Annotated in this window: 52 protein-coding genes and 1 pseudogene (2 of these 53 cut by a window edge); 34 read left to right on the forward strand and 19 right to left on the reverse strand. The window is 64.4% G+C overall.

Annotated elements, in window-relative coordinates; all coding sequences use genetic code 11:
• Positions 1 to 6,721 carry the 3' portion of an ExeM/NucH family extracellular endonuclease gene (locus AC1RQP_RS32250; protein WP_492940993.1) on the forward strand. Its footprint begins 1,601 nt before the window's first position, so the window shows 6,721 of its 8,322 coding nt (coding positions 1,602-8,322); its start codon lies off the left edge, out of view; its stop codon occupies positions 6,719 to 6,721.
• Positions 6,722 to 6,906: 185 nt separating this feature from the next.
• Here AC1RQP_RS32250 and AC1RQP_RS32255 read toward each other — a convergent pair.
• From AC1RQP_RS32255 to AC1RQP_RS32265, 3 genes and pseudogenes are all read right to left on the reverse strand, one after another.
• Positions 6,907 to 7,285 (reverse strand): annotated as a pseudogene (locus tag AC1RQP_RS32255) (chromate transporter); the annotation flags it as partial.
• 324 nt (positions 7,286 to 7,609) lie between these two features.
• Positions 7,610 to 8,530, reverse strand: coding sequence for a tetratricopeptide repeat protein (locus AC1RQP_RS32260; RefSeq protein WP_492940995.1), 921 nt, complete (start codon positions 8,528 to 8,530; stop codon positions 7,610 to 7,612).
• A gap of 5 nt (positions 8,531 to 8,535) precedes the next feature.
• The gene (locus AC1RQP_RS32265) at positions 8,536 to 9,168 is read right to left on the reverse strand and encodes a FecR family protein (protein WP_492940997.1); all 633 of its coding nucleotides are present in this window, start codon (positions 9,166 to 9,168) and stop codon (positions 8,536 to 8,538) included.
• 561 nt (positions 9,169 to 9,729) lie between these two features.
• On the opposite strand from AC1RQP_RS32265, the gene AC1RQP_RS32270 reads away from it, so the two are divergent.
• Positions 9,730 to 12,510: a VCBS domain-containing protein gene (locus AC1RQP_RS32270; RefSeq protein WP_492940999.1), complete on the forward strand. Its 2,781-nt coding sequence runs from the start codon at positions 9,730 to 9,732 to the stop codon at positions 12,508 to 12,510.
• A gap of 308 nt (positions 12,511 to 12,818) precedes the next feature.
• Here the strand turns inward: AC1RQP_RS32270 and AC1RQP_RS32275 are convergent, their stop codons facing one another.
• Positions 12,819 to 13,010, reverse strand: coding sequence for a hypothetical protein (locus AC1RQP_RS32275; protein WP_492941001.1), 192 nt, complete (start codon positions 13,008 to 13,010; stop codon positions 12,819 to 12,821).
• 144 nt (positions 13,011 to 13,154) lie between these two features.
• Here AC1RQP_RS32275 and AC1RQP_RS32280 point away from each other — a divergent pair, with 144 nt between their 5' ends.
• On the forward strand, positions 13,155 to 13,763 hold the full coding sequence (locus AC1RQP_RS32280; protein WP_492941003.1) for a cysteine hydrolase family protein: 609 nt from the start codon (positions 13,155 to 13,157) through the stop codon (positions 13,761 to 13,763).
• 177 nt (positions 13,764 to 13,940) lie between these two features.
• On the opposite strand, the gene AC1RQP_RS32285 is transcribed toward AC1RQP_RS32280, so the two are convergent.
• Both AC1RQP_RS32285 and AC1RQP_RS32290 read right to left on the reverse strand, forming a co-directional pair.
• Positions 13,941 to 14,510, reverse strand: coding sequence for a hypothetical protein (locus AC1RQP_RS32285; RefSeq protein WP_492941005.1), 570 nt, complete (start codon positions 14,508 to 14,510; stop codon positions 13,941 to 13,943).
• A gap of 11 nt (positions 14,511 to 14,521) precedes the next feature.
• Positions 14,522 to 15,697 carry a zinc-dependent alcohol dehydrogenase gene (locus tag AC1RQP_RS32290; protein WP_492941007.1) on the reverse strand — a complete coding sequence of 392 codons (1,176 nt, stop codon included), beginning with the start codon at positions 15,695 to 15,697 and terminating at the stop codon, positions 14,522 to 14,524.
• Positions 15,698 to 15,878: 181 nt separating this feature from the next.
• On the opposite strand from AC1RQP_RS32290, the gene AC1RQP_RS32295 reads away from it, so the two are divergent.
• A complete protein-coding gene (locus AC1RQP_RS32295) occupies positions 15,879 to 16,661 on the forward strand; it encodes an SDR family NAD(P)-dependent oxidoreductase (protein WP_492941009.1) in 783 nt (260 codons plus the stop codon).
• A gap of 79 nt (positions 16,662 to 16,740) precedes the next feature.
• A complete protein-coding gene (locus AC1RQP_RS32300; protein WP_492941011.1) occupies positions 16,741 to 16,893 on the forward strand; it encodes a hypothetical protein in 153 nt (50 codons plus the stop codon).
• A 114-nt stretch (positions 16,894 to 17,007) separates the two neighbouring features.
• Here the strand turns inward: AC1RQP_RS32300 and AC1RQP_RS32305 are convergent, their stop codons facing one another.
• Entirely contained in the window at positions 17,008 to 17,412 is a 405-nt protein-coding gene (locus AC1RQP_RS32305) for a response regulator (RefSeq protein WP_239624099.1), read from the reverse strand.
• Positions 17,413 to 17,500: 88 nt separating this feature from the next.
• Here AC1RQP_RS32305 and AC1RQP_RS32310 point away from each other — a divergent pair, with 88 nt between their 5' ends.
• The 7 genes from AC1RQP_RS32310 to AC1RQP_RS32340 all read left to right on the forward strand — a co-directional run bounded on the left by AC1RQP_RS32310 (position 17,501) and on the right by AC1RQP_RS32340 (position 23,985).
• The gene (locus AC1RQP_RS32310) at positions 17,501 to 18,505 is read left to right on the forward strand and encodes a chemotaxis protein CheB (protein ID WP_239624098.1); all 1,005 of its coding nucleotides are present in this window, start codon (positions 17,501 to 17,503) and stop codon (positions 18,503 to 18,505) included.
• A gap of 10 nt (positions 18,506 to 18,515) precedes the next feature.
• Positions 18,516 to 18,812, forward strand: coding sequence for a hypothetical protein (locus AC1RQP_RS32315; RefSeq protein ID WP_239624096.1), 297 nt, complete (start codon positions 18,516 to 18,518; stop codon positions 18,810 to 18,812).
• A gap of 185 nt (positions 18,813 to 18,997) precedes the next feature.
• Positions 18,998 to 22,165 (forward strand): CheR family methyltransferase, encoded by a 3,168-nt coding sequence (locus AC1RQP_RS32320; RefSeq protein WP_492941013.1) that lies wholly within the window; start codon positions 18,998 to 19,000, stop codon positions 22,163 to 22,165.
• A gap of 3 nt (positions 22,166 to 22,168) precedes the next feature.
• Complete coding sequence (locus tag AC1RQP_RS32325; RefSeq protein ID WP_492941015.1) at positions 22,169 to 22,927, forward strand: Crp/Fnr family transcriptional regulator; 759 nt, start codon at positions 22,169 to 22,171, stop codon at positions 22,925 to 22,927.
• 144 nt (positions 22,928 to 23,071) lie between these two features.
• On the forward strand, positions 23,072 to 23,248 hold the full coding sequence (locus AC1RQP_RS32330) for a hypothetical protein (protein WP_492941017.1): 177 nt from the start codon (positions 23,072 to 23,074) through the stop codon (positions 23,246 to 23,248).
• A gap of 153 nt (positions 23,249 to 23,401) precedes the next feature.
• Complete coding sequence (locus tag AC1RQP_RS32335; protein WP_239624090.1) at positions 23,402 to 23,584, forward strand: hypothetical protein; 183 nt, start codon at positions 23,402 to 23,404, stop codon at positions 23,582 to 23,584.
• Positions 23,585 to 23,781: 197 nt separating this feature from the next.
• Positions 23,782 to 23,985 carry a hypothetical protein gene (locus AC1RQP_RS32340; RefSeq protein WP_492941019.1) on the forward strand — a complete coding sequence of 68 codons (204 nt, stop codon included), beginning with the start codon at positions 23,782 to 23,784 and terminating at the stop codon, positions 23,983 to 23,985.
• A 162-nt stretch (positions 23,986 to 24,147) separates the two neighbouring features.
• Here the strand turns inward: AC1RQP_RS32340 and AC1RQP_RS32345 are convergent, their stop codons facing one another.
• A complete protein-coding gene (locus AC1RQP_RS32345; RefSeq protein WP_492941021.1) occupies positions 24,148 to 24,432 on the reverse strand; it encodes a hypothetical protein in 285 nt (94 codons plus the stop codon).
• A gap of 291 nt (positions 24,433 to 24,723) precedes the next feature.
• Between AC1RQP_RS32345 and AC1RQP_RS32350 the strand changes: the two genes are divergently transcribed.
• The 4 genes from AC1RQP_RS32350 (at position 24,724) to AC1RQP_RS32365 (ending at position 27,171) form a co-directional block, all read left to right on the forward strand.
• Positions 24,724 to 24,933 (forward strand): hypothetical protein, encoded by a 210-nt coding sequence (locus AC1RQP_RS32350; protein WP_492941023.1) that lies wholly within the window; start codon positions 24,724 to 24,726, stop codon positions 24,931 to 24,933.
• A complete protein-coding gene (locus tag AC1RQP_RS32355; protein WP_239624083.1) occupies positions 24,933 to 25,133 on the forward strand; it encodes a hypothetical protein in 201 nt (66 codons plus the stop codon). Before AC1RQP_RS32350 ends, AC1RQP_RS32355 begins: the two co-directional genes overlap by 1 nt.
• A 62-nt stretch (positions 25,134 to 25,195) precedes the next feature.
• The gene (locus AC1RQP_RS32360; RefSeq protein WP_492941025.1) at positions 25,196 to 26,272 is read left to right on the forward strand and encodes a flavodoxin family protein; all 1,077 of its coding nucleotides are present in this window, start codon (positions 25,196 to 25,198) and stop codon (positions 26,270 to 26,272) included.
• A complete protein-coding gene (locus AC1RQP_RS32365; protein ID WP_492941027.1) occupies positions 26,269 to 27,171 on the forward strand; it encodes an NAD(P)/FAD-dependent oxidoreductase in 903 nt (300 codons plus the stop codon). The genes AC1RQP_RS32360 and AC1RQP_RS32365 overlap by 4 nt, the downstream gene beginning before the upstream one ends.
• Positions 27,172 to 27,531: 360 nt before the next feature.
• Here AC1RQP_RS32365 and AC1RQP_RS32370 read toward each other — a convergent pair whose 3' ends face one another.
• On the reverse strand, positions 27,532 to 28,470 hold the full coding sequence (locus AC1RQP_RS32370) for a GlxA family transcriptional regulator (protein WP_239624077.1): 939 nt from the start codon (positions 28,468 to 28,470) through the stop codon (positions 27,532 to 27,534).
• Between the two features lie 92 nt (positions 28,471 to 28,562).
• Between AC1RQP_RS32370 and AC1RQP_RS32375 the strand changes: the two genes are divergently transcribed.
• Both AC1RQP_RS32375 and AC1RQP_RS32380 read left to right on the forward strand, forming a co-directional pair.
• Positions 28,563 to 29,249, forward strand: a complete 687-nt coding sequence (locus AC1RQP_RS32375; protein WP_492941029.1) for a DJ-1/PfpI family protein — start codon at positions 28,563 to 28,565, stop codon at positions 29,247 to 29,249.
• A 58-nt stretch (positions 29,250 to 29,307) separates the two neighbouring features.
• A complete protein-coding gene (locus AC1RQP_RS32380) occupies positions 29,308 to 30,573 on the forward strand; it encodes an ABC transporter substrate-binding protein (protein WP_492941031.1) in 1,266 nt (421 codons plus the stop codon).
• Positions 30,574 to 30,618: 45 nt separating this feature from the next.
• Here the strand turns inward: AC1RQP_RS32380 and AC1RQP_RS32385 are convergent, their stop codons facing one another.
• Entirely contained in the window at positions 30,619 to 30,876 is a 258-nt protein-coding gene (locus AC1RQP_RS32385) for a hypothetical protein (protein WP_193374346.1), read from the reverse strand.
• A gap of 291 nt (positions 30,877 to 31,167) precedes the next feature.
• Between AC1RQP_RS32385 and AC1RQP_RS32390 the strand changes: the two genes are divergently transcribed.
• The gene (locus AC1RQP_RS32390) at positions 31,168 to 31,542 is read left to right on the forward strand and encodes a hypothetical protein (protein WP_239624072.1); all 375 of its coding nucleotides are present in this window, start codon (positions 31,168 to 31,170) and stop codon (positions 31,540 to 31,542) included.
• A gap of 4 nt (positions 31,543 to 31,546) precedes the next feature.
• On the opposite strand, the gene AC1RQP_RS32395 is transcribed toward AC1RQP_RS32390, so the two are convergent.
• Both AC1RQP_RS32395 and AC1RQP_RS32400 read right to left on the reverse strand, forming a co-directional pair.
• Positions 31,547 to 32,872, reverse strand: coding sequence for a polysaccharide deacetylase family protein (locus AC1RQP_RS32395; RefSeq protein WP_492941033.1), 1,326 nt, complete (start codon positions 32,870 to 32,872; stop codon positions 31,547 to 31,549).
• A 161-nt stretch (positions 32,873 to 33,033) separates the two neighbouring features.
• Complete coding sequence (locus AC1RQP_RS32400; protein ID WP_492941161.1) at positions 33,034 to 33,807, reverse strand: polysaccharide deacetylase family protein; 774 nt, start codon at positions 33,805 to 33,807, stop codon at positions 33,034 to 33,036.
• A gap of 116 nt (positions 33,808 to 33,923) precedes the next feature.
• Between AC1RQP_RS32400 and mgtE the strand changes: the two genes are divergently transcribed.
• From mgtE to AC1RQP_RS32420, 4 genes are all read left to right on the forward strand, one after another.
• On the forward strand, positions 33,924 to 35,345 hold the full coding sequence (gene mgtE, locus AC1RQP_RS32405; protein ID WP_492941035.1) for a magnesium transporter: 1,422 nt from the start codon (positions 33,924 to 33,926) through the stop codon (positions 35,343 to 35,345).
• 258 nt (positions 35,346 to 35,603) lie between these two features.
• Positions 35,604 to 35,900 (forward strand): helix-turn-helix domain-containing protein, encoded by a 297-nt coding sequence (locus AC1RQP_RS32410; RefSeq protein ID WP_061877258.1) that lies wholly within the window; start codon positions 35,604 to 35,606, stop codon positions 35,898 to 35,900.
• Positions 35,901 to 36,021: 121 nt separating this feature from the next.
• Positions 36,022 to 36,840: an aldo/keto reductase gene (locus AC1RQP_RS32415; protein ID WP_061877259.1), complete on the forward strand. Its 819-nt coding sequence runs from the start codon at positions 36,022 to 36,024 to the stop codon at positions 36,838 to 36,840.
• 49 nt (positions 36,841 to 36,889) lie between these two features.
• Positions 36,890 to 37,828 (forward strand): hypothetical protein, encoded by a 939-nt coding sequence (locus AC1RQP_RS32420; protein ID WP_492941038.1) that lies wholly within the window; start codon positions 36,890 to 36,892, stop codon positions 37,826 to 37,828.
• 286 nt (positions 37,829 to 38,114) lie between these two features.
• On the opposite strand, the gene AC1RQP_RS32425 is transcribed toward AC1RQP_RS32420, so the two are convergent.
• A complete protein-coding gene (locus tag AC1RQP_RS32425) occupies positions 38,115 to 38,831 on the reverse strand; it encodes a DUF599 domain-containing protein (RefSeq protein ID WP_492941040.1) in 717 nt (238 codons plus the stop codon).
• 124 nt (positions 38,832 to 38,955) lie between these two features.
• On the opposite strand from AC1RQP_RS32425, the gene AC1RQP_RS32430 reads away from it, so the two are divergent.
• From AC1RQP_RS32430 to AC1RQP_RS32445, 4 genes are all read left to right on the forward strand, one after another.
• Positions 38,956 to 39,618 (forward strand): glutathione S-transferase family protein, encoded by a 663-nt coding sequence (locus AC1RQP_RS32430; protein ID WP_271529486.1) that lies wholly within the window; start codon positions 38,956 to 38,958, stop codon positions 39,616 to 39,618.
• 305 nt (positions 39,619 to 39,923) lie between these two features.
• A complete protein-coding gene (locus AC1RQP_RS32435) occupies positions 39,924 to 40,127 on the forward strand; it encodes a hypothetical protein (RefSeq protein ID WP_085966667.1) in 204 nt (67 codons plus the stop codon).
• Positions 40,128 to 40,280: 153 nt separating this feature from the next.
• On the forward strand, positions 40,281 to 41,267 hold the full coding sequence (locus AC1RQP_RS32440) for a hypothetical protein (RefSeq protein ID WP_492941042.1): 987 nt from the start codon (positions 40,281 to 40,283) through the stop codon (positions 41,265 to 41,267).
• 42 nt (positions 41,268 to 41,309) lie between these two features.
• Complete coding sequence (locus AC1RQP_RS32445) at positions 41,310 to 41,750, forward strand: DUF1489 family protein (RefSeq protein WP_492941044.1); 441 nt, start codon at positions 41,310 to 41,312, stop codon at positions 41,748 to 41,750.
• On the opposite strand, the gene panC is transcribed toward AC1RQP_RS32445, so the two are convergent.
• Positions 41,747 to 42,598, reverse strand: coding sequence for a pantoate--beta-alanine ligase (panC, locus tag AC1RQP_RS32450; protein ID WP_239624057.1), 852 nt, complete (start codon positions 42,596 to 42,598; stop codon positions 41,747 to 41,749). The genes AC1RQP_RS32445 and panC overlap by 4 nt on opposite strands.
• Before the next feature lie 285 nt (positions 42,599 to 42,883).
• Here panC and AC1RQP_RS32455 point away from each other — a divergent pair, with 285 nt between their 5' ends.
• The 4 genes from AC1RQP_RS32455 (at position 42,884) to AC1RQP_RS32470 (ending at position 46,696) form a co-directional block, all read left to right on the forward strand.
• Positions 42,884 to 43,807 (forward strand): division plane positioning ATPase MipZ, encoded by a 924-nt coding sequence (locus tag AC1RQP_RS32455; RefSeq protein WP_239624056.1) that lies wholly within the window; start codon positions 42,884 to 42,886, stop codon positions 43,805 to 43,807.
• Between the two features lie 345 nt (positions 43,808 to 44,152).
• Positions 44,153 to 45,013: an alpha/beta fold hydrolase gene (locus AC1RQP_RS32460; RefSeq protein ID WP_131867935.1), complete on the forward strand. Its 861-nt coding sequence runs from the start codon at positions 44,153 to 44,155 to the stop codon at positions 45,011 to 45,013.
• Positions 45,014 to 45,147: 134 nt separating this feature from the next.
• Complete coding sequence (locus AC1RQP_RS32465; RefSeq protein WP_492941047.1) at positions 45,148 to 45,897, forward strand: VWA domain-containing protein; 750 nt, start codon at positions 45,148 to 45,150, stop codon at positions 45,895 to 45,897.
• Between the two features lie 73 nt (positions 45,898 to 45,970).
• Complete coding sequence (locus AC1RQP_RS32470) at positions 45,971 to 46,696, forward strand: DnaJ domain-containing protein (RefSeq protein ID WP_239629804.1); 726 nt, start codon at positions 45,971 to 45,973, stop codon at positions 46,694 to 46,696.
• A gap of 240 nt (positions 46,697 to 46,936) precedes the next feature.
• Here AC1RQP_RS32470 and AC1RQP_RS32475 read toward each other — a convergent pair whose 3' ends face one another.
• Positions 46,937 to 48,784, reverse strand: coding sequence for a D-alanyl-D-alanine carboxypeptidase (locus tag AC1RQP_RS32475; protein WP_492941049.1), 1,848 nt, complete (start codon positions 48,782 to 48,784; stop codon positions 46,937 to 46,939).
• A 386-nt stretch (positions 48,785 to 49,170) separates the two neighbouring features.
• Between AC1RQP_RS32475 and AC1RQP_RS32480 the strand changes: the two genes are divergently transcribed.
• Positions 49,171 to 49,509 (forward strand): phasin family protein, encoded by a 339-nt coding sequence (locus AC1RQP_RS32480; RefSeq protein ID WP_011087913.1) that lies wholly within the window; start codon positions 49,171 to 49,173, stop codon positions 49,507 to 49,509.
• Between the two features lie 22 nt (positions 49,510 to 49,531).
• On the opposite strand, the gene AC1RQP_RS32485 is transcribed toward AC1RQP_RS32480, so the two are convergent.
• Both AC1RQP_RS32485 and AC1RQP_RS32490 read right to left on the reverse strand, forming a co-directional pair.
• Positions 49,532 to 49,999: a hypothetical protein gene (locus AC1RQP_RS32485; RefSeq protein ID WP_492941051.1), complete on the reverse strand. Its 468-nt coding sequence runs from the start codon at positions 49,997 to 49,999 to the stop codon at positions 49,532 to 49,534.
• Positions 50,000 to 50,126: 127 nt separating this feature from the next.
• Positions 50,127 to 50,324 carry a TadE/TadG family type IV pilus assembly protein gene (locus tag AC1RQP_RS32490; protein ID WP_492941053.1) on the reverse strand — a complete coding sequence of 66 codons (198 nt, stop codon included), beginning with the start codon at positions 50,322 to 50,324 and terminating at the stop codon, positions 50,127 to 50,129.
• Between the two features lie 530 nt (positions 50,325 to 50,854).
• On the opposite strand from AC1RQP_RS32490, the gene clpS reads away from it, so the two are divergent.
• Together clpS and clpA are read left to right on the forward strand one after the other, a co-directional pair.
• Positions 50,855 to 51,187 carry an ATP-dependent Clp protease adapter ClpS gene (gene clpS, locus AC1RQP_RS32495; protein ID WP_024341051.1) on the forward strand — a complete coding sequence of 111 codons (333 nt, stop codon included), beginning with the start codon at positions 50,855 to 50,857 and terminating at the stop codon, positions 51,185 to 51,187.
• 290 nt (positions 51,188 to 51,477) lie between these two features.
• Positions 51,478 to 53,886, forward strand: coding sequence for an ATP-dependent Clp protease ATP-binding subunit ClpA (gene clpA / locus AC1RQP_RS32500; RefSeq protein ID WP_492941055.1), 2,409 nt, complete (start codon positions 51,478 to 51,480; stop codon positions 53,884 to 53,886).
• A 91-nt stretch (positions 53,887 to 53,977) separates the two neighbouring features.
• Here clpA and AC1RQP_RS32505 read toward each other — a convergent pair whose 3' ends face one another.
• Together AC1RQP_RS32505 and AC1RQP_RS32510 are read right to left on the reverse strand one after the other, a co-directional pair.
• Positions 53,978 to 54,430 carry a peptidase associated/transthyretin-like domain-containing protein gene (locus AC1RQP_RS32505; protein WP_492941057.1) on the reverse strand — a complete coding sequence of 151 codons (453 nt, stop codon included), beginning with the start codon at positions 54,428 to 54,430 and terminating at the stop codon, positions 53,978 to 53,980.
• Between the two features lie 126 nt (positions 54,431 to 54,556).
• Positions 54,557 to 55,895, reverse strand: the 3' portion of a protein-coding gene (locus tag AC1RQP_RS32510) for an MFS transporter (protein ID WP_492941059.1). It continues 83 nt past the right edge of the window; the window shows 1,339 of its 1,422 coding nt (coding positions 84-1,422); its start codon lies off the right edge, out of view; it ends in the stop codon at positions 54,557 to 54,559.

Below are 55,895 nucleotides of genomic sequence, written 5' to 3' on the forward strand. Positions count from 1 at the left end.
CCGCACCATCACCTATGACGATGGCCTGAACGTCCAGAACGCCGCGATCAACAACCTCGACGGCTTCGATCCGAACGACAACCCGTCCGCCACGCCGAACTACGGCACTGCCGACGCGGTCCGGATGGGTGACACCGTCACCGGCCTGACCGGCGTGCTCGACTATCAGTGGGCCGGCAACTCCGCCTCGGGGGCGACCTGGCGGATCCGCTCGGTCGAGGATGGCGCCAACACCTTCGGAGCCGGCGACAATCCGCGCACCGATGCGCCGGAAGACGTCGGCGGCCGCCTGAAGGTGGCGAGCTTCAACGTGCTGAACTACTTCACGACGCTGGACAATGGCGGCACCACCGCGATCGGCGAAGCGCCGCGCGGCGCCGACAACGCCGCGGAGTTCGCGCGTCAGACCGAGAAGCTGGTCGCGACCATCCTCGACATGGACGTCGACGTGCTGGCGCTGACCGAGCTGGAGAACGACTTCTCCGCTGCATCCTCCGGCAACGCGATCAAGTATCTGGTCGAACAGCTCAATGCCGTGGCTGGGGCCGGTACCTATGCCTGGGTCGATCCCGGCCAGCAGTTCGTTGGCGGCGACGCCATCGCGGTCGGCTTCATCTACGACACCACCGCGGTGAAGATCGCCGACGGTACGACCATCGAGACCCTCAACGACGCCGACCTGCCCGGCCTCGGCCTCGGCGGCCTGCTCGGGCAGAGCACGGTCGGCGCGGTGTTCGACGGCGAGAACACCAGCCGCAACGCGATCGCGGTGACCTTCGAGGAGCTTGCGACCGGCGAAACCTTCACGGCGATCGCCAACCATCTCAAGTCCAAGAGCGGTACCGGCTCCGGCGCCGATTCCGATCAGGGCGACGGCCAGGGCAACTGGCAGAACCAGCGCGAGCTGGCCGCCACCGCGCTGACCGCGTGGGCGGCGAGCGATCCGACCGGCTCGGGCGATCCAGACGTGATGCTGCTCGGCGACTTCAACGGCTACGCCAAGGAGCAGTCGACCGCGCTCATCGAGGGCGCCGGCTATGAGAATCTGCACGACCGCGAGGACGACGCTTATTCCTATGTGTTCGACGGCCAGACCGGCACGCTCGACTATGCCTTCGCCAATGCCAGCCTCGGCGCGCAGGTGTCCGGTGTGACCACCTGGCACATCAACGCCGACGAGGCTGACGCGCTCGACTACAACACCGACTACGGCCGCGACACCTCGATCTTCGACGGCGACTCCTCGATCCGGGTGTCCGACCACGATCCGGTGGTCGTGGGCCTCAATCTCGGGGAGCAGGAGCCGACCCCGGCTTACACGCTGCAAATCCTGCATGCATCGGACTTCGAGGCGGGCCTGAACGCAGTCGATCGCGCCGGCAACTTCGCGGCGATCGTCGACTATCTCGAGGAGACCTACGACAACTCGATCACGCTGTCGTCGGGCGACAATTTCATTCCCAGCCCGTTCTTCAGCGCCGGCAGCGACGGCTCGCTGAAGGAGGTCTACGAAACCGCGCTGGAGACCTATTACGGCCTCGCTGCCGGGACGCTGAACGTCTCGCCCGGCTTCGGCACCGCCGACATGGCGATGCTGAACATCATCGGCGTGCAGGCCTCGGCGATCGGCAATCACGAATTCGACGCCGGCACCAAGGCGTTCGCCGACATCATCAAGCAGACCGCCGGCTATCCTGGCGCGCAGTTCCCGTACCTCGCGGCCAATCTGGACTTCTCGGCCGATGCCAATCTCGCCTCGGTCTACACCGGCACGATCCTGGATGCCGACGCCTACACCGGCTTCCCGCCGGAGGCCGGTATCGGCAAGAAGATCGCGCCGGCCACCGTCATCGAGGAGAACGGCGAAAAGATCGGCGTGATCGGCGCGACCACCCAGATCGTGCAGAGCATCTCCTCGACCGGCGGCGTCGAAGTGATCGGCGACAATGTCGATGACATGGCGGCGCTGGCGGCAATCCTGCAGCCGACGATCGACGGTCTGCTGGCCCAGGGCATCAACAAGATCATCCTGGTCAGCCATCTGCAGCAGCTCGCGCTCGAAAAGGCGCTGGCGCCGCTGCTGCACGGCGTCGACGTCATCGTCGCCGGCGGCTCGCACACGCTGCTGGCGGACGAGACCGACGCACTCCGTGCCGGCGACACCGCGGCCGACACCTATCCGATCGTCACCGCGAACGCCGACGGCAAGACCACGCTGATCGTCAACACCTCCGGCGAGTACTCCTATGTCGGACGGCTGGTGGTCGATTTCGATGCTGAAGGCAACGTGATCTACACCGCCAACACGGCGGTCAACGGCGCCTACGCCAGCACGGAAGAGGTGGTCACCTCGCTGTACAACGGCAACACCACGGTCGATGTCGACGATGACGGCGACGTAGATGCCGACGACGCCGATCCGTTTGCCGACGGCGGCCGCGGCGATCTGGTCAACGACATCGCCCAGGCGGTGGGCGGCATCATCGACGTGCAGGACGGCAACACTTTCGGCAAGACGGACGTCTATCTCGAGGGCCGCCGCAGCGAGGCTCGCACCGAGGAGACCAACCTCGGCGACCTCTCCGCCGATGCGAACCTGTGGTACGCCCAGAAGGTCGACCCGACCGTGCTGGTTTCGATCAAGAACGGCGGCGGCATCCGCGACTCGATCGGCTACGTCTATGCGGTCGGCGGCGAAGCGGTGGAGAGCCCGCCGTTGGCGAACACCAGCGTCGGCAAGGAAGCGGGCGAGGTGTCGCAGCTCGATATCGCCAACTCGTTGCGCTTCAACAATGCGCTGTCGATGGTCACGGTGACCGCGGATCAGCTGCTCGAGGTGCTCGAGCACGCCGTGGCGGCGACCACGGCGACCGCGACGCCCGGCCAGTTCGCCCAGGTCGGCGGCATCGCGTTCTCGTTCGACAAGGATTTGCCGGCCGGCAACCGCGTGCAGTCGGCAGCGCTGATCGATGACAACGGCAATCCGGTGCTGGCGCTGGTCGCGAACGGCGAACTGGTGGTCGATCCGGAGATGGCGATCCGGGTCGTGACCTTGAGCTTCCTGCTCACCGGCGGCGACGGCTATCCGTTCGCGAGCTTCATCGCGGCCAATCCCGCCTTTGCCAACGTCGTCAATCTGTCGCCAGACCTGGTTCCGGATGCGGGGCAGGAAGCGAACTTCGCCGCCGAAGGCACCGAGCAGGATGCCTTCGCCGAATACATGGCGGCGAACTACTCCGACACGCCCTACGACGTCGCCGATACCGACCGGGCGCACGACGAGCGCATCCAGAACCTCGACTATCGTCAGGACACGGTGCTCGAAACCGAGGCGCTGGTGCTGGTCGGCGACGACGGTGACAACGAACTCACCGGCGCGCTCGGTGACGACGTCCTCAACGGCCTCGGGGGCGACGACGTCCTCGCCGGGCTCGGCGGCGACGACCAGCTCGATGGCGGCGAAGGCGATGATACCCTGTCCGGCGGCGACGGCGACGACACGCTGCTTGGCGGTGCAGGCGATGACACGCTCGACGGTGGCGCTGACGACGACCGGCTGGCTGGCGGCGACGGTGACGACACCCTGACCGGCGGCGAAGGCGACGACGTCCTGGTCGGCGGCGAAGGCTATGACACCCTGCAAGGTGGCGACGGCAACGACGAGCTGGTGGCCGGCGCCGGCGACACTGCTGAAGCCGGTGAAGGCGACGACCTCATCATCGTCTCCACCGACGACCCCGCGCCGAGTTTGATCGACGGCGGCGCCGGCAACGACACCGTCAAGCTGATCGGCGGCGGCACGGCGGAACTCATCGCCACGCTCAATGTCGAGAACCTGCTGGTGGCCGCAGGCGCCTGGTCGGTGGCCGGATCGGCATCGTATAACGGCGTGACGATCCAGGGCGGCGCGACGCTGGCTTCGAGCCTCGTTGTGGACAACAACGACCGCGTCGCCATCGAGGCCGGCGGCGCGCTCTCGGTGTCCGGCAACGCGATCGTCTGGCAGGGCGGTGGCAACGCGGTCATCGACAATGCCGGCGAGATCTCAGGCTCGACCCGTGCGCTCACCACCACGGCGGGGGCGACCGGCTCGGTGACCCTCAACAACCAGGCCGGCGGCGTCGTCCGCGGCGCGCTGACCCCGGAACGGGCCGGTCACGCCGACGCGACCATCACCGTCAACAACGCCGGCTTGATCGAAGCGAACGGCCGCGTCATCGACTTCCGCACCTTCGACAACAGCGGCGCGTCGGCGGTGATCAACAACCTTGCCGGGGGCGTCATCCGCCAGCACGGCGGCGATACCGACGTGATCCGCCCGGGCACTGACGGCGTCGTCAACAACTGGGGGACAATCACGACGGATCCGACGTTCGTGGGCGGAGGCGATCTGATCGACTTCCAGAGCGACACCGGCGGCAAGGTCAACAACTACGCCGGCGGCTGGATGGAAGCTTCGCGTCATGCCGTAACCGGTGACAATGCCGTCACCGTCATCAACAGTGGCACGATGATCGGCCGCAACGGGTCGGCCGTGAACTTGGACACCGACGGGTCGCTCGCGCAGAAGGCGTTCATCACCAATCATGGGGTGATGGAAGGCCGCTCCGCCGAACTGGCCGACTCCGATGGCGACGCCATCGACGTCGATGGCTTGGTGCAGGTGCTGAACTACGGCCGAATTGCCGGCCTCGGTGCCGAGGGCTATCACGACGGCGAACCGAACGTGTCCGAAGCGATCGCGATCGGCGGCGGCGAGATCGTCAACAGCGCCACCGGCGAGATCTACGGTTACGGCCGGGCGATCCAGGTCGACAACTCCAGCAACAGCAACGCACTGGGGGCGACGACCATCGTCAATGACGGTCTGATCCAGGGCGACGGCCACGGACCGGAAGGGGTTTCGCCGGAGGACGCTGCCCGGTTCGACCTCCGCGGCAACGAGGCGATCAACCTTGTCGGCGACTACGAGGACTTCGTCGGCAACAACAGCACCGGCAGGATCGTCGGTGGCATCTCGATGGGCGGCGGCCGCGACACCCTGAACAACTCGGGGTCGATCGTTGCGACCGGTGGTTCGGCGATCGACATGGGCGCCGGCAACGACCAGGTCAACCTCTACGTCGGCGCCACGGTGACCGGCACGATCCTGCTCGGCGTCGGCGACGACGTCGCGCTGTCGACATCTGCGGGCGGCTTCGTCATCGATGGTGGCGATGGCAGCGACACCATCGCCATGGACTACACTTACGGCGGCGATGACGTGCTGTTCGGCGGCGCAGGCAACGACTACATCTACGCCGGCGCCGGCAATGACCAGGTCGATGGTGGTGCCGACAACGACACGTTGTACGGCAATGACGGCGGCGACCTGATCAAGGGCGCAGCCGGTGACGACATCATCGACGGCGGCGCCGGGACCGACACAGCGACCTTCTCCGGCGCGATTGCCGGATACGCGATGACGCTCAATGCCGACGGCTCGATCAACATCGCTGATCAGGTCGGCACCGACGGCACCGACACGCTCAGCAACATCGAGGAACTCGGCTTCGCCGACGGCACCTGGAAGCTGCACATCGGAACCGGCGGCAGCGATACGATCGTCGGCGGCCTCGGCAACGATCTGGTGTTCGGCGGCACCGGCGACGATACCTTCATCGGCGGCCCTGGTCTGGATCGTTACGACGGCGGCGACGGCGTCGACACCATCGACTACAGTCACATCCTGTTCGAGCTGACGATCGACCTCGACTCCGGGCTGGCCTACTATCCGGGCTATCTCCCGGGCGCCGACCATCTCGCCGGGGTCGAGAACGCGGTAGGCACGGCGTTTGGCGACACGCTGATCGGCTCGGCCGGAGCCAACACCCTGAACGGCGGCCTCGGCGACGACCTGCTGATCGGCGGTGCCGGTAACGACGTGCTGCTCGGCGGCTTCGGCGACGACGTGCTCCGAGGCGGTGCTGGTGACGACACCATCGACGGCGGCTGCGGTCAGGACGTGTTGGATCTGTCCGACGCCACCGGTGCAGTCACGATCAACCTGGCGTCCGGCATCGCGACCGGCGCAGGCATCGGCACCGACCACTTCAGCGGCATCGAGGGCTTCGTGCTCGGCGCCGGTGCAGACCATCTTACAGGCGGCAACGGCGCCGATATGTTCGATGGCGGAGCCGGCAACGATGTCATCGCCGGTGGTGCCGGCAATGACACGCTGCGCGGCGGCGACGGCGACGACGGCGTCGACGGTGGCTCCGGCAACGACGTGATCGAGGGTGGCCTCGGCAAGGACACGTTGAAGGGCGGCTCGGGTGTCGACGCCATCTCCGGCGGCGATGGCGACGACAACATCGATGGCGGCTCCGAGAACGACATGCTGAATGGTGGTGCCGGCAACGACACCATCAAGGGTGGCTCGGGTGCCGACATCCTCGCGGGCGATGCCGGCAACGACATCCTGTCCGGCGGCTCGGGTGCCGACGTGTTCATGTTCGCCGCCGACTTCGGCAAGGAGACCGTCACCGACTTCGCCACCACCGGTGCCTCGGCCGACGTGCTGCAATTCTCAAGCAGCCTGTTCTCCAACTTCGCCGAAGTGATGTCGCACACCACGCAGGTCGGCAACAACGTCGTCGTGACGCTCGATGCCGACAACACCGTGACGCTGGCCAATCTGCAGATGGCCTCCCTCGCGGCAGACGATTTCCGCTTCGTCTGATCCATCGCCGACTGAACCGAACCACGGAACGCAGCAGCGTTCCGTGGTTCTTCGCGAAACGCGCCGGCGTCGATGCTGGCGAAACAAGACGATAAGACCAAACTCGTAGCGTGAACTCAGACAAGCGTCATCGCTATGCCCGCAGCAGCGCTGAAGGCGACGACGATGAGCGGAGGGGCGCGCCAGGCGAGCCCGCTGAGAACGATTGCGCCGATCTGGGCGATCGAAGCCGTGCTGAAGAGTATGATCAATGCCGCAATCACCGCGATCGACGCACGCTCCCGGTCGGGACAGAGGTTGCGCGCCATGCCCCAGACGGCCTGCGCCAACCGACCCGCGCAGTGCACCGGCGCCGTAAGCAAACAGGACGAGGATCACGGCCGAGGGCAGGGTGAATCCGGTCCAGGCTGCGAGCGCGCCCAGGTAGCCGGCCCGCATCAATCCAATCGAGAAGCCGGCCTGGCTGCTGGCCGGGCCCGGCAGGAGTTGGCAAAGCCCGACCAGATCGGCGTAGGCGTGCTCGTCGATCCACTTCCGCCGCACCACGAACTCATCGCGGAAGTAGTGTCGCCCGATCGAGCGAACGGAGCTCATTATCGCGGATGAATGGCGTTTGTTGGAACGCTGAATGAAATCACGCTGATCAGCGAGGTTGATGGCAATAAGCCCGACGAGTCCGGCGTGCTGAAAGGTATCGCCGAGCGGTATCGCAGCGCCGTACACGGCGTCGAGGTTCATCCGGCCGTTGATATGGACTGCAGGCCGTCCGCGCAATTGCTGAGCGTTGCTGCCGAATAGCGTGCGAGGAACGCCTCGCATGAGGCGTGGCTGGCCACAGCGACGGCGCCGATCGCGGGCAATGAGGTCGCACTATCGAGACACTAGCGCCTATCGCACGCCGTACCGCGAGAAGTCCTCGACGATCGTGGGGCGAATGGCTTTTGCGGCTGCAATGTCCGCGTCGCCGCCGATCGCGTCGCCCTTCTTCAGTCTGGCCAAGCCCCTTCCGTAGAGGGAACTTGCAAGCTTTGGGTCAAATGTCAGCGCCGAGCTGTAGTCTGCGACAGCCGCGTCGAGCGCGCCCATCTTTAGATAGACCATCCCGCGCGAGTCGTACGTGGCCGCCTTGTTCAGCTGGGATCGAAGCGATCTGTTGCAATCCTCCAGCGCTGCCTGCAGGGCGCCAAGCACGGCTCTGGTCCAGCAGCGGCCGCTCCATACCTCGTCAAGATCCGATGTGAGACGGAGGGCCTCGTCGTGGTCGGACGACGCGGCATCGTACTCATTCTTCTTCAGGTGCGCTTGCGCACGATTGGCGAAGGCTTTGGCGTAGCCGGGGTCCAGCCTGATGGCCTGGTCGAGCGTCTGAATCGCGAGGTCGTATTCGCCTTTCAGCAGGTAGGCCACACCCCGGTTATTGTAGGGCTTGGCGAATTCGGGTGCCAGCTTGATCGATTCATTGAAGTCTTGGATTGCGCGGTCGTAGTCGCCCTTCGCAACGTAGGCATTCCCACGATTATTGTAGGAAATCGCCAGGCCTGCTGCCGTGCTCTGGTGCGAGTCGATCAGCGTCGAGCAAGCGGAAATCCGTGAGTCGAGCGAGCTGCGCTCCGAGCCATTGCAGAGTTCAAGATCCCGGAGGCTGTTGGCCGTCGGGTTCTGCGCGGCAGCCAACGACGGCAGGAGTAGCAAGGCCAGGGCGCATATGACGACGATGCCTCTCGATCGGCGGGTTTGCGCGGCCGCAGCGTGGCGGGCGTGCGCCGAACCTTGTGGGCATTTGCTGAACGACGGTTGCGCGTATGGCAATGATCCTAGCAGCCTCGACAGATGTTGAAATCGAACTTGCGGGTAGCGTTCTGACGGGGTTCTCGCGTCGCGGGTGCCTCCGTTTTCTTCCTGCCCTCCTCGATAAGCGTGGAGAATTTGACTGAACCATCATCCGAGATTGCGACGTGCGGTGTAGTCCCTCGAATTCCCATGGTCGCGACAGGAGTGTCGACCTTCATATCGCCTGTTTTGGCAACCTTTCCGGCGACGAAGGTAAACGTCCCCCTGGTTAGACTAAACAAGGTCGAATTCGAGCTTCCTCCAGGGTCATACACGAACTCGTCCAGGACCATCCGGGCGTTGGTCGATAGATTGAAAGTTGTGCCATCCGTAAAATTGATGCCGACCCGGCCGTCAGCCCCGGTCCGGATGACATCGCCTACATAGACGGGATCTCCAACCTTCGTCGAGCCAGACGCTTTGGCCTCGATGACGACTGCGTTTGCATGTTCGATGGCCACCGCGCCGGTGACGCTGACGACCTTTCCGATGAGCTTCGCTGCATCCTGGATCGCGGGCGGCGCTGCATTGACTTGCGCTTCTGCTGGTCCGGCGAACGAGCCTGGCAAAGTCAAAACGAAATAGGTCGCCAGCGCGGCAATCGTGCGAACGAACATAATCTCCCCCTTCCGAGAAGATCACCGATTATAACACAAGCAACGCGCCTTTCGATTCCGAATATCGCGGACCGACTAGGCCTCACGGGCTAGACTGAGCGACCTAGGTTTCCAATGCCCGTGCCGGTGTTGCGCCGCGCATAGACGGCTGCATCTCGGTCGAGTACATTGCTTGAACAAATTTCTGTGAAGCGCTGAGCTCTGTGCAGGTCACATGGCACCAGATGTTTTTCATGCGCGCGAGGTCATTTTCGACGGGCAGATGTCGGTTGCGGCGCAGGGCGTCGGTTCAAGGCGCAGGCGATATAACAGGCATATTTGGCAATCACGGGCGGCGCGCGGATTTTGACAGCCGAGGCTGAGGCAATGTCAATTTGCCACCATGCTGAGTTGGAAAACGCAGGTGAAGCAATTGCGGTTCCGCGTTGTCAACTTGTCGACAATCCCCGGACTACGACTTTTCTTGATCGTGCGCGCGCCTCGTTCGCGAGTTGGATGACAAGAGGACTCGCGTTCGTTGGGACGTTTAGGGGAAGCCGAGCCCCATCCGGGGTAACTGGCATGCTGTGGTTCACAGCCCTGATCTTGGCTGAGTCAAAGCAAGCTCGTGCGGCCGACCCCGAAGCCACATTCCTGGATGATGGTATCATTACCTATAAGGACCTCGCGCATGGCGAGTTCGAACTCGTAACCAAAGAGGCGATCCCGCGACATATTCTGGTTGACGATCCCGGACAGACTATTGTTCTGCACGAAAAAGGATCCTCGTTCGCCGTAAACAAGGTCAACAATACTGCCGCTCAGATGGAGGAGCTTCGCGCCGCACAACAGGACGTGCTCGCCAATTTTTCGAGGGAGACAGGAGCAAAGGGATCAAGCACACCCCCGTCCGTTAGCCCCCTGACGCCTCAACGCATCGATTTTATCAGGCCTGATGCCCCGCTTCCGCAGATTGCGCCGGCGATACAAACGATCTTTGTCGTTCCCGCTATCGTCGATCCCCCCGTGCGGTCGTTGACCGTGACGGCTTTGCCGATTGTTACCGACACGTCTGCCCTTGACCATTTCCCCTCGACTGCCGGTGCTCTGAAGGCGATCAACTTTACCGGCGCTCCGCTGAGCTACGGCATAAGCGGCGGGGTCACTGGAGCCGCGAAACTGGGCGGTGTGACATATGATGTTTCCAAAGCCGGGCAATATGGCACGCTTTACGTCAACAGCTCGACCGGCGCCTACGCGTTCGCTCCGGATAATCACGCGATCAATGCGCTGACTGCGACGACAACCGAAGGTTTCGTTGTCATGGTCTCGGACGGTGCATCCAGGGCCGATCAGACCTTCACGGTCACCATCAACGGTGTCAATGACGCAGCGATTATCGCCGGCGACGCGACGGGCGCGGTGGACGCGGCAGGTGCCGCCGCCAATGCTGCCGCCGGCACGGCGACGGCAACAGGCACGCTTACCGATACGGACGTCGATAACCCGCCCAACACCTTTAAACCAGTCAGTGCGCCTCAGGCGAGCGATGGTGGGTACGGTGTCTTCACGATGACGGTGGATGGCGTGTGGACTTACGTGCTGACCGATACCAGGGGTGCGGTAAAGGCGCTTGATGTCGGTGGCACCCTTACCGACAGCTTCACGGTGGCGACAATCGACGACACACGAAAGGCGGTGACAATCACCATCCGCGGCGCCAATGACGGGCCGATCGCACATGCTGATGTGCTGCCGTTGCTTCCTCCGAGCGCGGCGAATGTTAGCCAGGGCGGCTCGCTGACGATCGCCGCAAGCACTCTGCTTGCGAATGACACCGACCCCGATACCGGCGATCATCTGGCGGTCCTTTCCGTCAGTGGACTCAGTGCGAGCGGCGCGGCGGTGTCGCTCTCCGGCGCTGACATCATCTACGAATCGACGAGCGCCGCTGCCCTTCGCGCCCTCGGGGCCGGGCAGACCGTCACCGATTCTTTCGCTTATACGTTAGCTGACACTCATGGTGCGACTGCGTCGGCGACCGTGACGCTGGTCGTAGCGGGCATCAACGATCCACCGACAATTCTCAGCGAGACCGATCCACCGGTGCAGGCCGTCGTGGTCAATCCAATCGCGCTGGCCGAGGGGGTAAACACAAACTCGCTGGGCCTGGCGACAGAGTCGTTCGATGACCTGCCAAGCGGATCCGACGCGTTCCACGGCAACTTTTACAGTGCTTCGCTGGATGCCACATTTTCGGGATCGGGAAATGTCGGCGTCATCAATGGATCGATCCCCGGCGTCGCGGTCGCTCTGTTCCTCGGACCGTTGCCAGGCGGCGCGGATACCACCGACTATTTGAGCCTCAGCGCCGGCAGCACCGAGACAATCACCTTTGGCTCGGAGCGAAACACGTTTGGCCTGTATTGGGGTACGATTGACGCAATGAACAAGGTCAGTTTCTACAACGGCGTGAATCTTGTTGTATCCTACACCGGCGCCGAAGTTGGGGCGCTCTTGAGCGCACATCAGGGTGTGTTCGCTTCGAATGGCTATTTGGAATTTGTCGGAATCAACCCCTTCGACCGGGTGGTTCTAGAAACGGGCAACTTCAACGCATTTGAGCTCGAAAACGTCTCTGCGGGAGTTGTCCTCGATCGCCACGCCGGCATCGCGGGACCGGTGTCGGGAACGCTGATCGTGAACGACGTCGATATCGGCGACACGCTCACGGCGTCAGTGATCGGAAACGCCAGCGTTGAATTCAGCGGCTCGAGCGGCTCAACGACGCTGCCCTTTGGCGCCGATGTCGCAACGCTGGTCGATGCCAGCTACATCGCGTTCGACATCGTCAAGACAAATGGTGCGACGCAGACGTTGAATTGGACCTACAGTCCGACTGATGCCGATCTCGATTTTCTCAAAGCCGGCGATGAATTGACCATTAGATATACGGCGCAGGTCAATGACGGGCACGGCAATGTGGGAAGTCAGGCGCTGACGATTACGATAGTCGGTACCTATGCGTCACAAGACATGTCGCACCTAAGCGTTGTCAATGGTACCAGTGCGGACGAGACATTTCAGAACGTCGGCAACGGCGTCACGATCTTCGGCGCAGGAGGAAGCGACAATTTCGTGTTCAATGAGAATTTTGGCACCGCAACAATCGGCGATTTCGATGTCGATAATGACACGATAGCGATCAGTCGTAACTTGTTCGGCAGTGTTGCCGAGATCTTGGCTGCAGCAACCGACGCCGGCCCGGACACGATCATTACATCGCCCACCACTCACGATGCTATTGTGCTGAAGGGGGTATCACCAGCGCAGCTGCATGGCTTGGAGTTCCAGCTGCTCTGACCGTCGAGGGCTTTGGGTTAGGCGATCCGAGAATCCTCCCGGCCGGACACGGTCTTCACCGTCGTCAGGGGCAAGCGGTATCGTCTGGTGCTGAACAACAACAGCGGCGACGAGCATCCCGTGCCCTGCATCTCCACTCGTTCGAGATCACGAAGGTAGGGAACAAGCCCACCGCACGATCAGCATGCCCAGATACTCCACGGCCGAGGTCGATTTCGCCGCCGACGGGCCCGGACCGACCTTTCCGCTGCCATCATCAAGATCACATGGACGAAGGCTTAGCCGGGCTGATCACATATGCATGATCGCTACTTCTTGAGGGCCTCGCCGGTGAACTCGAGGACCCGCGACTTGGCCAATGCGAGTCCGCGCTTGCCGAGCGGTGTCGCCCGATAGAGGGTGCGTGGGCGGCGATGCGCGATCGCCAAGTTGAGAGCCGTGCTTGGATGCTCGTCCTGCGTCCCGACATGACGCGCGAGCCCACGCAAGGTTCCGGGCACTTAGGAACTTGCGATGGCATCTCGGGTTTTGGTGCGGGGCCTGCTGTTCAAGGACGTTCCACCCGAAATCATCGACGGCGGAGAGGCGCCGATTTCGGCATCGTGAATTCTGGATGAGGGCAACATGGTCAGGGATGGACGACGATGAGGGACAGCACGTCGGATGTCGCCGACATCAGAGATGCCGTTCACTTGTGCATCGACATGCAGAACATCTTCGCTCCCAGCGGCCTTTGGGCGACGCCCTGGATGGAGCGCGTCCTGCCGACGATCGTTTCGGTCGTCTCACGCAATCCGGCGAGAACGATCTTCACGCGTTTCATCACTCCGCCGGATCCGGAGGATCGTCCGGGGCAGTGGCAGAGCTATTTTCGCCGCTGGCACCAGGCGACGCGCAGGCATCTGCCGCCGTCCGCCCTTGAGCTCGTGCCGGCCTTGAACCGCTTCGTTCCGCCGGCGGCCGTCATCGACAAGCCGGCCTATTCGGCCTTCAGCAATTCCGGTCTCGCGAGCCTGCTGCTCGAAAAGAATATTGGTACCGTCGTGATATCAGGCGCAGAGACGGACGTCTGCGTGCTTTCGACGGTCCTGAGCGCCGTCGATCTCGGCTTCAGGGTCGTCATTGTCGAGGACGCGCTGTGCAGCTCGTCTGATGTCGGGCACGATGCGCTCATGACGATGTATCGCACCCGCTTTCACGGCCAGGTCGACCTGCTGACAGCGGAAGAGCTGGCCGAATTCTGGCGGGAGTAGGAAGCTAAGCGGGATACGATCCGCAATCGCGAAGGCGCGCAATGCGCACCCGGTGTCCTTTGAGATGGGTATTGCGTTGCTTCCCTCCGTCCGCCTTGTAGGCAAGGACATCGTCCTGCGACCGCATCGGTCGTAACCATCTCGTAGATAACGGCGGAGTCCCACCACGCCGCTTCGTCACGGGACCCGGTGCTCATCGCCTTGCTTCACCTCGTTATGCCCAGTATGCGCTGCAATCTGCCTTGCCGCAGTTCTGGCGTTCTCTATGCCCTTGGGAAAACCGCTGCGGTTCGGATAGAGCTTGCGCCGTGCGTCGCGCGGCGGGCGTCGCGGCTTGGTGTTCTGCGCGGCGCGGTAGTCGAGCATGGCGATGCCGCCGACCATCAGCAGTGCGAGCGCGATATTGCCCTTCTTGGGGTTGTCCGGCGTCAGCCCTGAAAGCAGCGCGGCGGCATCGAGGCCGTCGCCGCCGACGCGGGCCCACAGGCCGGCGTTCTTGTCCACCGAGAGCGACATGATCCCAGCCACGATCTCGCGCACCCCGAAGGCGCGGACCAGCGTCTCATGGCCTTCCATGCCCAGCGTGCGCGTGACGCGCCTTGGCGCAAGGAATTCGACGGCGCCAAGACCGATGCTGAACCAGCCGAGAGCGCGCGCGAGCTGGTCCGCGGGCTGCTTCAGGCTCGGTCCGCCCTCGATGATCTTCGGGTCGCCCTTGGTGCGTACGATGTTGGAGAAATGAAACATGAGTCTGCTCCTCAGGGCTTCAGCACGACCTTGACGCAGGAATCCCGCTTGTCACGGAACACCTGGTACATCTCGGGGCCTTGGCTGAGCGGGACGGTGTGGGTGATCACGAAGGAGGGATCGATCTCACCTTCTTCGATGCGGCGAAGCAGGTCGTCGGTCCAGCGGTTGACGTGGGTCTGGCCGGTCCGCATCGTCAGCCCCTTGTTCATGAAGGCGCCCATCGGAAGCATGTCGGACAGACCGCTGTACACGCCCGGCACGGAGATGATGCCGCCCGGCCGGCAGACATAGATCATCTCGCGAAGCACGTGGGGCCTGTCGCTCTCCGCCATCACCATCTGCTTGGCGCGGTCGAGCAGCGTGTCGGGCAGGGACGCCATGACATGCGACTCCATTCCCACGCAGTCGATGCACTTCTCCGGGCCCTTGCCGTCGGTCAGCTCCTTGAGCCGCTCCAGAACGCTCTCGGTCTCGAAATTGATCGTGGTGGCGCCGCCGGCCTCGGCCATGCTGAGCCGCTCGGGCAGGCAGTCGATCGCGATCACCTGGTTGGCGCCGAGCAGGATGGCGCTGCGGATCGCCATCTGCCCGACCGGACCACAGCCCCAGATCGCGACCGTGTCGGTCGGCTCGATGTCGCATTGCACGGCGGCCTGCCAGCCGGTCGGGAAGATGTCGCTGAGGAACAGCAATTGCTCGTCGGGGATGCCGGCGGGCACCTTGATGTGGGTGGCATCGGCAAAAGGCACGCGGAGATATTCAGCCTGGCCACCGGGATAGCCGCCGGTCAGATGCGTATAGCCGAACAGGCCCGCCGTCGTGTGTCCAAAGACCTTGTCGGCCAGATGACGCTTGCGGTTGGTGGTCTCGCACACCGAGAAATTACCGCGCTTGCACTGGTCGCATTCGCCGCAAATGATCGTGAACGGCACGACGATGCGGTCGCCCTTCTTCAGCTTGCCGTCGACGTCCGAGCCGACCTCGACCACTTCGCCCATGGTCTCGTGGCCCATGATGTCGCCGGGCAGCATGCCGGGAATAAAATTGTGGAAGAGATGAAGGTCGGAGCCGCAGATTGCGCAGCTCGTGACCTTGATGATGGCGTCGCGCGGATCCTGGATCTCCGGATCGGTGACGGTGTCGCACCTTATGTCCTCCTTGCCGTGCCAGACCAGCGCCTTCATCTTCCGTCCTCCTGGTTTGAACCACGTGCCATCTAAGTCCAGGAATGAACGATGGTTGCTATCGCTGCGCGCAAATTCTTCGCACTGCGCAAATAGGAACGAGGGAGCAGGGCGGCGATTGAGCGTCATCACCTCAATTCCAAGACCTCAATTCCATGACCTCGATTTCAAGGATGTGCGCATGTCCGCCAATCAACTCGCCGTCGTCACAGGCGCCTCAACCGGTATCGGCCTGGAACTCGCCAGGTGCTGCGCCCAGGCAGGTTTCAACCTCGTCATCGCAGCGGACGAACCTCAGATCGAAAGGGTGGCCGTCGATCTGCGCCGGCTCGGCGGCAGCGTGGAGCCGGTCGAGGCCGATCTCGCCACCACCGAGGGCGTCGACAAGCTCTGCGACGCCGTCGCCGACCGGCCGATCGATGCACTGCTGGCCAATGCCGGCATCGGTCTCGGCAGGGCCTTCCTCGACCAGGACTTCGCCAGGGTGAGACGCCTCATCGACACCAACATCACCGGCACGCTGTATCTGATCCACCGTGTCGGCAATAAGATGCTCCGCCGCAATGCCGGTCGCATCCTGATCACCGGCTCGATCGCGGGCTTCATGCCGGGCAGTTTCCAGGCGGCCTACAACGCCAGCAAGGCGTTCCTCGATTCATTCTCGTTTGCGCTGCGCGAGGAGCTGCGCGAGAGCGGCGTCACCGTCACCTGCCTGATGCCGGGTGCGACCGAGACCGAGTTTTTCCGCCGTGCCGACATGATGGACACCAAGGTCGGCACCGAGAAGAAGGACAGCGCCTACGACGTCGCCAAGGCCGGGTTCGACGCAATGCTGCGCGGTGAGTCCGACATCGTCACCGGGTTGAAGAACAAGATCCAGACGACGGTCGCCAACGTCACGCCGAACGAGGTGCTGGCCAAGCAGCACCGCAAGATGGCTGAGCCGGGCACCGCGCGGTCGTAGGGCGAGACCGGCGCAATCTCGCGGAGCGGCGCCAACCGTCTTGCGGACGAAAAGGGAGACCGCCGATTCACATAGCCTAATGCGCAGCGGCCTCGAAACCGTCAAATTGTACGGGCTGAAAACAACAGGGGCTGCGATGGCGATGGATCGCATCGAGCAGGCCTTTGTCGCGACTGCGGTCACGGGTTTTCTCGTGATGATGGTGGCAATTATCTGGATGATGATGAGCTGAACCGGGGGAGCTTGCCGTCTTGCGCGTCGCGCTACCTTACGCTGCGGTTATCCTGTGCATGGCGGTGAGCACCTGGCTCGCATTCGCGCGCCTGCTCTGATTGCGTGGCCTGATCTATCGCGCGGGGCCGGCGATCAGCGCAGCCAGCTTGCGCGCCATTGCGGCAACATCGATCGGCTTCTCAATGAGCGGCACGTCCTGAAATTCCGGGCCGACGGTGACCCTTTCATATCCCGTGGTGAACACGAAGGGCACCTTGCGCGCCTTCAGCTCGCGGGCGATCGGAAAGATCATCTCGCTGTGAATGTTGACGTCCAGGACCGCGGCATCCAGCGTGCTGCCGTCGCGCAGGATCTCGACTGCGTCCTCGATGTGACCGGCGGGACCTGCGATCTCCGCGCCCAGTGCGCGGAATGTCGCGCTGATGTCATCGGCAAGGAAATATTCGTCCTCGACCACGAAAACTCTGCGCCCGGTGAGAGGCGCAGGCTGACCGGATGACGTACGCGATATCGTCATGGTGCCTACAGCCTTCGCTTCCGCCCCGTAGGAACATAAAACGGGGGCCCGCCTTGGATGCAAAACGACGCAACTGAAAACGGGTTCCATGAGCAACCGCGACATCATCGTGATCGGAGGCTCGGCGGGAGCGACCCAGCCGCTGAAGCAGATCCTGAGCCGATTGCCGCCGGATCTGCCGGCAGCCGTCTTCATCGTTCTGCACATTCCGGCGCAGGGGATTGGGATCCTGTCGACGGTGGCCAGGAGCGCCGGCCCGCTTCCGGTTCGCCAGGCCGAAAACGGCATGAAGATCGAGCCCGGACAGATCTACCTGACCGCGCCGGACCATCATCTGCTGCTCTCGGAGGATCGGGTGCTGCTCGGGCGCGGTCCGCGCGAGAACCTGGTGCGGCCGGCCATCGACGCGCTATTCCGGTCCGCAGCCATTACTCACGGTCCGCGGGTGATCGGCGTGGTCCTGAGCGGCCTGTTGTCCGACGGCGCGGCAGGCCTCAATGCGATCAAGCGCTGCGGCGGGATGGCGGTGGTCCAGGATCCCGCGGACGCCATCTCCGACGAGATGCCGCGGCGCGCGATGGAGGAGACCACCGTCGACCTCTGTGTTCGCGGTGCGAATATGGGTGACGTCCTGTCCGAACTCGTCAAGGAGCAGGCCGGAGCCGCGCTTCCGATCCCGCCGGAGATCAGGTTGGAGGTCGAGATTGCCGCCGGAGACCGGATTGGCAGCGACAAGCTGCTCACGGTTGCCGATCCCGTCGCGCTGACCTGTCCGGCCTGCGGTGGCGTTCTGTCCGAGGTCAAGGAGTCGCGCCCGATGCGCTTCCGTTGCCAGGTCGGTCATGCCTTCACGGTCGATACGCTCGCCAAGGAGCAGGAGGGACGCGTCGACGAGGCCTTGTGTGTCGCCTTGCGCATCATCGAGGAGCGGGCAGAGCTGGTGAAGCGCATGGCCGCCGATGGCCGGCGCAGCGGCCGGCCCGCGGTCGCCGAGATGTACCAGGCGAGAGCGGCTGAATATCGAGAATATGCCGACATGATCAGGCGGGTGGTGCTACAATCGCTCGATCCTCCAGCCCGCAAGCGGGAGTGAGGGGTCTGCCATGACCATCTCCGTTGCCGAACAAACCGAGCAGCTCGATGCCGAGCAGCGCCTTCTGGTGAAGGCCGACCGCGATATCGAGGAGGGCTGTCAGCGCATCCGCAAGCAGGAGGATCGCGTGCGCGAACTTCACGCCGGCGGTCACGATACCGGCCAGGCCGAGCGGCTGGTCGACGTGTTCAAGCAGACCCTGACGGAATGGGAGCGCCACCGCGTCCTGATCGCTCAGCGCGTCGCTTATCTGCAACGGCAATTGGCGGCAGGAAAGCCCGACGCTGGCCAGTGGCCGGAGCCCTGAAGCCGCGCGCCGTCTCTCCGGCCTGGATGCCGCGCGGCTCCACCATCAGGGCTCAAACGTTGCGAAAACCGAAGGAGGCTCTGTGGCATTCTTGTCTTTGATCTGTCGGGGTCCCGCTGATTTCTGCTATCTGCAGGGATCGGGCGCCCGTCGGTGCCGGCCAGTGAGAGAGAGCTAACAGGTCCATGACTGAAGTCGGCGAGCAAGCGGTCGAAGGAGAGCGCCAGGCCAAGTCCCCGCTTGTCATTGGCGTTGGCGCCTCGCCGGCCGCTCTGGACAGCATCGAGCGCTTCTTTGCCAGGCTGACTCTGGGCGCCGACCAGACGATCGTGCTGGCGCTTCAGCACCACGAGACGTTCGACGAGGCACGGCTGCGTCAGATCGTGCAAAGCTCAAACGGCGGCAGGCTGTCCGACCCCGGCCATGGCCATCCGATCGAGGGCGGCAATGTCTACCTGTGCCCGCCGGCGATGATCACCACGATTCAGGGCGACCGTTTCGCGATCCGCAGGGCCGAGCAGGCGCCCGGCGAGCGTGCCACGATCGACAGCTTCCTGGTCTCGCTCGCGGAGGAGCGCGCTGAGAAGTCCATCGGTGTGGTCTTGTCGGGTACCGGCGGCGATGGCACGCTGGGCACCGCAACGCTCAAGGATCACGGCGGTCTGGCCATCGCCGAGAAGATCGCGAGCGAGACATCCGACACTCTCAAGGATGCCAACACGCCGGCGGCGATCGCGGACTACGTGCTGCCGCCGGAGGAGATTCCCGAGCACATCCAGCTCTATGCCCGCCATCTGCGACGCCTGGAGGAGAAGCAGGGGTTCGACGAGGTGCTGGCCGCGGCCGCGACCTCGCTGTCGCGGATCGCCGACATCCTGCGTAACAAGACCGGCAACGATTTTCACGGCTACAAGCAGAACACTTTCCTGCGCCGCGTGCAAAGGCGCATGCAAGTGGTCCAGATCGACGATATCTCCGCTTATGTGGAGTTCCTGCGCAACGACAAGGATGAGGTGCAGCATCTCTTCAACGATCTCCTGATCGGAGTCACCGAGTTCTTCCGCGACAAGCGCGAGTTCGAGGTGCTGGAGACCCAGATCATCCCGAAGATCTTCGAAGGCAAGGGCGCGGCACAGCAGGTTCGCGTCTGGGTGCTCGGTTGCGCCACGGGTGAGGAGGCCTATTCGATCGCCATCCTGCTGCGCGAATACATGGCGCGGATGGACGGCGCGCCGCAGGTGCAGATCTTCGCCACCGACATCGATGGCCGCGCGCTCGCCGCCGCACGGGTCGGCCGCTACCGCACCTCCATCGAGGCCGACATGACCAGCGAGCGTCTGGCGCGCTGGTTCGTGCGCGAGGGCGACACCTATTGCGTGGTCAAGGAGCTGCGCGAGATGTGCATCTTCTCCCAGCACAACGTCATCAAGGACGCGCCGTTCTCGCGGCTTGACCTCGTCTCGTGCCGCAACCTGCTGATCTACCTCAACGCGGAGCTTCAGAACCGCTTGATCCCGCTGTTCCACTTCGCGTTGTTGCCCGACCGCTATTTGTTTCTCGGCAATTCCGAGAACGTGACGCGGCATCCGAAGCTGTTCGTGCCGATCGACCGCCGTGCACGCATCTTCCGGAAACTCGAGACCGGAACGCGGCTGCCGCCCGAATTTCCGATCACGGCCGCTGCGACCAAGGTGCCCGTCGACGTGCCGCCGATGCGCTCGCTCGGCCCCGATGTCGGTCTCGAGCGGCGCGCGCAACGGATCGCGGAACGATATGCCCCCGCCTATGTCATCACCGACGACAATTTCCAGATCCTGCACTTCTCGGGACGCACCGGGCGATACATCGAGCCGACCGCAGGCGCCGCAACGCTCGACCTGCTCCAGCTCGTGCATCGCGATCTCCGCCTGGAGCTGCGAACGGCGCTCGGCCGCGCGGCGGAAACCAACGAGCCTGTCCATGCCGAGCAGGTGCACCTCGGTGTCACCGGCCACCGCATCCTTGTGAACATCACGGTGGAGCCGATTCAGGAGGGCGCCGGCGGTCACCGGAATTTCGTCGTTCTGTTCAAGGACGGACCGGCTCAATCTGTCGGGGACGATCAGAGCAAGCCCAACGCCGCTATTCGCACCGAGCATGTCGAGCGGCTCGAGAGCGAGCTGCGCGCGACGCGCGAGCGTCTCCAGGCCACCATCGAGGAGCTCGAAAGCACGAATGAGGAGCTGAAATCCTCGAACGAGGAATACCAGTCGCTCAACGAAGAGCTTCAGTCCGCCAACGAGGAGCTCGAGACATCACGCGAGGAATTGCAGTCGGTCAACGAAGAGCTGACCACCGTCAACGGCGAGCTGGCGCACCGCGTCCAGGAGTTGACCCGCGCCACCAGCGACCTCAAGAACTTCCTCGAAAGCACGCAGATCGCGACCGTGTTCCTCGACAACGATCTGCGGGTGATGACCTTCACCCCGGCGATCACGCAAATCCTGCACCTGGTGGAAACCGATGCAGGCCGCCCCATTTCCCACATCAAGGCGCGCATTCCGATCGAGGAGCTCTACGACGACGTTCGCCGCGTGCTGCGCACCCTTGCGAGCGTCGAGCGCGAGGTGGTGGCGCCGGACGATGGTACGAGATACATCGCGCGCGTCCTGCCTTACCGGAGCATTGACAATTTCATTGCAGGCGTCGTCATCACCTTCATCGACGTCACGGCGATTACACGCGCCGAGGCGCGGCAGCGCCTGCTCCTCTCCGAGCTTCAGCATCGGGTCCGCAACACGCTCGGGGTGGTACGCTCGATTGCCCGCCGCTCTGCGGAATCGAGCTCCACGGTCGAGGAATATGCTTCGCATCTCGACGGCCGGCTGAACGCATTCGCCCGGACCCAGGCGCTGGTCACCCGCGACCCCGAAGGCGGCGTCGACCTCGAATATCTCGTGGTCGAGGAGCTGCTGGCCTATGATGCACGCGAAGGTGAGCAGATGCGGGTCTCCGGCCCCAAGGTACGCTTCCGGCCCAAGGCCGCCGAAACGTTCGCGCTGGCCATTCACGAACTCGCGACCAACGCGCTGAAATACGGCGCGCTGAGCCAGCCGTCGGGTCGCATCGAGGTCTCCTGGCGCATTGACGAAAGCACCGAACCTGCGCAACTGATGTTCGAATGGCGTGAGCAGGGAGGGCCGAAGGTGCCGCCGCCGCCGCGAAAGGGTTTCGGCACCGAGCTTCTCGAGCGTACGCTGGCGTTCGAGTTGAAAGGGCGGACCACGATGGCCTTCGATTCCGGGGGGCTGCAATGCACGATCACTATCCCACTGAGCAAGGGTTCCTTCCACACACCGGCCGTGGCTGACTGACTGATGCTCTTGTCGATCGCCGATCGCAGCCTGGTGGAGCCGGCCATTCGCCGGCTGAATGCCTTGAGGCCGCTGTCGCCCGAGGCGCAGGCATCGCTTAAATATGCGATGCTCGAGGGGGTGCAGCGCGCCGGCGCTGGCGAGGACCTGATCTCGGAGGGAGACCCCGTCGACAGCGTCCGCGTCGTGCTGTCGGGCTGGCTCTGCCGCTACAAGACGCTCGAGGACGGCCGGCGCCAGATCGTCAACTTCATCTTTCCCGGCGAGAGCTGCGACGCTCATGCGTTCCTGCTCTCCACCATGGACCATTCCATCGCCGCGCTGACCCAGGCCGTCTATGCCGAGATCAAGCGCGCGCAGTTCGAGAGCCTGTTGGCTGCCGACCATTCGCTTGCTGAAGCGTTCCTGTGTGAGACCCTCGTCAACAACGCGATTCAGCGCGAGTGGGCCATCAATCTCGGCCGTCGCGTCGCGCTCGAGCGCGTCGCGCACCTGTTCTGCGAGATTTTCGAGCGGCTTCGTCCCGTCGGCATGGTCGAGGGCAATAGCTGCGCGATGCCGGTGACGCAGATGGACCTGGCGGACGCCACCGGCCTGTCGGTTGTCCATCTCAACCGCACGCTCCAGGAGCTGCGCGCCTCGGGGCTGATCGTGCTGCGCGACCGTACGCTGATGATCAAGGATATCGACGCGCTCAAGAACGCGGCCCTGTTCTCGCCGAGCTATCTGCAACTCTATCGGGGCGGTCGAGAGCGCGGATGAAACCCCGCCTTCTCCCGTCTGTGCACTAGGAACAGGGGCTGATCTGAGCTAGTCTACCGGTATCGCCGGCCGAGGCCCTGTCCGTAGGCGCCGGTGGCTGAGAGATCGCGCGCTCCCGCCTGCATAGAGATGAGGAGCGTGGCCATGGATGGCGATCGCCTTGGTCTCGAAACCCGGCGTCTTCTGGAGCGCGCCGATTGGGCCATCGAAGAGAGTATGCGCCTGCGGGCTCTCAATGCCGAAGTCAGGCGGCAGCTCCGGCGGGCCCGCGATCAAATGGAACAGCAGCTCGCCGAGTCCTTCGCAAACATGGGGCCGTAACCAGCGGCCGCGCACCCATCTTCGAGCCATGAGTTGGCGCAACCAGCGCACGATGGAACGAGGAGCTCGGTGCTACGTGCACTTTTGCGCAATTGCTCATTTTGAGTAACCTACGTAAATGAGCGGCTCGCGGAATTGGCTTAAAGTTGTTGGATGCGCGACGCCCTTATTCCCCGAGCAACTCGTGCGATCGATGCCAGCCGCGCTTTGCGGGAGGAGCGTCGACTGCTGATGGAGCATCACGATCAAATCGTGGCTGATTTGCGCCTGGCCATCATGGAGAGCGCCATGGTTCGCACGGAAATCAAGGCCCGCCGAGACAATCAAGACAACTAGCTCGCGTTGGCGGAGCCGGAGCGTTTCTGAGCAAGTGACGTCTTTTGAGTAACTTGCGTTGCGCCGGGCCGGAGTTTTTCGGCGAGCCGAGCAACCGTTCCACGTCAGGAACGTTGGATGCACGCCAGCGCGATTTTGCTGGCATCATCAACATGTGAACGCAACGGCGCGCTCCGCTGACTGACAGGGATACGTCCATGACGACGATGCGGCGTCGGATCAAGCACGGGGATAGTTTGGAGGCGCGGCTGGCCGCCGAAGCGGAGCGGCTGCGCGAAGAGGCCAAATCGCTCCCGCCGGGCGCGGCGCGCGAGGAGATGCTCCGCAAGGCGCGGCAGGCCGAGACGGGATCGCAGATGAGCGAATGGCTGCGGTCGCCGGGCTTGCAGCCGCCCAACTAGCGACCGCCGCTGCAGCGTGCAGCTGGTCAGGCTGCACGCGCCGGGAACGGGTCAGATGTCGGCGCGTACCGATGCGCTGGTGTCGTGGGCAGAAACCGGAAAAATGAGCACCACGTCCATCGTTCCCCGTTGCGTCCGGTTGTCACCCGGCGGTGCGGGAAATCAACGCCGCTTCGCCGCTTTGGTTCGCCGGCTATAGGGCGAGCGGTTGACGGGCCTCAGCGAAATCCCTTCGCGTTGCGCCTTGCTGCGGATGGCCGCGACCGGCCGCTGAAGCTTGATGCTCATCACGCCGGTCGGCGTGTTGCCTTTGGCGAGCTGCTTCAGCTTGCTCACGTCCGCCGGCGTCCAGGGCTCGCGCGCGCGGCGCTTGTACGCGGGATTTTCCTTGCGCGGTCCCTTGCGGCCGATCGGCGAGCCCGGCCGCTTCCATGCTGCTTTTGCCATGATGGTCCTCCTTCAAGTCGTTCTTGAACATGCGAATCGGCATTTCGGTTCCGGCGCAGTCCGGATGAGGCGGCCATGCGCCTTTCGCTTTCGCAAAATCACGCAGCGTTAACTTATTGAAATGCCGGAACCGCAAGGTGCGGCCGAAACTGCAAACGCGCTTCCGGAGCTGGGCCGCCCCAACCGGCAGCGGCTTGACTGACACGCGACTTGACAAGCGACTTGGGCCCCGGCGCCCCCAACCTCCCGTCGGGGCCAGCTTTCTTCCATCCAGATCCAGTGTGAAAATCCATGACCGCCAAACGTAACCGCAGGAAACAGACCCAATCGCTTCAGGAGCGGCTGGCCGCCTTCGGCGAAAGCGCCCGCGAGCGCGCGCGCAGCCTGCCGCCCGGCCGGGAACGCGAAATGCTGCTGCGACGCGTCAAGCAGAACGAGGTGACCTCGAACCTGACAGAGTGGCTGAGCGCACCTGTCTCCCCAAGACGAGAACAATCGTAGTGGGGAGCATCAAGCATTACCGCGCGTTTCAGATCGAACCGGACGGTCACGTGTTCGGATGCATCAATCTGGTCTGCGACGATGACGATCAGGCCAAACGCGAAGCGGCCGCGCTCGTGCTGGCCCACCGCATCGAGCTGTGGCGGCTCGACCGGCGGATCGCGCAATTCGATCTGCCGCGGGAGGCTGCTCGACAGTAGAGCTGTGGGAACCGGGGGCTGCGCGCCGGGTTGGTCGATGACCGACTTCGCCAGGAGCCAGCATGACGGAAGCCGACGTTCGCAAGGGAATGCCGCCCGTCAAGCTGTCGCGCGAGGAGTTCGAGCGACGCTACAAGGAGCAGTTCGTCGACCCCGCCTTTGCCCCGCTGCAACGTGAGCTCGATGTCATCGCTGCTGCGGCCTGGGACGCCTACAGCCATTCGCGCAAGGCGCCGTTGACGCGGAAGGCGGGTGCAGGCTTCTTCGACCCCGATTACGATCTTGCCCTCGACTGGCTCGATGCGCGCGCGAAGATCCTGGAAGCGCAGCGGCGCCACGACGATGCGGACGAGACGCCGCGCATCCTCGTCATCAACGGCTCGGCGCGCAGCGAGCACACCTGTCCCGGCGAGATGTCCAAGACCTGGCGGCTGGTCAAGCTGGCCGAGCCCGTCTTCATCGAGATGGGATTTGCCGTCGACATCCTCGATCTGTCGCGCCTCGCCTCGGAGTTCGGCAAGACCATTCATCCCTGCAAGACCTGCGTCGGCACCGCCATGCCGCTCTGCCACTGGCCGTGCAGCTGCTATCCGAACCATTCACTGGGCCAGACCGGCGACTGGATGAACGAGATCTATCCGCTCTGGGTTGCCGCCCACGGCATCATGATCGTGACGCCGGTGCACTGGTATCACGTGCCCGCCGGGCTCAAGGCGATGATGGACCGCATGGTCTGCGCCGACGGCGGCAATCCCGATCCGACCTCGACCCACGGCAAGAACGCCACCGAAGCCAAGGCGATGGAGCTGAAGGGCTGGCCCTATCCGCGCCATCTCGCCGGCCGCCATTTCGGCCTCGTCGTTCACGGCGATGCGGTCGGCGCCGAGGGCGTGCGCCGCGCCTTGTCCGACTGGCTCACCGACATGCAGCTGATCTCGGCGGGGCGCTTCGCCGAGCTCGACGGTTATGTCGGCTATATGGAGCCATACGCCACCTCGCATCGCGATCTCGACGAGGACAGGGAATTCCAGCAGGAGGTGCAGAACGCGGCGCGCGCGCTGGGCAACGCGGTCCGGCTTGCAAGGAGTGGGCGCCTCGAGGAGCCCGGTACCGGTCTTGCGGACCCGAACCCGAAATGACCGGCGCGCCGCCGCTCGATTGCCTGATCGTCGGAGGCGGGCCGGCCGGGCTCATGGCCGCGATCTATCTGGCGCGATTCCGTCGCAGCGTCTGCGTCGTGGACGCCGGCGCGAGCCGGGCGGCGCTGATCCCACGCAGCCACAATGTCCCGGGCTTCGTCCACGGCCTGTCCGGCACTGAACTGATCGAACGGATGTCGGCCCAGCTGCACGAGCTCGCCGTCACGCGCGTGGACGCCGAGGTCACCGCCCTGCAGCGACGCGATCAGGGTTTTCTGGCGAGCTGGAATGGCCGCGCGCATGCGGCCGCTGCCGTCATTCTCGCCTGCGGCATCGTCGACACCCATCCGCCGTTCGACGAATGGCGCGCCGCCGTTGCGGATGGGCTGTTGCGCTACTGCCCCGTCTGCGACGCCTTCGAGGCGTCCGGCCGCCGCATCGGCGTCATCGGCCCGCTCGCGCGCGCCGTGGGCAAGGCGCTGTTCCTGCGCGGCTATTCGAAAGACGTCACGCTGCTCGCAACGGATCGTGATGACGATCAGGCGGCAACGTCACGATTGGCCGAGGCGGATGTGGAGGTCCTGCTCGCGCCCGATCTGCGTTTGCGGCGGAGAGGCGAACTCGTGGAAGCCGTCTTCGCCGACGGCCGCACGGCGCAATTTGACACGATCTATCCCGCGATGGGGGCGGAGGTGCGCTCGCAGCTCGCGGTGTCGCTGGGCGCCGAGCATACCGGGGAGGGCTATCTGAAGGTCGACGACCACCAGCGCACATCGATCGATGGGCTCTACGGCATCGGCGACGTCGTCACCGACCTGCACCAGATCTCGGTCGCGTTCGGCCACGCGGCGGTTGCCGCCTGCATGATCCACAGCAGCCTGCCGCAGCAACTGGCTTGACCGGGCGCGATGGCGGTGAGCCTCGCGATCGATCGGAAAAATCGGCAGCGAATGTGCCGAGGATTGCGGGCGGCATGGACGAAGGCGTCGCGATGTGTCGCTCATGCGTACAATCCTGCCGCGCGATGGCGGCCTGAGGAGATGTCCATCCTGGAAGAAAAGCTCAAGGAAGCCATCATCGACGAGTTGAAGCGCCAAGCCGCCGACCGGCCGCAAGCGCTGAAGGTCCAGGGCGCGGGAGACGCGAAGAGCTCGGAGGAGCTGACCGTCAATTGCAGGATCGACCTTGGTGCGCTGGTCATGGTGATCGCAGGATCGGTTGCCGGCGGGCCTTGGACTAGCGCCGGTCAACTGCAGCTCTCATGCAGTTCGGGCGGAACGCCGCAGGGACTTCGGCGGCTGACCGAATGCGCGGATGAAGGCTCTGCGCATCCGCTCGGGGTCGCGAAATCCGGTGGCTTGAGCGACGCGCTCGATCGCTTCTCCGGAGGACTGCACGCGCTCCCGTGCCACCTCGACCCGCAAGCGCTCGACGGCCTTCGTTGGCGTGGATCCGGTTTCGGCAATGAAGGAGCGGACGAAATGCCGTGAACTCAGGCCTGCGCGCTCGGCAAGTGCCTCGACCGTGAGAGGCGCATCTAGATTCTCGCGCACCCATGAAAGAAGGTTGCCGAAGCGCCCGTTCGGCCTCTTCAGTTCGAGCAAGGTCGAGAACTGCGATTGTCCGCCGCTGCGGCGATGGTACAGCACCAGCTGCCGAGCGGTCGCTTGCGAAATCTGTTCACCGTGGTCCTCGGCGATCATGGCGAGCGCCAGATCAATTCCTGCGGTGATTCCGGCCGATGTCCACACGCCCCCATCGCGGGTGAAGATCTGGTCCGGCTCGAGCCGGACTTTCGGGAACCGTCCGATGAAGTCACGGGTACAGGACCAATGCGTGGTCGCGCAACGACCGTCCAGGACTCCCGCCTCGGCGAGCAAATAGGCCCCCGAGCAGACGCTGGCCAGACGCACGCCGCGGCGCGCCAATCTCTGAATAAATGCGATCGTCGTCTTGCAGCGCGCCGCGTCCTCGACGCCTTCGCCACCTGCCACGAAAAGTGTCGTGACTGAGCTTGCCGATCGCAAGTTGCGCGCGAGCATCTCGGTGCCGGACGAACTGCGCACGGCGCCGGCCTTCGTGGCTACCATTATCACACGCGGCGCATGCGGCGTGTGGCGTCTTGCGATCTCGAACACCGATATCGGGCCGGCGGCATCCAGCAACTGGAATTCGGGAAAGATCAGGAAACCGATCATGAACGCGTCCAAAAATGAGGGAATTACGCCGTTTCCGCCCCCAAGGCCAACATGGCAGGCTGCCACCGTCAAGCGCGATGTCGAGGTTGAATATGTCGGGTCCGTTGCAGATCGGTCTTCTGGTTTTTCCCCGCGTGACCCAGCTCGATCTCACCGGTCCCGCTCAGGTCTTCTCCAGCCTGCCTGACGTGACGGTGCATCTGATCTGGAAACGCATCGAGCCCGTGCCGAGCGATTCCGTGATTGCGCTGACGCCGACCATCACCTTCGCCGATTGCCCGCAACTCGACGTGATCTGCGTCCCGGGCGGCTATGGCACCGACGAGCTGATGCTGGACGAGGAGGTGCTTGCGTTTCTGAAAGCGCAGGCGCGGGGCGCGAAATACCTGACTTCGGTCTGCACGGGTTCGCTCGTTCTCGGTGCCGCCGGTCTCCTGAAAGGATATCGCGCGGCCACGCACTGGACGGCGACCGATGCATTGCCGCTCTTCGGAGCCGAGGTGTCGCGCGAGAGGGTCTGCATCGATCGCAATCGCATGACGGGCGGCGGCATCACCGCCGGAATCGACTTCGCGCTCACGCTCGTTTCGATGTTGAGAGGCCGCGCGGCTGCGGAAATGATCCAGCTGCGCATGGAGTACAATCCCGTACCGCCTTTCCGGGCCGGTTCGCCGGATACCGCACCGGCTGCGATCGTTGCTACGATGAAGGAGCTGGTCGCGCCCGCGCAGGCGAGGCGTCTGGAGTTCGTCAGGAGAGCCATTCGTCAGGAGGGATAGCGCGGTGTTTCGAAGCAATCATTGCCGACAGTCGTCGCGGTGACAGAGCGAGGGGAAGATGGTGGATCACGTAGGGGCATTGCAGTCATGGCACATCCGACTTTGCCGGTCGGCCTTCGGCATCATCCTGACGCTGGGTCCGGTCGCGCTCGCCGAACGGAGCCTGGCCGCCGATTTTTCCGGTGAGGTTGTCCGGATCGGCATCATCAACGACCAGGCGGGACCATTGTCCGACCTTGCCGGACCCGGATCCGTCGTCGCCGCGAAGATGGCGGTTCAGGATTTCCAGAAGATCGCGCCGGGCCTGAAGGTCGACATCGTCGTCGCCGACCATCAGAACAAGCCGGATATCGGCGCCCAGATCGTCCGCAAATGGTTCGACGTGGATGGCGTCGACATGGTGGCCGACGTCGGGAACTCGGCGGTCGCGCTCGCCATCCAGTCGATTGCGCGCGACAAGAACAAGATCGTCATCTACTCGGCGGTCGGGACCACCGATATCGGCGGCAAGCAATGTTCGCGCACCGGTCTGATGTGGTTGCACGACAATTACAATCTGGTCGCCGGCTCGGTCCGAAAGCTGGTGTCGCAAGGATACGACAGCTGGTTCTTCATCGCGTCCGACTATGCGTTCGGCCGCAATATGGTCGAAGTGTCTCAGCGCGTGCTCGCGGCGACTGGTGCTAAGTCGCTCGGCGCGGTCTTTCATCCGCTGGGAAATGCCGACTACAGCTCTTTCCTGCTCCAGGCCCAGGCCTCGAAGGCCAAAGTGGTCGCGTTCGCCAATGCTGGCGAACAGCTCGTGACCTCGATGAAGCAATGGAATGAGTTCGGAATGAATGCCGGGTCTCAGAAGGCCGTCGCCGAACTCATGTTTCTGACCGATGTGCACGCCATGGGCGCCGAAACGGCCAAGGGATTGACGACGGTTACCGCCTGGTACTGGGCGCTCAACGAGGCGACGCGGGCGTTCGCCCAGAGGTTCCACAAGCTTCACAACGCCATGCCGACCGCGCCACAAGCCGCCGTCTATTCGGCCGTCCTGCAATACCTGAGGGCCGCGGCTGCTGCAGGGACGGATGAAACCAATGCTGTCCTGGAGCAGATTCGGTCAATGCCCGTAGACGACTTCTACGCGCCCGGCGCGCGGCTGCGCGCTGACAACAAGCTGGTGCACGATTTCTATCTCGTCGAGGTCAGGAAGCCTTCGGACGTGAAGACGCCCTGGGACTATTACGACGTTGTCGAGAGGATACCTGCCGAGGAAGCCTATCTTCCGTTGAGCCAGAGCGAATGCCCGCTGCTGAAGACCTCGCAAAACTAGCGCATTGGCGCGCACCGGTCCTTGCGACACTCGAAGCGCGCCTCTTCAGCCATACTCCTCGCCGATGCCGTATTCCCGGTAGATCTCTAGCGGGTCGATCTCGGGAAACAGGCGGCATTTGGCCTGGGCGAGGTGCAGGCTCACCGCAGCCGGCTCCTTGCCGTTTGCGAGCAGCTTGCGGATGTCGTCCATATGCGCGTTCGGCTGGTGCTTCGGTGCGAGCTGCTCCAGCGCGACCAGGGCGGTTGCGAGCGCCTCGGTCAGAACCCACTCGTCGTGGCCCGTGATTCCCTTCTTCGGCATCGGCAGACCCCACATATGGCGGCGGCCGGCAGTTTACCGCGACTTCGGCCAAATCGCCATTGAGCCGTCGCGGGCATGCCGCGCGGGCAGTCCGATCGGCCATGCTCCGGCCTGTGTTGTGGCCACATCTGGCTAAAAGGCGGCAAGTTTCGGGACGATAGTATCTTTGTTGAAACAAACTTGGCGTAGACGGGCCGCTGCCGCATCCAGGCCGGCCGTTCCGGTCCGGGTCCCCCATCCCGAAATTTCGCGACACGATCGAGTTGCGCCCCCTCAAAGGTTCGAGCCAGCATGGCCTTTCTTAGCTTCGTCTACCGCTTCCTCACCAATTTCGCGTTCATGGCGGTGGTCTATTTCAGCCTGAACTTCATGGAGAAGTATCCGAACCGGGCGATCCTGGCGATCCTGGTGCTGGTCTATGCCGGCATGCGCGCCGCCTCGACGCTGCGTGCGTTCTACTTCTTCCAGAAGATCGAGAAGCTGGAGGCGGAGACCAAGCGCCTGCAGGCTTCGATCAGTGACGGTTCAGGCGGAGCCTCGGCGCGCAGGCAGGTGGTCGCCGACGTGGCGCGGCTGCGGCGCGATGGCGAGCTCAAGTCCTATATGGACCTGTTCTTCCTGGCGCTGATCGTGCTGCTCTGCGTCGCCGCGATCATGCGGCAGTGAGGGCTCAGGCGCGCTTCTTCAGGCTGGCGACGCGGGTCGGGCGGGTGGTGGCGCTCTTGGATGCCGGGCCCTTGGGTGCAGTGCCCGTGGCTGTCGTGCCCTTGGGCTGCTCGGCATGATCCGGTGCCGCCGGCGCTGCATGCGCCGTGCGCCGTCCCTGCAGCTTGGCCGTCTTGCCCTTTGCTGCTTTGGCATGTGCGGCCTTGTCCCTGGCCGCACGAGATGTCTCGGCTGCCATCGCCAGCCGCGTCGCGGCACGCCGCGACAAGGTCGTCGACAGCAGCACCTCGACCGAGCCTTCGGGGATCGCAAAGAGCGCGCGGCCGGGCACGGGCAGGGTGGCCGCGACATTGGCCTGCGCCATGGTCTTGAGCGGCAGCAGCGGCTGATGCTCGGCCTGCGCGTTGAGGTCGGCAAGAGCGGGCGCCGGCAGCGTCCGGGTCTGCGTGAACACGAAATTCGGCACGCGCGGCCAGCGCGCGATCGGCGTCGTCTCGGTCGGCGGATGCAGCAGCCATTCCACCGTCATGGTCGGCGTCGCCGGTCGCTCGGCGGTCGCGGGCACCACATGCACGATGCGATAGCCGCGCGCCTTGAGGTCGCGGATGATCTTGGGCAGCGCCGCCACCGTGCGGGCCTGGATGTCGTGCAGCAGCAGGATACCCTTGCCCTTGGCCTCCAGCCGCTGGATCGCGAGCTGGTAGACGCGGTCGGACGACACATGCCGCCAGTCGTCGGCTGGGAAATCGGCGCTCCAGACCTGGATGCCGCGCGAGATCAGATAGTTCTCGACGCCTTCGGCGCGCATCAGGCCGGGAATGCGGAAAAACGGGGCGAGCTGGGACGGATCGGTCATCGCGGCCGAGGTCCACGCGATTCCGCCGTTGATCTCGGCCTCGGCCCTGTCGATCGGCATCCGGTCGAAGGTCAGCGGATGGTCCATGCTGTGCGTGCCGACGGTGTGGCCCGCCGCGACCAGCTTGCGCACGCCTTCCGGATTGGCCTTGGCCTGGCTGCCGATGATGAAGAATGTCGCCTTGATGCACTCGTCGGCGAGGATCTGGAGCACCTGGTTGGAATATTTCGGCAGCGGACCGTCGTCGAAGGTCAGGACGACCTCATGGTCCTTCAGCGGCAACGTCTCGCGGTACTGCATGGTGCCGATCAGCGGATGCTCGCGCGGATCGACCACGAGGGTGCGGGAGGTGCCGAGGGCGTCCGGGTGGCCGGGACAGTCGGCTGCGAAGGCCGCCGGTGTGCCGGCAGTCAGCATTCCCAGACAGAGGACGATCCACGATCGCGTCCGCAAAACAACGCTAATTCCGATCATGAACCTCGTCTGCCCTCGTGCGTGATTGCCGCCTTAGTAGGTCGGAGACGCCCCGGAATGGTTCAGGTGCAATACCCCAACCATCTTTGCAGGAGGTAGCATGAACAGAGTGTTAATTGGGCCAGGATCACCCCATTTTGCGCTGGCGTGACATTCCGGCATCAATGCGCATCGGCGCTCTTCTGTGACGTACCCGCCGGTACGACGTGGACCACCCGATAGCCGTTCTCCCTCAGATACCGCAGAAAGGCCGGCATCATTGCGGCCGTGCGCACCTTGTTGTCGTGGAAGAGGATGATGCCCTTGCCGCTCGCCGCCAGGCGGTCGGTGACGAGTTTCAATTCCTGCTCCGGCGTGATCTCCTCCCAGTCGCTGGCCCATAGATCGGCCCCGAACACGACGATGCCGCGCGACTGGAGCAGGTCGAGCTGTGCTTGCGTCGACTCGAAATAGGGAAAGCGGAAGAACGGCGTCGAGGGTGTCGTGGTCGAGGTGCCGTGCAGCGCCATCTCGTCGGCAGCGATGCCGCGATCGATGTCGGCCTTCGACTTGTCGAACGGGATATGCGCCATGAACGGATGCGACCAGGTGTGGTGGCCGACGGTGTGGCCCTCGCGGGCGATGCGCTTGACCATGTCGGGATATTCGGCGGCGTGCTGGCCGATCAGGAAGAAGGTCGCGCGCACGCACTCCTGCGCCAGCGCCGCCAGCACCTTGGACGTCGTCGGCGGGAACGGGCCGTCGTCGAAAGTCAGCACGACCTCATGATCTGCCAGCGGCAGCGTCGCGGGAAAGCTCTTCAGGCCGACGCGCGGATACGTCTTCGCGTCAACGCTCAGGATGCGCGAGGTGCCGAGCGCATCCTTGCGCGGGCACTCGGCGGCATCGGCCGAGGCGATGCCGATGATGGCCGCGATGACCGCGCCCGCCGTCATAGATGTCCATTTCAGTCGAAGCATCTTTGTCATTGCGCTCAGAGTTGCCTTGTGGGTATTGCCTGAACCATCAGCTCAGACCACTGGTTCCAACCTGTCAACCGGCGAGGCGCGCCATGGATGAACATATGGACGTTGCCCCATCCGCCTCCGATTCGGTACTCGACCACGTGCCGATGCGCAATGAGAACGGCGAAATTCGTCATGAATTCGTCGAAGAAATTGCCCGGGCGATCGAGGCTGGCGACAGCGCTGCGCTGCGTGCCTGTGTCGCCGAGCTGCACGAGGCCGATCTCGGCGATCTGATCGGTGCCCTGGAGCCCGACGACCGCGTCCGCCTGGTCGAGCTGACAGGGCGCGATTTCGACTTCTCGGCCCTGAACGAGGTCGACGAGGCCGTCCGCGAGGAGATACTCGTGGAACTGCCGCCGGAGACGGTCGCCGAGGGCGTCCGCGAGCTCGAATCCGACGATGCGGTCGAGCTCCTGGAAACCCTCGACGAGGCCGAGCAGGAGGAGATCCTCGAAAAGCTGCCGCTCAAGGAGCGCGTCGCTCTCGAGCGCAGCCTGCTCTATCCGGAGAACTCCGCCGGCCGCCGGATGCAGACCGAGTTCATCGCCGTGCCCCAGGATTTCACCGTGGGCCAGGCGATCGACTACATGCGCGAGACGCCGGATCTGCCCGACCGCTTCTACGAGATCTACGTCGTCGACAAGGACCAGCACTGGCTGGGCGCGGTGCCGCTCGACGTGCTCCTGCGCACGCGCCGCCCGGTGGCGCTGACCGAGCTGACCGACGAAGACCGCCGCCGCGTCTCCGTCCTGGAGGACCAGGAAGAGGTGGCGCGCATGTTCGGCAAGTACAATCTCGTCGCCGCGCCCGTGCTCGACACCCAAGACCGCCTGGTCGGCGTCATCACCGTCGACGACGTTGTCGACGTCATCGAGGAGGAGGCGGACGAGGACCTCAAGGCGCTCGGCGGCGTCACCAGTGACGAAGAGCTGTCGGACACCTTCCTGACGATTGCGCGCGGCCGCTTCAACTGGCTGCTGGTGAATCTCGCCACCGCCTTTCTGGCGTCCTCCGTGCTCGGCCTGTTCGAGGGCCAGCTGGAACAGATGGTGGCGCTCGCGGTGCTGGCGCCGATCGTGGCGAGTCAGGGCGGCAATGCCGCGACCCAGACCATGACGGTGGCGGTGCGCGCGCTCGCCACCCGCGAGCTCGGCTCCTCCAACGCCTGGCGCGTGGTGCTGCGCGAGACGCTGGTCGGCCTCGTCAACGGGCTCGCCTTCGCCGTGATCACGGGCATTGCCGCGGTCGCCTGGTTCAAGATCCCGGGCCTCGGCATCGTCATCGGGCTCGCCATCATCTGCAACCTCGTCGCTGGCGCGCTCGGCGGCATCCTGATCCCGATGGCGCTGGATCGCGTCCGGGCCGACCCGGCGGTGGCGTCGGGCACCTTCGTGACCACCGTGACCGACGTGGTCGGCTTCTTCTCGTTCCTCGGCATCGCGACCCTCTGGTTCGGGCTGAAGTAGGAAAATTGCTGCGCGCTCTCGTGTCCCGGGCGCGCTGCGGCGCCAATAGCGCGTCGAAGACGCGCGTAAACGCGCTTATGGCGCTGCTGCCGCAGAACCGGGACCTGGAAAGCTGCACGGCACGGTGCCGCGACATGAGTCCCGGCTCTGCGGCACACCGCGAAGCTGCGCTGCGCCGCGTCCGGGGCACGGGACCTCGCATCTTTAATCCGAACTTAAGCGACCTGCCGCATCATCGCTGTGCTTGGGGGAATCGGCATGCGGTTGCGGCTGAAGGCGGACGGACGGATCGTCGAATTGCGGGATGGGCAGGAATTTCCGGTCCAGCCTGCGGCCAATGCCGCGCCGGGCGATACCGGCCCGCTCGCGGTGCGCGATCTGCGGCGTCGCGCCTGCCTGACCCAGATGGAGTTCGCCGCCAAGCTCGGCGTCCCCGTCGAGACCATCCGCAACTGGGAGCAGGGCAAGCGCGCTCCACGAGGGCCTGCCCGCGCGCTGCTCGCGGTGATCGCGCATGCGCCGGACACCGTGTTCCAGGCGCTCGCCAAGGTCTGACGCACACCTCTCGTTAGTCCTGCACCTGAATATTCGCCCCGATCGTTGACGCGTCCGTTGGCAGCATCACCGGCCGGGTCCATAGTAACATTTCGGGCTGCCGCAACAGAGAGGATTCCTCATGCTGTTCGTCGAGGCCAATGGCGCGAGAATCCCGGCGATCGGGCTCGGGACCTGGGAACTGAGCGGCAGGCCTGCCGCGCGCGTGGTCGAGCAGGCGCTGCGGCTCGGCTATCGTCACATCGACACCGCGCAGGTCTACGACAATGAGCGCGAGGTCGGCGACGGCTTGCGCGCCTCCGGCGTGCGCCGCGACGACGTCTTCCTCACCACCAAGGTCTGGACCAACCATTTCGCGCCCAACGATCTCGAACGCTCGGTCAAGGAGAGCCTCGCCCGGTTGCGGCTTCCCTGCGTCGATCTGTTGCTGCTGCACTGGCCCAATTCCCACGTGCCGCTGGCGGAGACGCTGGGCGCGCTGTCGCATGCCAGGCAGATGGGCCTGACCCGCCACATCGGCGTCTCCAATTTCACGGTGGCGCTGATCGAGCAGGCGGTCGCGCTGTCGGCCGAGCCGCTCGTCTGCAACCAGGTCGAATATCACCCCTATCTCGACCAGGCGAAGGTGAGGGCGGCCTGCGACCAGCACGGCCTCGCGCTGGTCGCCTACAGTCCGATTGCGAGGGGCCGCATCAAGTCCGATCAGACGCTTGCCGAAATCGGGCGCGCCCACGGCAAGACGCCGGCGCAGGTCTGCCTGCGCTGGCTGGTGCAGCAGAATGTCGCTGCGATCCCGCGCACCTCGCGCGTCGAGCGCCTGTCGGAAAACATCGACATCTTCGATTTCGAGCTATCGGAAGACGAGATGAGCCGGGTCGCCGGGCTCGCCAATCCCAGGGGACGCCTGACCGATTTCGGCTTCGCGCCGAAATGGGATTGAGGGGGACTTCCGTTATGCTAGGACCGCGGCAGCAACCGAAGATCGGTCGATGGAACTGCGGAAGATCATACGGACGGACATTGCGGCGTCGGCGATCGCGCATCTGACGCTGGTGGGGCTGATCATCCTGATCAGCGAAGTCCATCCGTTCCACGCCGCGCCCCCCGAGACCGTGATGGTGGACATCGTCACGCCGGAGCAGGTGAAGCAGGAAGAGGCCAAAGCGGACGAGAAGGCCGAGGAGAAGTCCAAGGACGAGGCGAAGGAGAAGCCGCCGGAGCCGCTCCCCGATCTGAAGCTGCCGAAGCTGGATGTCACCGACAAGGCCGACGCAGCGCCGAAGCCCGCGGCCAAGCAGGAGGCTGCTGCACCATCGCCATCCCCGCAGGCCTCGCCCGAGGCAAAACAGAACCAGCCGCCATCCTCACAGCCGCAGAAGCAGCAGGAGGCCAATGCGCAACCGCAGCCTCAGCAGTCGCCGCCTCAGCAGTTGCCGTCGCAACCGCCAGCTCAGACAATGCAGCAGCCGCAGGCGGCGCCGCCGCCGGCCTATCTGCCTCCGGAGCCGGACGTCACCGTCAAATACGGCGTCATGCTGGGCCTTCCGCCTGAACTGCCGACGGAGCTGCTGAAAGATGTCCCCAAGGACGATGGCGGCGACGCCAAGGATTCGATCGCCGCGAAGCTTCCGCCCGAGGTCATCGCCGCGCTTCGCCGCCACCTGAGAAGTTGCGCCAAGCTGCCGGCGGGGGTCGCGCCGACCGACAACGTCCAGGTCAAGCTGCGCACGGTGTTCGCCACCGACGGCACGCTGGCACGCGAGCCGATCCTGCTCGAAGCCCCGCCGTCCGTGAAGGGCGTGGCTATCGTCAAGTCCGCAATGAGCGCGCTCCAGAACTGCCAGCCCTACAAGATGCTGCCGGCCGACAAGTACGAGGAATGGAAGGTGCTGGACTTGCCGTTCAGCCCGCGGGATTTCGGTGGGTAGCGTGGAGCCGGATTCTGCTGTGTCGCCCTCGGTCAATCCGCTCGCACGAAGGCGGAAGCAAACCAGAATCCCTCCGTGGTGACAGTCTGGATTGCTTCGTCGCAAGAGCTCCTCGCAATGACGAGGAGGAGAGAGCCTGCGCCAAACTCCACTCTCGTGCCCCGGACGCAGCGCAGCGTCCCTTCGACGGTGCGCTGCAGAGCCGGGGCCCATATCGCTGTGTCGTACTGTGGCCCCGGGTCCCGGCGCAACGCTTGCGCGTTGCAGCTCGTGCCGGACACGCGCCTCAATCACCGCGCTTCCGCATCTCCTCACCATCCACCATTTCCGGCGCCATCGCGGCCCACGCACTGGACGCGAACTGCCGCCGCCAGGTGACGACCACCACGGCGGCTGTGGTCACGAACAGCACCCAGGGGCTGACGAACCAGCCGAGATAGCCGAGCGCGAAGAAGAAAGCGCGCTGGCCGCGGTTGAAATGGCGGCCGGCGGATTCGAACAGGCGGGAGGTGCGAATGACATGGGCTTCGGCCTCCGGCGTGTCGCGCCGGTCGGCCGGCGGCATGCCGCCGAACAGGATCGCGACGTAGTTGAACAGGCGATAGGCCCAGGCGAACTTGAAGAAGGCATAGACGCAGATCAGCACGAGGCCGACGCATTTCAGCTCCCACATCGCGGGCGACGTGCTGAGGTCGACCGGCAGCTTGCTCAGAATCGTGATGGCGTCGTTGGTGGCGTGCAGCAGCGCCAGCGCGCCGCCGAGCGCGAAAAGGCTGGTGGAGGCGAAGAAGGCGGTGCCGCTCTGCAGCGAGGCCATGATCTGCATGTCGACCATGCGCGTCTCGCGGTGGAGCATGCGGCGCACCCAGACCTCGCGATAGCGGTTCATGCGCGCCGACAGGCTGTCGCGGCCATAGGCCGAGTGCTCGAGCGTCAGGGCATAGACCAGCCATTCGATGATGAAGAAGCCGACGGCGGTGATGTCGACCCAATGCCTGCTCATGTCTGTCTCCTGGCAAGGACCGCAACGATTGCCACGCATGACGGGGCGCAGCAACGATTGATTGGCGGCAGGCGATGGCGCTAAAAGCAGCTTGCTTCAAGGCGTATCGAGAAGGACTGGTGATATGGCTGCGCTGAAACTCGCGATCGGCAACAAGAACTACTCGTCATGGTCGATGCGGCCCTGGCTCGCGCTCCGCGCCAACGACATTCCGTTCGTGGAGACGCTCATCCCGCTCTACACCGACAATCCCGCCGACAAGGAGCAGATCCTGTCCTTCAGCCGCGCCGGCAAGGTGCCGGTGCTGGTCGATGGCGACATCACGGTGTGGGATTCGCTTGCCATCATCGAGTACATCGCCGAGCGCTATCCGGAAGTGAAGCTGTGGCCCGACGATGTCGCTGCGCGTGCGCATGCCCGCTCTGTGTGCGCCGAGATGCATTCCGGCTTCATGGCCTTGCGCAACGAATGCGGCATGAACCTGCATCGGCCGATCCGCCCCGTGGCGTTGTCGGCGGACGCCAAGGCCAACATCGCGCGCATCGAGGCGATCTGGCGCGAGTGCCGCACCCGCTATGGCGCGAACGGACCGTTCCTGTTCGGCCGCTTCGGCGCGGCGGACGCCATGTATGCCCCGGTCGTGCACCGCTTTCGCACCTATGCGATCGAGGTGGCGCCGGACACCAAGGCCTACATGGAGACGATGATGGCACTGCCGGCGTTCCAGGAATGGACGCGCGACGGGCTTGCCGAAACGCTCGTCATCGCGAAGTTCGAGGACGCCTGACCGCAGGCTTGACGGGGGCGGCCGACCGCCCGCCGGCCGGCCGCCTCAGGCCGGCAATGAGCTAGGGGGCGGTGGATCGGGGGGCTGCGACACCGACCTGCGACATGCCGGCGGAACGAGCAGCTCCGCTGGTATCATCGGCCCGCCATTTGTCCCGTTATCATTCTGAAATGACTGAAAAATTTGAGTGCTTGCCATGCTGCCATGGCGCTGGCCAAAACGGCGAGTCGCGTGCTATATAACAGCCCGGGTTTCCGGCCGGCCATCGCAGTGGGACACTGGGCGAGGTAGGCGCTGTTTGAGTAATGGAGAGGGTGTTGAAGCACAAATTTCCCGTGGGATCGCGCGTCCTGTTCACGGCAAGCAACGTCGCGCGTCCCGCTGCCAGCGGCTCGTACGAAGTCATCCGTCTGCTGCCGACCGACGGCGACGACTGCCAGTACCGGATCAAGAGCTCGACCGAAGCCTTCGAGCGCGTCGCCAAGGAAAGCCAGCTCGCGCTCTCCTGAAGCTGACCGCACCCGCGCATTGGTGCCATCAGGGATTTGTATCCTGCGCCGTCAAAAGGCCAGCTTCACGCTCACAAGGTGGGCCGGGGCAGTTGCCGACTCGCGGTGCTCGCTTGACCATTCGCTCTTTGCTCGCGTGAGGGGACGTCGCGCATGAACTGGGCATGGGCCACTTCGTTCGACCAAATCTGGCACTCGCCGGCCTTCCCGATGTGGATGACGCTGGCGGCCGCCGGATTCTTCGGATTGATCCTCCTGCTCACGCTGCACCGCGCCGACAGATCCGTCGCCAACGGTGCGCTGACCGTCATTACGCTGCTATCCATCGTGATTGCAGGGGCAGCCACCGTGCGCGCCTATGGACCGGACGGACAGGCGGCCCCGGCCGAAGCGCGCGCGCAGGCCGCGGTTGCCGCGAGCCTGCCGGCACTGTCCTGTCTCGACGATCTCGCCGGCGATGCCGTCGCCGCTGGCTGCGAGAAGGCGCTGTTCGGCGCGCCTGACGCCGCGGCCGCCGCCGTGTCCTACACGGCCGCCAGGATCGACCGGCTGACCGCGCTCGGCGACGCCGCCACGGCCGAGAGGAGCCTGACACTCGAGATGAAGGTGCTGCGCAAGTCGCTTGAGCGTGATCGCTACGGCCTTGTCGCGCATGTGCTGATCGTGCGCGACGGCTGCACGCAGTTCGATTGCGCCGCGTTCCGCTCGCTGACCGACCAGCAGCAGGTCGCCGCCAACATGGGCTCCCATCTCTACGACACGCTGGTCTCGCGCTACGCGCCGACCTGGAATACGCCCGCAACAGCGCTGGCGATGCCGGCCACCGCAGCGCTTGCCGGGCTGCCGCCGTCGATGCCGACGGGCAAGCCGACCAATGCGGAGTTCCCGAGCGCTGCGTCGACACCGCCGGTGAGCATCATGAGTGCGGAGCCGTCCACGGCAACGCGCCAGGCCGCGCCTGCAGCCAACGCAGCGCCGCCAGCGCCGCGCGCGCCGGCTGCTGCAACCTCGGCGCAGGCAGCGGCACCCGCCGCCAAGAAACCGCCGGCGCCGAAGGCCGCGCGTGCGCCGGCTGCCGCCCCGGTTCCTCTCGCGCCACCGGCCTCGGCGCCGGCTCCGGCGGCTGCGGATAACGAGTAGATCGGCATTCCCAATGCGTGGCTGCCCGGCTAATGCTTGGGCATGCCACTCCATCTGATCAAGCTTGCCGTCGGCTGCGACTCCGTCAAGGAATTGAAGGAGTGGGTGGCCGAACGGATGCAGACCGCCAAGAAGAAGGGTTTGCCGCAACGTCACGTCCATATCACCCGCATGGTGCCCAAGCGCGACGCCGAGATCCTCGCCGGCGGTTCGCTCTATTGGGTGATCAAGGGCGAGATCGCCGCGCGGGAAAAGATCATCGGCATCGAGCCGTTCCGCGACAAGGACGGCATCGGGCGCTGCCGGATCGTGATGCAGCCGAAGGTGATCTCGGTCTCGCCGCGGCCGATGCGCCCGTTCCAGGGCTGGCGCTATCTCACCGACGATTCCGTTCCGGCCGATCTCGGCAAGTCCGCAGCCGGCTCGATCGCGGCGATGCCGGAGCCGATGCGGCGCGAGCTGCGTGATCTCGGGCTGCTCTAAACCGCGATATTGTCGATCAGCCGGGTGGTGCCGAGCTTGGCTGCGACCAGGATCCGCAGGGGGCCGTCCTTGCGCGAGGTGACCGGCGCCAGCGTCTCGGCGTGGCGGACCTCGTAATAGTCGAGCACCAGGCCGGCGGCCTTGATCATTTCGGCGCCGCCCGCCATCGCCGGCGCGATCGAATCGCCGGCCCGGATGCGCCCGGCGCTCTCCTTCATGGCGCGGTAGAGGACGGTGGCGGTCTGCCGCTCCTCGGGCGAGAGGTAGACGTTGCGCGAGGACATCGCGAGCCCGTCGCGCTCGCGCACGGTGCGGGAGCCGAGGACCTTGACGCCGAGGTCGAGGTCGCGCGCCATCTGCGTCACCACCCGCAGCTGCTGAAAATCCTTTTCGCCGAAGATCGCAAAGTCCGGCCGGCACTGCGTGAACAGCTTGCCGACGACGGTGGCGACGCCGCCGAAGAAGTGCGGGCGGAAGCGGTCCTCGAGGCCGGCGAGCGCCGGCCCTTCCGGCACGATGCGGGTGGCAAAGCCCTCCGGATACATGGCCTCGACGCCCGGGTGCCAGACGATATCGACGTCCTCGGCCGCGAGCTTGGCGATGTCGGCCTTCCAGGTGCGCGGATAGGCGCCAAAATCCTCCGTCGGGGCGAACTGAGTCGGGTTGACGAAGATCGACACCACGACGCGGCTGGCGCGCCGCTTGGCGAGGCGAACCAGGGACACATGCCCGTCATGGAGGGCCCCCATGGTCGGGACCAGCGCGATCGTGGCTTTTCGCTTGCGGAGATTGTCGACGGCGCGTCGCAGGGCGGGGACCGTGCGGGCGATCAATGGGCTTGCTGACATCAGGACTCGACGGATTGGGAAACGGCGCGGGTGCGGGCGTCGTGCCCGACCGGCTAACCTTAACAAGCGGCGATCGTGGACGCCATGCATCCGGATGCGGCACAGCATCCCGCGCAAGGTGGCGCAGGACGTCGCGACATTGCAGACCGGATCAACAGACGAAAGACGGCGCCGCGATTCACGATGAAGCAGGGCGCGCTGCGATTTGCATGATCTGTCACGCATTTCACTTGACCACAGACGCGGCCAACTCGAAGATATTCGCGAGCGGCGTTGAGGATCATCATGCTTGTGCAGGCTAGCCAAGGCCGATCGGGCTCGGCGCATGTGGTCGTGCTCGGCAACGAGAAGGGCGGCTCCGGCAAATCGACCACCGCCTTGCACATCGCCGTTGCGCTCCTCAAGGCTGGCCAGCGCGTCGCCACGATCGATCTCGACTGCCGCCAGCAGAGCTTCACCCGCTACATCGACAATCGCGCCGCCTGGGCCCGCCGCACCAAGCTCGATCTCGAACTGCCGCTGCATCGGTGCATCAAGCTCGGCGAGACCATGCAGATCGCTGAAAACGAGCATTCCGAGTTCCAGCAGTTCATGGAAGCGGTCTCGGTGGTCGAGAGCAGCTTCGACTTCATCGTCATCGATACGCCCGGCACCGACAGCTATCTCATGCGGCTCGCCCATTCGATGGCCGACACCCTGGTGACGCCGCTCAACGACAGCTTCCTGGATTTCGACGTGCTCGGTACCGTCGATCCCGCCAACTACGCGGTGACGGGTGAGAGCCACTATGCCGAGATGGTGCGAGACGTCAGGCGCAAGCGCCGCCAGCTCGACGGCGCAACCACCGACTGGATCGTCGTGCGCAACCGCCTGTCGATGCTCGGCTCCCGCAACAAGCAGCTCGTCGCCGAGGGCCTGAAGGATTTGTCGCTGCGGCTCGGCTTCCGTTACGTCGACGGCTTCGCCGAACGCGTCGTCTACCGCGAATTCTTTCCGCGTGGTCTGACCGCCCTCGACGAGATCGACGAGGCCACGCTCGGCATGCGGCCCAATCTCGGCCATCTTACCGCGCGGGAGGAGGTAACGAGCCTGCTCCGCCAGCTCAAGCTGCCGCTCGACGAGCGCGGTCGGCGCCGCGCGGCCAACCGGGCCGAGTGGTTCAACCAGGTCGACAAGCCGCTCGAGGTCCACGACATCCTGGGCGTCTGAGGCGACGGCGGTAAGGTGCTACTCTCCATCGATCCAAGCAGCCGGTTCCTCCGGGAACCGTAGCTGCGCTCGACGCGTTTTCACTCCGTGTTGACCGCGAAATGAGCCCAATCAGGGCCGGTTGCACCGGATGGTGAGCTGCACCTGACGTAGTGGTATGAGAATGGGGTGCACAGAAAACGAGTGCGTCGCACAATGGAAGGGCTGCGATTTCACATTATTTAGCCTTCCTGTCACGCTGCTGTGACATATATTAGGGAATAGGCGACAAGGGGCCAAAGAGCTCCGGAAGAACACGATTTTCAACAGGGATTCAGGCCGCTAAGCCTGAGGCTGAGGACGAAAATGAAGCGTGGAATTGCCGTTCTGGTTTCGGTCAGTGCCCTCTGCGGCATCGCCTATTTCACGGCGAGCAAGTGGGCCATCAAGCACGAGACCATCACCTTCTACGACGCCTCGCGCGACAATCGTCCGGTGCCCGTCTACGTCGCGGTGCGCCGCGACAAGGAAATGCAGGCCAACGCCGGCATGATCACGCTGCCGGTCGCCGTTATCAATCACGGCAACACCGTCAAGAACACCGAGTACGGCTTCCTCGCCAACATCTTCGCTGCGCGCGGCTACATGGTCTTGAGCCCGCAGCATGACCTGCCGACCGATCCTCCGATGGTGACCAAGCCCGGCGAGCTCTATGTCGGCCGCCTGCCGCAGATCCTGCGCGGCGTCGCCAACATTCATCTCGCCATGCACGAGATGAAGAAGGTTCAGCCCAATGCCGACTACGACAAGGTGACGATGGTCGGCCACTCCATGGGCGGCGACATCACCATGTACTTCGCCAAGCAGTATCCGGATGAGGTCAAGAAGGTTGTCACCCTCGACAATCTGCGCGTGCCCTTCGTCACCGCCGGCAAGTTCAAGATCCTGTCGTTCCGCTCCCAGGATCCGCAATTCAAGACCGATGCAGGCGTGCTTCCGACCGACGAGGAGTGCGAGAAGGCGGGCATCCAGGTCGTGAAGACCGAATTCCAGCATAACGACATGCGCGACACCGGTCCGGATGTGGCGAAGAACTCGATCCAGAGCATGCTCGACAAGTTCCTGAGCACGACCGACAGCCAAGTGGCGCCGGTCGACACGCAATCGTCCCCGCCCAAGATCCTTGAGCCTGGTCCGGTCGCTCTGATGGCACCGGCCAAAGGTTGACCTACAAGAGCTGACGTCACCGCTCGACTGCATCGATCGTCAAAGCCTCCGCCGGCCTTCCCGCGGAGGCTTTGCACATTGACCGGACCGCATGCGCTGACCACATTAGTCGCTGACGCAAGGTGCAAGCAGCGATGTCGGGCGAACCCATCAAACCGCGCGGTCGCGATGCCGTCTCGGCGCAAGCAGACGGCGCACTGCCGCAAGCGGCGACCTCAGCCTCGGAAGACATCGCCGCCTTCGTCGCCAAGGCGCGGGCACTTTCGCCGCATTCACCGGGCGCGAGGGGGCGGCTGATCTTCGCGCTGGATGCAACGATGAGCCGGCAGCCGACCTGGGACCTGGCCTGCGCGCTCCAGGCCGACATGTTTCGCGAGACCGCAGCGCTCGGCAGTCTTGACATCCGGCTGGTCTACTATCGCGGCTTCAACGAGTGCCGTGCCACGGGCTGGATCTCCGACAGCGCCAAGCTGGCGGCGCTGATGAGCAAGATCGATTGCCGCGGCGGCGATACCCAGATCGGCAAGGTGCTGAGCGAGGCCCGGCGCGAAGCGGTGGCGTCCGGCGTGCGGGCCGTGGTCTTCGTCGGTGATGCCATGGAGGAAAAGGTCGACGAGCTCTACGCCAAGGCCGGTGAGCTCGGTATGCTCAAGGTGCCCGTGTTCGTGTTTCAGGAAGGCCGTGACGCCGTCGCCGAGCAGGCCTTCCGCCAGATCGCGCGCCTGACCGGTGGCGCCTGGTGCCGGTTCGATCCCGGCGCGGCGGCGCAGCTGCGCGAGCTGTTGCGGGCAGCTGCGGCCTATGCAGCCGGAGGACGCGAAGCGTTGCTGAAACTGGCGAAGACAGCGAGCGGCGCGGCGATTCTGATCGGCCAGATGAAGTAGCGATCGGGCTGGCGTGGCTCGCGGCGGCGGTGGATGCGATGCATTTTGCCGCGAGGGCGACTATATTCCGGTCATGACCCTGATTGCCGGCGCTGTCGCCGTTATCACGCTTTATCTGCTGCTTCAGATGTTCCGCGCGGCCAATCCGGCGGTGCTGGCGCGAACCATCAAGTTTGGGGGCGGCGTGCTGGCGCTGGCGGTCGCGGCCTTCACGGGTTTGCGGGGCGAGCTGGCGGTTGCGATCCCGCTCGGAATCTTCGGCGCGGGGCTGCTCGGCTGGACGCCACTGGCGAATGCCGGCTTCGGCAATATCGGCGGGCTGTTCGGTGGCGGTGCGGCGCCGGCGCAAGGGCAGGTTTCGCGCGTGCGCTCGCAATTCCTCGACATGCGGCTCGACCACGATTCCGGCCAGCTTACAGGCCAGATCGTCGCCGGACCTCACGCCGGGCGCAATCTCGGCGACTTCGATCTTGCCGGCCTGCTGGCGATGGTCCCGACGTTCGACGCCGAGAGCGTGGCCTTACTTGAAAGCTATCTGGACCGCCGGTTTCCCGCTTGGCGTCAGAACGCGCAGGGCGATGCGGCAGGGCGGCAGCGCCGCACGGCGGCGAGCGGCAAAATGACGGCGGAGGAAGCCTATCAGATCCTTGGCTTGCAGCCGGGAGCGGGGCGCGACGACATCAGCCGGGCCCACAAAGCCCTGATGAAGAAACTCCATCCCGACCAGGGGGGCTCGACGTATCTCGCTGCCCGGGTAAACGAGGCCAAGGATACTCTGCTTCGCACGCATAACGGCTAACTCCGGCACTACGCTACAAACGCCCGTACCGCGTGAGCTCCGTTCGCTCCGTCTGCCGTCGCCCCGATGCCCGCCATTGTCGGCGTGGTCGATCCCTTGAGTAAAGTTTTAACCGTAAATCCTTGACGAGAGGTTGTCGTCGAGCGGCCTTGTCAGGAATAGCCTCGGCATCACCGTACCCCTAAAACGAAAATGCCCGCGCAAGGGCGCGGGCATTTGGCTCGGAATGGAGAAGGGAGATCAGTTGCGCACGGTGATGCAGGAGATCTCGGCGCGCTTCAACGTGCGGCAGACGGCTTCGGCCTGGTCGCGCTCGAGCCCGGCGAAGCGGGCGCGGTAGAGCTTGCGATTGTCCTTGGCGACAACCGGCTCGGTGAACGGATCGGCCTTGCTGAGCAGGCCGCGGGCGGAGCTGCGGGCAGCGTCGATGCGCTGCTGGGCTTCGTGCTCGCTCTCGAGCGCGCCGACCTGGACGATCCAGCCGCTGTGAGCGACGGCCGGCCTGGTGGTGGCGCTCATCTGGATCGGCTGCGGCGCCGGGTCGGCGGACGCGAGCTTCGGACCGGCGGGGGCGGGCGCAGCGGCGGTTGCCGCCGGCAGCACCCCGAGGATGCCGTTGCCAGTACCGAAGCCCGCCGGCTGCCGCGGCAGTTCGGTGCGGGCAATCTCGGCCTTCGGTGCTTCCGGCTGGCTGACCGCCTCGGGCTTGTTGATGAGATCCGCCCGGGCGACGACGGCGCCGGAGGTTTCCGCGACGTCGGAACGGGGCGGGATGGTGCTGGTGACCGGCGGGGCGACCTGGGTCGGGGCGGCGGAGGCGACCTTCACGGCGCCGGCCTTGACCTGAACCGTCTTGACCCGAACCGGCTTCATCGGCTCGGACGAGCCGGGGATGATGGAGAGCGGCTGGCTTGAAATCACGCCATTGGTGAGCGGCGCAGGCTCGACCTTGGATTCAGTCGGCCGAACTTCAGGCTTGCTGGCTTCAGATCTGGCGTGAGCGGGCGGCATCGCGGCGGCCGCAGCGGCCAGCGTCGACAGCCGCGAGGCGAGACGCGACGGGGCGGCTTCAGGAGCAGGGCCGGTGGCCTGAACCTGCGGTGCGGAGCGTGCCGGAGCATCCGAGGCATCGGCGACGTCGGTATTGGCTTCGGCGCCGTTGCGCTCCGTGACCGCGGCGACCGTGTGGACAGTCGCGCCCTTGTCGAGATTCTCCGCGAGCAGGCTGCGCATGATGGCGTCGCGCGAGCCGCCGCTGCGGCCGCCCAGCACCACGCCGATCAGGTGGCGGTTGCCGCGGCGGATCGAGGTGACGAGGTTGAAGCCGGAGGCGCGAGTGTAACCGGTCTTGATGCCGTCCACGCCCTCGACGCTGCCGAGCAGGTGGTTGTGGTTGCGGATCGACTGTCCCCGCCAATTGAAGGTCGAGGTCGCGAAATAGCGATAGTAGCGCGGGAAACGCTCCTGGATGGCGCGACCGAGCGTCGCCTGGTCGCGCGCGGTGGTGACCTGCTCGTCGTTGGGAAGGCCATTGGCGTTGCGGTAGACCGTCCTGGACATGCCGAGCGAACGCGCCTTGCGCGTCATCATCTGGGCGAAGTCGTCCTCGTCGCCGGCGATCGCTTCCGCGATCACTACGGCAGCGTCGTTGGCCGAGCGGGTGACGAGGCCCTTGATCGCGTCCTCGACGCGAATGGTCTGGCCGGCACGCAGGTTCAGCTTGGTCGGATCCTGATTGGCGGCGTGCTGGGACACCGGCATCTCGGTATCGAGCTTCATCTTGCCGGACTCGAGGCGCTCGAACAGCAGATAGAGCGTCATGATCTTGGTCAGCGACGCCGGATGGCGGATCCCGTCAGGGCTTGTTGCCTGGAGCACCGCGCCGGAATTGCCGTCGACGATGATGGACGCGAATTTCGAGCTCGAGCTCTCGGACACATCACGCTGGACGCGGTGATGCACATGGTGGCGGCGATGGCGACGCGCCTCCGCTGCATCGGTGGTGAAGATGACCGCGATGGTGACCGTAAGCAGCCCCAAAACGCCAACCCGCGCCAAGCGCGAGGAAGACAAGTTGTTACGAAGCATGGAACCCCGTCCCCGTTTCTGACTTGATCACCGGCCCGTGGGGCGAAATTGTGCCCAATGGCCCCGGGATCATTACCTGCTCAGGCTGTCCCTCCGCTGGTGTTCGCCGCGGGGGACGTTGGACCCGAGCCGCTGTTCTGGCTAAGGTGATGTTCTCAAACGGCTTTGGCCGCCTGCGGAAGTGAACACGTCCAGGGAATCAGGGTAGGGGGCCGCGGTTTCCAAAAGCTTAAGGAACCCTTGCGGGAAACCCCGGGAATTTCCGCGATTTGCGTCGAATTTTGTGCGACGCACAAGATTCTTGACATTTTTGTGCGTTGCACTATTTTTGGGCGAAGTCAGGGAGCCGGGGCTTCCCGACGCGAGCCAGGGAAAAGGATTCCGACATGTTCAAGGTTGAAGACTTTCAGAGCTACGGGAAAGAGCAGTTCGAGCAGTGCGTTGCTTCCGCGACCTCGGTGCAGCACGGCCTCCAGGCGATCGCCAGCGCTTATGGCGACTACACGAAGAAGTCGTTCGAAGACACCAAGTCCTTCGTCGAGAAGCTGTCCGGTGTGAAGTCGCTGGACAAGGCGATGGAAGCGCAGACCGATTTTGCCCGTTCCGCCTACGAGACCTTCGTTGCGGAATCGCAGAAGATCGCCGGCCTCTACAGCGACCTCGCCAAGCAGGCGTTCAAGCCGGTCGAGACCATCGTGTCGAAGTTCACCCCGGCCGCGAACTGACCCGCTCAACACGCTCCTGGAATCAAGAGCCCGGCCAGATTTGGCCGGGCTTTTCGTTTGCGGGTGCGGACTTGAATTGAATCACTTCGCGACGCGCAGCTTGGAAATCTGCGTCAAGGTGTTCTTGAACGCGTCCGATGTCCGAGAGGCGTCCTGACCATTTGGAAGTTCCCACTGGTCGCGCAATCTGCAGCGCTTGAGATCTTGCGTCCGCATTGTTGATGTTGACTTGGATCGTGAAGATCGTGACCGATCCGGCCACGACCGAGTTGAAGGCGCTGGATTTGTCGTTCGCGGGAATAGGGGCGCGGCCTCCCATCCGATTCAATTGATCGAGGCACTGACATTGGTGGTGCCGACGTTGGCGTCCTTCGAGAACGGGATGATCGAAATGCAAACCTCGCCCGACTGCCTGTGATAGTTGGGCAAGGTGCCCATCATGTCCTTTGGCCGCGGCTTGCATGGCCGTCATTTTGCCGGTCTGAACCATCGATCCTGTTATCCAGAAACATCGCCACCCGCCTGCGGGTATTTCCCCATGCCGCAGTAGAACTCGCGATGTGTGGATGTCCGCCATCGACATCGTGCCGGCGCGACCAGTGTAGAGGCCCAGTAAACTAGGATTTTGCCTCGGACTCGATCTCGGATTCCGAGAGGATGCCGTTGATCAGATCTTTGGAAACCATCAACGCCGCCGAATCGAGCGCGACCTGCAGCGAGGTACGTGCTTGCACTGCGCGGCTATACTCCACCGCGGCACCGATGAAAGCCAGCACAGGCACCAGCGCGATGGCGGCCTTGCTCGGCCGCTGCAAAGCGGGCGAGTTGTCGACCAGGGCGGCTGAGGAGGGCAGGCGAGACTTGGCTGTCCGCGAAATCCGTATTCTGCCCGATTTCGCGGCACGCCATTGAACGACAGGTGGTTTGGACCGTAGAAGCCCGGAGCCATCCGCGAAAAACCGTCGCAGGCGGGTTAACTGCCGGGTTCCTGGTCAACATGTTCTAAACAGGCCGGGCGGAAATTTTTGTCAAATCGGCCCGGATTGATTAACCTGACGAGGATCGCCCGGACCGGGAATCGGGACTGCCACGGCCGCATCGGCCCGATCTCCGCATGCTTGCGGCCAGCCGTGGGCAGGCCCATATTGCTGGCGAACGGTCCGGCTCGAGCCGGATGTGTCGGGAGCGGCGATCCAACAAGGCGGCGCGCCTGCGCCAGGCTCCGAAGGGCGGAGTCGCGCGGTGACCGCCATGCGCTTCCGTGGGGAATTTGAACGCCTGTGCCATGCCGCAATTGACTTCCAGTATCAACCTGTCCGCGCCAGCCGCCGCCGACGCTCCTCGCATGAGCAATGACGAGAACCGTTCGGGCAACCCCTCGGGTCCGAACACTTCGGTCATCACCAAGGTCAAGCCCAAGACCAAGCGGCCGAACCTTTATCGCGTGCTGATCCTGAACGACGACTACACGCCGATGGAGTTCGTCGTCCACGTGCTGGAGAAGTTCTTCAACAAGGACGTCGAAGCGGCGACCAAGATCATGCTGCACGTCCATCATCACGGCATCGGCGAGTGCGGCGTGTTCACCTATGAGATCGCCGAGACCAAGGTGACGCAGGTGATGGACTTTGCCCGCAAGCACCAGCATCCGCTGCAATGCGTGATGGAAAAGAAGTAAGACGCCTTGCGGCGCGTTTGAAGCCGGCCCTTGTGCAAGTCGCGGCGTGATTGTTGCAGTCACGGCTGCGCGCGAATCCCGTTGCAGGCCGGCAAAACTACGGAATTCCGCGCCGGCGCCGATCCCGCCCAAATCGGAACGGGTTTTGCATTGAAATTACCGCAGGTGTGTCGCCGCCGAGTCGCGGAACCGGTCTTTCGCCGCGGTCTTGTATAACTATATGTGACAAAGGTTGTTGTTGCCTGACCGGGCGAGGACGATCATGATGGTGGGGGCCATAGAGGACGCGAATGCCGACTTTTTCCCAAAGCCTTGAACAATCCCTGCATCGTGCGCTGGCGATCGCAAACGAGCGTCATCACCAATACGCGACGCTCGAGCATCTTTTGCTCTCACTGATCGACGACTCCGATGCAGCCGCGGTCATGCGCGCCTGTAGCGTCGATCTCGACAAGCTCCGCACGAGCCTCGTCAACTACCTTGAGACCGAATTCGAGAACTTGGTGACGGATGGCGCCGACGACGCCAAGCCGACCGCCGGTTTCCAGCGCGTGATCCAGCGCGCGGTGATCCACGTTCAATCCTCCGGTCGCGAAGAGGTGACCGGCGCCAACGTGCTGATCGCGATCTTTGCCGAGCGCGAGAGTCATGCCGCGTATTTCCTGCAGGAGCAGGACATGACGCGTTATGACGCGGTCAACTACATCAGCCACGGCATTGCCAAGCGGCCGGGCGTATCCGAGGCGCGGCCCGTGCGCGGCGTCGACGAGGAGACCGAGACCAAGGGCAACGAGGACGCCAAGAAGAAGGGCGAAGCGCTCGAGACCTATTGCGTCAACCTCAACAAGAAGGCGCGGGACGGCAAGATCGATCCGGTGATCGGACGCAATTCCGAGATCAACCGTGCGATCCAGGTGCTGTGCCGGCGGCAGAAGAACAACCCGTTGTTCGTGGGCGAAGCCGGCGTCGGCAAGACCGCGATCGCGGAGGGCCTTGCCAAGCGCATCGTCGACAGCGAGGTGCCGGAGGTGTTGGCGGCCGCGACCGTGTTCTCGCTGGACATGGGCACGCTGCTCGCCGGCACGCGCTATCGCGGCGACTTCGAGGAGCGCCTCAAGCAGGTGCTGAAGGAGCTCGAGGCGCATCCCAACGCCATCCTGTTCATCGACGAGATCCACACCGTCATCGGTGCGGGCGCCACGTCGGGCGGGGCGATGGATGCTTCGAACCTGCTCAAGCCGGCGCTGGCGTCGGGCACCATCCGCTGCATGGGCTCGACTACGTACAAGGAATATCGCCAGCACTTCGAGAAGGACCGCGCGCTGGTGCGGCGCTTCCAGAAGATCGACATCAACGAGCCGACCGTCGAGGACGCGATCGCGATCCTGAAGGGGCTCAAGCCGTATTTCGAGGACTACCACCGGCTGAAGTACACCAACGAGGCGATCGAGGCCGCCGTTCAGCTCTCCTCGCGCTACATCCACGACCGCAAGCTGCCGGACAAGGCGATCGACGTGATCGACGAGTCGGGTGCGGCACAGATGCTGGTGGCCGAGAACAAGCGCAAGAAGACCATCGGCATCAAGGAGATCGAGACCACGATCGCCTCGATGGCACGAATCCCGCCGAAGAGCGTGTCGAAGGACGACGCCGAGGTGCTCAAGCATCTCGAGACGACGCTCAAGCGTACCGTGTTCGGCCAGGACAAGGCGATCGAGTCGCTCGCGGCATCGATCAAGCTGGCGCGTGCCGGCCTGCGCGAGCCGGAGAAGCCGATCGGCTGCTATCTGTTCTCGGGCCCGACCGGCGTCGGCAAGACCGAGGTCGCAAAGCAGCTCGCGGCAAGCCTCGGCGTCGAGCTGCTGCGCTTCGACATGTCCGAATACATGGAGCGGCACACCGTGTCGCGCCTGATCGGCGCGCCTCCCGGCTATGTCGGATTCGACCAGGGCGGCCTCCTGACCGACGGCGTCGACCAGCATCCGCATTGCGTGGTGCTGCTCGACGAGATCGAGAAGGCGCATCCCGATCTGTACAACGTGCTGCTCCAGATCATGGACCACGGCCGGCTCACCGATCACAATGGCAAGCAGGTCAACTTCCGCAACGTGATCCTGATCATGACCACGAACGCGGGTGCGTCCGATCTCGCCAAGCAGGCGTTCGGCTTCACGCGCTCGAAGCGGGAAGGGGACGACCACGAGGCGATCAACCGGCAGTTCGCGCCGGAATTCCGCAACCGTCTCGATGCCATCGTCTCGTTCGGCCATCTCAGTGTCGAGGTGATCGGCACCGTGGTCGAGAAGTTCGTGCTTCAGCTCGAAGCGCAGCTCGGCGACCGCGACGTCACGATCGAACTGTCCGAGCCCGCCAAGGCCTGGCTGGTCCAGCATGGTTACGACGAGCAGATGGGCGCACGTCCCATGGCCCGCGTGATTCAGGAGCACATCAAGAAGCCGCTGGCCGACGAGGTGCTGTTCGGCAAGCTGAAGGGCGGAGGTCACGTCCGCGTCGTCCTGGTGAAGGACGAGGCCGACGAGACCAAGGAGAAGATCGGGTTCGAGTTCGTCGAAGGCCCGGTCACGCCGAAGCAGGAGAAGCTCCCGGGTGCTCGCAAGCGCCCGCCGGGCAAGTCCAAGCCCGGCGGTCCCGGCGGCTCGAAGGGGCCGACCTCCAAGGGCCCGCTGGTCAAGGCTTGATCTGCACGCGATGAAATCGAAAAGGCCGGCTGCAAAGCCGGCCTTTTTGCTTGTGTGCCGAGTATGAACGAGAGCTTGCTTGCGGGCGGCCCTACGTTCCGGCCTCTCGGGCCGCCGCCGGCCGTGGCTTTTTCGGAACGGTCGGCCGCGCGCGGGCAGGCACCGAGGGCTGCATCGTCACGATGACCGGGTTCGGCTTGTGATCGGTCGCAGCGCCGGTCGCGGCATCGACACCCATGCCGATGAGGCCGCCGGCCAGGAGATTGCCGGCGAAACCGGCGGCGCCGGTGCCTGATACTTCCTTTGTGAGCTGCACCGTCTGGGATTCATAACCTTCCTTCTGAAAGGTGATGGTGATGTCGGCGCTGCGCTTGGCAACGATCGCGCATGGCGTTGTGCAGGTTGTGGGCACTTCGAGCCCTGTGACCTCGGCTTCGACGCCAGACGGTGTTGATGAAATGCTGATATTCTCGGTCGTGCCGCGCGTGACGGACGCGCAGCCGCCCAGCATGACGCTGAGCGCCACAATTCCAAATAAACGCATGAAATGCCCCTTGTCCCGCCGTCACTGGAGCGCAACCGGAGCGCGAGGGCAATAGGTCATTGGTCCGGATAGTTACGTCACGCAGGAGTTGTGCACGAGATTGCGGTAGCCGAGACGTAGCGCCTGCTAGTCCCCGCGCAGGCGCTGATCGTCCTGGACGCGGACGTGCTCGGCGCCGCGCGCGCCCACGGGCGACAGCCGCAGCATGCTCAGCACCGCGCCGCAGAGGGCAAATCCGACGCCGGCGAGCAGCGCCAGCCTGGTGCCCTCAACCGGATACCGTCCGAGCAGCAGCGCCACCAGCGCTGCCCCCGTGGTCTGGCCGAGCAGGCGCGCCGTGCCCAGCATCCCGCTGGCGCCGCCGGCGCGCTCGCGCGGGGCGGCCGCGATCATGGTGCGGTTGTTGGGGGTCTGGAACAGGCCGAAGCCGGCACCGGCCAGCGCCATGCGCCAGATCACGTCGAACGGGGTCGGGCTTGCGGGCAGGAAGGCCAGTGCGGCGAGACCGCAGGCGAACAGCGTGAGCCCGACGCCGCCGAGCAGGCCGGCCGGATAATGTTCGACGAGGCGGCCGGCGAGGGGAGCCGCGAAGGCCACCGCGATCGGCCAGGGCGTGATCAAGAGGCCCATCTGCACCGCCGAATAGCCGAAGCGGCTCTGGAGATAGAAGGGGATCGCGACGAAGGCCAGCATCTGCCCGCAGAACGATGCGATCGAGGTCGCTATCGACAGCGCGAACACCGGAATGCGCAACAGATCGACCGGCAAGAGCGGCGAGCTCATGTGGGTTTCGCGATAGATCAGCAGCACGCCGGCGACGATGGCGATGGCGAATTGTGCGAGGCAGGTGATGGCGGCCTCGCCATGACCGACGCTGTCAACGGCGGCGATGCCGACACCGAACGTGATCGCGGACAGGCCCGCGCTCTGCCAGTCGAAGGAACGGCTCGCTGGCCTGGTGTGCGGCAGGCTGCGCAGGCCGATCAGCAATGTCACCGCACCGAGGGGCACGTTGATGGCGAACAGCCACGGCCAGCTTCCGACGGCCAGGATGCCGGCCGCGAGCGTCGGTCCGACCGCAGCCGAGAAGGCGACCACGAGCGCGTTGAGCCCGATGCCGCGGCCGAGCTGGCTGCGCGGATAGGTGAAGCGCACCAGCGCCGCGTTGACGCTCATGATGCCTGCCGCGCCAAAGCCCTGGAGGATGCGCGCGGCCGTCAGCAGCGGCAGCGTGTGCGCCAGCGCGCACAACGCGGAGGCCAGCGTGAACAGCACCAGTCCGACCAGATAGACGCGGCGATAGCCGACGATCTCGCCGAGCGAAGCCAGCGGCAACAGTGAGATCGTGATCGCGAGCTGGTAGCCGTTGACGATCCAGATCGAGAAGGCCGGGCTTGCATCGAGGTCGGCCGCGATCGTCGGCAGCGCGACGTTGGCGATGGCGCTGTCGACCACCGCCATGATG

It is taken from the genome of Bradyrhizobium sp. GW821-FHT13H06, assembly GCF_058803975.1.

Coding starts and splice junctions, on each gene's coding strand:
- AC1RQP_RS32265 (WP_492940997.1), bottom strand. CDS start 9,168: ATGTTCGTTCGCACGATTGCCGCGCTGGCGACCTATTTCGTTTTGACT.
- AC1RQP_RS32270 (WP_492940999.1), top strand. CDS start 9,730: ATGCTGTGGTTCACAGCCCTGATCTTGGCTGAGTCAAAGCAAGCTCGT.
- AC1RQP_RS32280 (WP_492941003.1), top strand. CDS start 13,155: ATGAGGGACAGCACGTCGGATGTCGCCGACATCAGAGATGCCGTTCAC.
- AC1RQP_RS32285 (WP_492941005.1), bottom strand. CDS start 14,510: ATGTTTCATTTCTCCAACATCGTACGCACCAAGGGCGACCCGAAGATC.
- AC1RQP_RS32290 (WP_492941007.1), bottom strand. CDS start 15,697: ATGAAGGCGCTGGTCTGGCACGGCAAGGAGGACATAAGGTGCGACACC.
- AC1RQP_RS32295 (WP_492941009.1), top strand. CDS start 15,879: ATGTCCGCCAATCAACTCGCCGTCGTCACAGGCGCCTCAACCGGTATC.
- AC1RQP_RS32300 (WP_492941011.1), top strand. CDS start 16,741: ATGCGCAGCGGCCTCGAAACCGTCAAATTGTACGGGCTGAAAACAACA.
- AC1RQP_RS32305 (WP_239624099.1), bottom strand. CDS start 17,412: ATGACGATATCGCGTACGTCATCCGGTCAGCCTGCGCCTCTCACCGGG.
- AC1RQP_RS32310 (WP_239624098.1), top strand. CDS start 17,501: ATGAGCAACCGCGACATCATCGTGATCGGAGGCTCGGCGGGAGCGACC.
- AC1RQP_RS32315 (WP_239624096.1), top strand. CDS start 18,516: ATGACCATCTCCGTTGCCGAACAAACCGAGCAGCTCGATGCCGAGCAG.
- AC1RQP_RS32320 (WP_492941013.1), top strand. CDS start 18,998: ATGACTGAAGTCGGCGAGCAAGCGGTCGAAGGAGAGCGCCAGGCCAAG.
- AC1RQP_RS32325 (WP_492941015.1), top strand. CDS start 22,169: ATGCTCTTGTCGATCGCCGATCGCAGCCTGGTGGAGCCGGCCATTCGC.
- AC1RQP_RS32330 (WP_492941017.1), top strand. CDS start 23,072: ATGGATGGCGATCGCCTTGGTCTCGAAACCCGGCGTCTTCTGGAGCGC.
- AC1RQP_RS32335 (WP_239624090.1), top strand. CDS start 23,402: ATGCGCGACGCCCTTATTCCCCGAGCAACTCGTGCGATCGATGCCAGC.
- AC1RQP_RS32340 (WP_492941019.1), top strand. CDS start 23,782: ATGACGACGATGCGGCGTCGGATCAAGCACGGGGATAGTTTGGAGGCG.
- AC1RQP_RS32345 (WP_492941021.1), bottom strand. CDS start 24,432: ATGGCAAAAGCAGCATGGAAGCGGCCGGGCTCGCCGATCGGCCGCAAG.
- AC1RQP_RS32350 (WP_492941023.1), top strand. CDS start 24,724: ATGACCGCCAAACGTAACCGCAGGAAACAGACCCAATCGCTTCAGGAG.
- AC1RQP_RS32360 (WP_492941025.1), top strand. CDS start 25,196: ATGACGGAAGCCGACGTTCGCAAGGGAATGCCGCCCGTCAAGCTGTCG.
- AC1RQP_RS32365 (WP_492941027.1), top strand. CDS start 26,269: ATGACCGGCGCGCCGCCGCTCGATTGCCTGATCGTCGGAGGCGGGCCG.
- AC1RQP_RS32370 (WP_239624077.1), bottom strand. CDS start 28,470: ATGATCGGTTTCCTGATCTTTCCCGAATTCCAGTTGCTGGATGCCGCC.
- AC1RQP_RS32375 (WP_492941029.1), top strand. CDS start 28,563: ATGTCGGGTCCGTTGCAGATCGGTCTTCTGGTTTTTCCCCGCGTGACC.
- AC1RQP_RS32380 (WP_492941031.1), top strand. CDS start 29,308: ATGGTGGATCACGTAGGGGCATTGCAGTCATGGCACATCCGACTTTGC.
- AC1RQP_RS32385 (WP_193374346.1), bottom strand. CDS start 30,876: ATGCCGAAGAAGGGAATCACGGGCCACGACGAGTGGGTTCTGACCGAG.
- AC1RQP_RS32390 (WP_239624072.1), top strand. CDS start 31,168: ATGGCCTTTCTTAGCTTCGTCTACCGCTTCCTCACCAATTTCGCGTTC.
- AC1RQP_RS32395 (WP_492941033.1), bottom strand. CDS start 32,872: ATGATCGGAATTAGCGTTGTTTTGCGGACGCGATCGTGGATCGTCCTC.
- AC1RQP_RS32400 (WP_492941161.1), bottom strand. CDS start 33,807: ATGACGGCGGGCGCGGTCATCGCGGCCATCATCGGCATCGCCTCGGCC.
- mgtE (WP_492941035.1), top strand. CDS start 33,924: ATGGATGAACATATGGACGTTGCCCCATCCGCCTCCGATTCGGTACTC.
- AC1RQP_RS32410 (WP_061877258.1), top strand. CDS start 35,604: ATGCGGTTGCGGCTGAAGGCGGACGGACGGATCGTCGAATTGCGGGAT.
- AC1RQP_RS32415 (WP_061877259.1), top strand. CDS start 36,022: ATGCTGTTCGTCGAGGCCAATGGCGCGAGAATCCCGGCGATCGGGCTC.
- AC1RQP_RS32420 (WP_492941038.1), top strand. CDS start 36,890: ATGGAACTGCGGAAGATCATACGGACGGACATTGCGGCGTCGGCGATC.
- AC1RQP_RS32425 (WP_492941040.1), bottom strand. CDS start 38,831: ATGAGCAGGCATTGGGTCGACATCACCGCCGTCGGCTTCTTCATCATC.
- AC1RQP_RS32430 (WP_271529486.1), top strand. CDS start 38,956: ATGGCTGCGCTGAAACTCGCGATCGGCAACAAGAACTACTCGTCATGG.
- AC1RQP_RS32435 (WP_085966667.1), top strand. CDS start 39,924: ATGGAGAGGGTGTTGAAGCACAAATTTCCCGTGGGATCGCGCGTCCTG.
- AC1RQP_RS32440 (WP_492941042.1), top strand. CDS start 40,281: ATGAACTGGGCATGGGCCACTTCGTTCGACCAAATCTGGCACTCGCCG.
- AC1RQP_RS32445 (WP_492941044.1), top strand. CDS start 41,310: ATGCCACTCCATCTGATCAAGCTTGCCGTCGGCTGCGACTCCGTCAAG.
- panC (WP_239624057.1), bottom strand. CDS start 42,598: ATGTCAGCAAGCCCATTGATCGCCCGCACGGTCCCCGCCCTGCGACGC.
- AC1RQP_RS32455 (WP_239624056.1), top strand. CDS start 42,884: ATGCTTGTGCAGGCTAGCCAAGGCCGATCGGGCTCGGCGCATGTGGTC.
- AC1RQP_RS32460 (WP_131867935.1), top strand. CDS start 44,153: ATGAAGCGTGGAATTGCCGTTCTGGTTTCGGTCAGTGCCCTCTGCGGC.
- AC1RQP_RS32465 (WP_492941047.1), top strand. CDS start 45,148: ATGTCGGGCGAACCCATCAAACCGCGCGGTCGCGATGCCGTCTCGGCG.
- AC1RQP_RS32470 (WP_239629804.1), top strand. CDS start 45,971: ATGACCCTGATTGCCGGCGCTGTCGCCGTTATCACGCTTTATCTGCTG.
- AC1RQP_RS32475 (WP_492941049.1), bottom strand. CDS start 48,784: ATGCTTCGTAACAACTTGTCTTCCTCGCGCTTGGCGCGGGTTGGCGTT.
- AC1RQP_RS32480 (WP_011087913.1), top strand. CDS start 49,171: ATGTTCAAGGTTGAAGACTTTCAGAGCTACGGGAAAGAGCAGTTCGAG.
- AC1RQP_RS32485 (WP_492941051.1), bottom strand. CDS start 49,999: ATGGTTCAGACCGGCAAAATGACGGCCATGCAAGCCGCGGCCAAAGGA.
- clpS (WP_024341051.1), top strand. CDS start 50,855: ATGAGCAATGACGAGAACCGTTCGGGCAACCCCTCGGGTCCGAACACT.
- clpA (WP_492941055.1), top strand. CDS start 51,478: ATGCCGACTTTTTCCCAAAGCCTTGAACAATCCCTGCATCGTGCGCTG.
- AC1RQP_RS32505 (WP_492941057.1), bottom strand. CDS start 54,430: ATGCGTTTATTTGGAATTGTGGCGCTCAGCGTCATGCTGGGCGGCTGC.